At 67.8% G+C, this 55,480-nt stretch carries 55 protein-coding genes (1 of these 55 cut by a window edge); 26 read left to right on the plus strand and 29 right to left on the minus strand.

Going from position 1 to position 55,480, the window contains the following annotated elements; translation table 11 throughout:
• Positions 1-219: 219 nt before the first annotated feature.
• A complete protein-coding gene (locus tag AX730_RS00795) occupies positions 220-756 on the minus strand; it encodes a hypothetical protein (RefSeq protein WP_062350504.1) in 537 nt (178 codons plus the stop codon).
• Between the two features lie 140 nt (positions 757-896).
• Positions 897-1,925 (minus strand): LysR family transcriptional regulator, encoded by a 1,029-nt coding sequence (locus AX730_RS00800; RefSeq protein ID WP_062350691.1) that lies wholly within the window; start codon positions 1,923-1,925, stop codon positions 897-899.
• Positions 1,926-2,055: 130 nt separating this feature from the next.
• On the opposite strand from AX730_RS00800, the gene AX730_RS18690 reads away from it, so the two are divergent.
• The 8 genes from AX730_RS18690 to AX730_RS00835 all read left to right on the plus strand — a co-directional run bounded on the left by AX730_RS18690 (position 2,056) and on the right by AX730_RS00835 (position 11,012).
• On the plus strand, positions 2,056-2,283 hold the full coding sequence (locus AX730_RS18690) for a hypothetical protein (RefSeq protein ID WP_157074025.1): 228 nt from the start codon (positions 2,056-2,058) through the stop codon (positions 2,281-2,283).
• On the plus strand, positions 2,280-2,747 hold the full coding sequence (locus AX730_RS00805; RefSeq protein WP_062350507.1) for a hypothetical protein: 468 nt from the start codon (positions 2,280-2,282) through the stop codon (positions 2,745-2,747). The genes AX730_RS18690 and AX730_RS00805 overlap by 4 nt, the downstream gene beginning before the upstream one ends.
• Complete coding sequence (locus AX730_RS00810) at positions 2,744-3,550, plus strand: SDR family NAD(P)-dependent oxidoreductase (RefSeq protein WP_232310139.1); 807 nt, start codon at positions 2,744-2,746, stop codon at positions 3,548-3,550. The genes AX730_RS00805 and AX730_RS00810 overlap by 4 nt, the downstream gene beginning before the upstream one ends.
• Before the next feature lie 121 nt (positions 3,551-3,671).
• Entirely contained in the window at positions 3,672-4,877 is a 1,206-nt protein-coding gene (locus AX730_RS00815; protein ID WP_062350510.1) for an efflux RND transporter periplasmic adaptor subunit, read from the plus strand.
• A gap of 116 nt (positions 4,878-4,993) precedes the next feature.
• Complete coding sequence (locus tag AX730_RS00820; RefSeq protein WP_062350513.1) at positions 4,994-8,164, plus strand: efflux RND transporter permease subunit; 3,171 nt, start codon at positions 4,994-4,996, stop codon at positions 8,162-8,164.
• 30 nt (positions 8,165-8,194) lie between these two features.
• The gene (locus AX730_RS00825; RefSeq protein WP_062350516.1) at positions 8,195-8,944 is read left to right on the plus strand and encodes an SDR family oxidoreductase; all 750 of its coding nucleotides are present in this window, start codon (positions 8,195-8,197) and stop codon (positions 8,942-8,944) included.
• The gene (locus AX730_RS00830; protein ID WP_062350519.1) at positions 8,938-10,353 is read left to right on the plus strand and encodes an efflux transporter outer membrane subunit; all 1,416 of its coding nucleotides are present in this window, start codon (positions 8,938-8,940) and stop codon (positions 10,351-10,353) included. Before AX730_RS00825 ends, AX730_RS00830 begins: the two co-directional genes overlap by 7 nt.
• A 74-nt stretch (positions 10,354-10,427) precedes the next feature.
• Entirely contained in the window at positions 10,428-11,012 is a 585-nt protein-coding gene (locus AX730_RS00835; RefSeq protein ID WP_198146948.1) for an acyloxyacyl hydrolase, read from the plus strand.
• 4 nt (positions 11,013-11,016) lie between these two features.
• Here AX730_RS00835 and AX730_RS00840 read toward each other — a convergent pair whose 3' ends face one another.
• Positions 11,017-11,565: a lipocalin family protein gene (locus tag AX730_RS00840; protein WP_062350527.1), complete on the minus strand. Its 549-nt coding sequence runs from the start codon at positions 11,563-11,565 to the stop codon at positions 11,017-11,019.
• Between the two features lie 112 nt (positions 11,566-11,677).
• Positions 11,678-12,031, minus strand: coding sequence for a BON domain-containing protein (locus tag AX730_RS00845; protein ID WP_062350530.1), 354 nt, complete (start codon positions 12,029-12,031; stop codon positions 11,678-11,680).
• Between the two features lie 170 nt (positions 12,032-12,201).
• Between AX730_RS00845 and AX730_RS00850 the strand changes: the two genes are divergently transcribed.
• Positions 12,202-13,242 carry an oxidoreductase gene (locus AX730_RS00850; protein WP_062350533.1) on the plus strand — a complete coding sequence of 347 codons (1,041 nt, stop codon included), beginning with the start codon at positions 12,202-12,204 and terminating at the stop codon, positions 13,240-13,242.
• Positions 13,243-13,251: 9 nt separating this feature from the next.
• Here AX730_RS00850 and AX730_RS00855 read toward each other — a convergent pair whose 3' ends face one another.
• The 4 genes from AX730_RS00855 to soxR form a co-directional block, all read right to left on the minus strand.
• Complete coding sequence (locus AX730_RS00855) at positions 13,252-13,845, minus strand: HAD-IB family hydrolase (protein ID WP_062350537.1); 594 nt, start codon at positions 13,843-13,845, stop codon at positions 13,252-13,254.
• A 10-nt stretch (positions 13,846-13,855) separates the two neighbouring features.
• Positions 13,856-14,359, minus strand: coding sequence for a DUF2059 domain-containing protein (locus tag AX730_RS00860; RefSeq protein ID WP_062350541.1), 504 nt, complete (start codon positions 14,357-14,359; stop codon positions 13,856-13,858).
• Positions 14,360-14,401: 42 nt separating this feature from the next.
• Positions 14,402-14,632, minus strand: a complete 231-nt coding sequence (locus tag AX730_RS00865; RefSeq protein WP_157074026.1) for an SHOCT domain-containing protein — start codon at positions 14,630-14,632, stop codon at positions 14,402-14,404.
• Between the two features lie 75 nt (positions 14,633-14,707).
• Positions 14,708-15,172 (minus strand): redox-sensitive transcriptional activator SoxR, encoded by a 465-nt coding sequence (soxR, locus tag AX730_RS00870; protein ID WP_062350546.1) that lies wholly within the window; start codon positions 15,170-15,172, stop codon positions 14,708-14,710.
• 67 nt (positions 15,173-15,239) lie between these two features.
• Here soxR and AX730_RS00875 point away from each other — a divergent pair, with 67 nt between their 5' ends.
• Both AX730_RS00875 and AX730_RS00880 read left to right on the plus strand, forming a co-directional pair.
• Positions 15,240-15,812 carry an NADPH-dependent FMN reductase gene (locus tag AX730_RS00875; RefSeq protein WP_062350549.1) on the plus strand — a complete coding sequence of 191 codons (573 nt, stop codon included), beginning with the start codon at positions 15,240-15,242 and terminating at the stop codon, positions 15,810-15,812.
• Positions 15,813-15,863: 51 nt separating this feature from the next.
• Positions 15,864-17,711: an ABC transporter ATP-binding protein gene (locus tag AX730_RS00880; RefSeq protein WP_083537620.1), complete on the plus strand. Its 1,848-nt coding sequence runs from the start codon at positions 15,864-15,866 to the stop codon at positions 17,709-17,711.
• A gap of 161 nt (positions 17,712-17,872) precedes the next feature.
• Here AX730_RS00880 and AX730_RS00885 read toward each other — a convergent pair whose 3' ends face one another.
• From AX730_RS00885 to AX730_RS00910, 6 genes are all read right to left on the minus strand, one after another.
• On the minus strand, positions 17,873-18,310 hold the full coding sequence (locus AX730_RS00885; RefSeq protein WP_062350556.1) for a hypothetical protein: 438 nt from the start codon (positions 18,308-18,310) through the stop codon (positions 17,873-17,875).
• 84 nt (positions 18,311-18,394) lie between these two features.
• Complete coding sequence (locus tag AX730_RS00890) at positions 18,395-18,589, minus strand: CPXCG motif-containing cysteine-rich protein (RefSeq protein WP_062350559.1); 195 nt, start codon at positions 18,587-18,589, stop codon at positions 18,395-18,397.
• Positions 18,589-18,876, minus strand: coding sequence for a DUF3247 family protein (locus AX730_RS00895; RefSeq protein WP_062350562.1), 288 nt, complete (start codon positions 18,874-18,876; stop codon positions 18,589-18,591). The genes AX730_RS00890 and AX730_RS00895 overlap by 1 nt, the downstream gene beginning before the upstream one ends.
• Before the next feature lie 63 nt (positions 18,877-18,939).
• The gene (locus AX730_RS00900) at positions 18,940-19,617 is read right to left on the minus strand and encodes a type 1 glutamine amidotransferase domain-containing protein (protein WP_062350565.1); all 678 of its coding nucleotides are present in this window, start codon (positions 19,615-19,617) and stop codon (positions 18,940-18,942) included.
• 60 nt (positions 19,618-19,677) lie between these two features.
• A complete protein-coding gene (gnd, locus tag AX730_RS00905; protein WP_062350568.1) occupies positions 19,678-20,586 on the minus strand; it encodes a phosphogluconate dehydrogenase (NAD(+)-dependent, decarboxylating) in 909 nt (302 codons plus the stop codon).
• A 99-nt stretch (positions 20,587-20,685) separates the two neighbouring features.
• Entirely contained in the window at positions 20,686-21,384 is a 699-nt protein-coding gene (locus AX730_RS00910) for an alpha/beta fold hydrolase (RefSeq protein ID WP_062350571.1), read from the minus strand.
• Positions 21,385-21,500: 116 nt separating this feature from the next.
• On the opposite strand from AX730_RS00910, the gene AX730_RS00915 reads away from it, so the two are divergent.
• Both AX730_RS00915 and AX730_RS19455 read left to right on the plus strand, forming a co-directional pair.
• Complete coding sequence (locus AX730_RS00915) at positions 21,501-22,388, plus strand: TIGR01777 family oxidoreductase (RefSeq protein WP_062350573.1); 888 nt, start codon at positions 21,501-21,503, stop codon at positions 22,386-22,388.
• A 292-nt stretch (positions 22,389-22,680) separates the two neighbouring features.
• On the plus strand, positions 22,681-22,806 hold the full coding sequence (locus AX730_RS19455; protein ID WP_269746973.1) for a hypothetical protein: 126 nt from the start codon (positions 22,681-22,683) through the stop codon (positions 22,804-22,806).
• 42 nt (positions 22,807-22,848) lie between these two features.
• Here the strand turns inward: AX730_RS19455 and AX730_RS00920 are convergent, their stop codons facing one another.
• Positions 22,849-23,367: a DUF1993 domain-containing protein gene (locus AX730_RS00920; protein WP_062350576.1), complete on the minus strand. Its 519-nt coding sequence runs from the start codon at positions 23,365-23,367 to the stop codon at positions 22,849-22,851.
• Between the two features lie 174 nt (positions 23,368-23,541).
• Here AX730_RS00920 and AX730_RS00925 point away from each other — a divergent pair, with 174 nt between their 5' ends.
• Positions 23,542-24,060, plus strand: coding sequence for an adenine phosphoribosyltransferase (locus tag AX730_RS00925; protein ID WP_062350578.1), 519 nt, complete (start codon positions 23,542-23,544; stop codon positions 24,058-24,060).
• Between the two features lie 35 nt (positions 24,061-24,095).
• Here AX730_RS00925 and AX730_RS00930 read toward each other — a convergent pair whose 3' ends face one another.
• Together AX730_RS00930 and AX730_RS00935 are read right to left on the minus strand one after the other, a co-directional pair.
• Positions 24,096-24,302 carry a hypothetical protein gene (locus tag AX730_RS00930; RefSeq protein ID WP_062350581.1) on the minus strand — a complete coding sequence of 69 codons (207 nt, stop codon included), beginning with the start codon at positions 24,300-24,302 and terminating at the stop codon, positions 24,096-24,098.
• Positions 24,303-24,657: 355 nt separating this feature from the next.
• Positions 24,658-25,140 carry a transposase gene (locus AX730_RS00935; protein ID WP_062350584.1) on the minus strand — a complete coding sequence of 161 codons (483 nt, stop codon included), beginning with the start codon at positions 25,138-25,140 and terminating at the stop codon, positions 24,658-24,660.
• A 316-nt stretch (positions 25,141-25,456) separates the two neighbouring features.
• Here AX730_RS00935 and AX730_RS19050 point away from each other — a divergent pair, with 316 nt between their 5' ends.
• The 4 genes from AX730_RS19050 to AX730_RS00955 all read left to right on the plus strand — a co-directional run bounded on the left by AX730_RS19050 (position 25,457) and on the right by AX730_RS00955 (position 28,034).
• A complete protein-coding gene (locus AX730_RS19050) occupies positions 25,457-26,071 on the plus strand; it encodes an ECF-type sigma factor (protein ID WP_062350586.1) in 615 nt (204 codons plus the stop codon).
• Between the two features lie 166 nt (positions 26,072-26,237).
• Positions 26,238-26,495: a hypothetical protein gene (locus AX730_RS00945; protein WP_062350589.1), complete on the plus strand. Its 258-nt coding sequence runs from the start codon at positions 26,238-26,240 to the stop codon at positions 26,493-26,495.
• A gap of 273 nt (positions 26,496-26,768) precedes the next feature.
• The gene (locus AX730_RS00950; RefSeq protein ID WP_062350591.1) at positions 26,769-27,191 is read left to right on the plus strand and encodes a hypothetical protein; all 423 of its coding nucleotides are present in this window, start codon (positions 26,769-26,771) and stop codon (positions 27,189-27,191) included.
• Between the two features lie 264 nt (positions 27,192-27,455).
• On the plus strand, positions 27,456-28,034 hold the full coding sequence (locus AX730_RS00955; protein ID WP_062350595.1) for a mechanosensitive ion channel family protein: 579 nt from the start codon (positions 27,456-27,458) through the stop codon (positions 28,032-28,034).
• Positions 28,035-28,058: 24 nt separating this feature from the next.
• On the opposite strand, the gene AX730_RS00960 is transcribed toward AX730_RS00955, so the two are convergent.
• The 3 genes from AX730_RS00960 to AX730_RS00970 form a co-directional block, all read right to left on the minus strand.
• Positions 28,059-30,185, minus strand: coding sequence for a methyl-accepting chemotaxis protein (locus AX730_RS00960; protein WP_062350598.1), 2,127 nt, complete (start codon positions 30,183-30,185; stop codon positions 28,059-28,061).
• Positions 30,186-30,375: 190 nt separating this feature from the next.
• Complete coding sequence (locus AX730_RS00965; RefSeq protein WP_062350600.1) at positions 30,376-31,617, minus strand: MFS transporter; 1,242 nt, start codon at positions 31,615-31,617, stop codon at positions 30,376-30,378.
• Between the two features lie 61 nt (positions 31,618-31,678).
• Positions 31,679-32,968 carry a glycoside hydrolase family 2 TIM barrel-domain containing protein gene (locus AX730_RS00970; RefSeq protein WP_062350603.1) on the minus strand — a complete coding sequence of 430 codons (1,290 nt, stop codon included), beginning with the start codon at positions 32,966-32,968 and terminating at the stop codon, positions 31,679-31,681.
• 80 nt (positions 32,969-33,048) lie between these two features.
• Here AX730_RS00970 and AX730_RS00975 point away from each other — a divergent pair, with 80 nt between their 5' ends.
• Positions 33,049-33,435 (plus strand): DUF6165 family protein, encoded by a 387-nt coding sequence (locus tag AX730_RS00975; protein ID WP_062350606.1) that lies wholly within the window; start codon positions 33,049-33,051, stop codon positions 33,433-33,435.
• A gap of 12 nt (positions 33,436-33,447) precedes the next feature.
• On the opposite strand, the gene AX730_RS00980 is transcribed toward AX730_RS00975, so the two are convergent.
• A complete protein-coding gene (locus tag AX730_RS00980) occupies positions 33,448-33,648 on the minus strand; it encodes a hypothetical protein (protein ID WP_062350608.1) in 201 nt (66 codons plus the stop codon).
• Between the two features lie 273 nt (positions 33,649-33,921).
• Between AX730_RS00980 and AX730_RS00985 the strand changes: the two genes are divergently transcribed.
• Both AX730_RS00985 and AX730_RS00990 read left to right on the plus strand, forming a co-directional pair.
• Positions 33,922-36,669 (plus strand): serine/threonine-protein kinase, encoded by a 2,748-nt coding sequence (locus AX730_RS00985; RefSeq protein ID WP_062350610.1) that lies wholly within the window; start codon positions 33,922-33,924, stop codon positions 36,667-36,669.
• Positions 36,670-36,742: 73 nt separating this feature from the next.
• Entirely contained in the window at positions 36,743-37,546 is an 804-nt protein-coding gene (locus AX730_RS00990; protein ID WP_157074027.1) for a hypothetical protein, read from the plus strand.
• Between the two features lie 11 nt (positions 37,547-37,557).
• Here AX730_RS00990 and AX730_RS00995 read toward each other — a convergent pair whose 3' ends face one another.
• Positions 37,558-39,789: a DUF11 domain-containing protein gene (locus AX730_RS00995; RefSeq protein ID WP_062350616.1), complete on the minus strand. Its 2,232-nt coding sequence runs from the start codon at positions 39,787-39,789 to the stop codon at positions 37,558-37,560.
• A gap of 304 nt (positions 39,790-40,093) precedes the next feature.
• Positions 40,094-41,560, minus strand: coding sequence for a nucleotide sugar dehydrogenase (locus AX730_RS01000; RefSeq protein ID WP_198146950.1), 1,467 nt, complete (start codon positions 41,558-41,560; stop codon positions 40,094-40,096).
• A gap of 304 nt (positions 41,561-41,864) precedes the next feature.
• On the opposite strand from AX730_RS01000, the gene AX730_RS19055 reads away from it, so the two are divergent.
• The 3 genes from AX730_RS19055 (at position 41,865) to AX730_RS01015 (ending at position 48,544) form a co-directional block, all read left to right on the plus strand.
• Positions 41,865-44,600 carry a winged helix-turn-helix domain-containing protein gene (locus AX730_RS19055; RefSeq protein WP_062350618.1) on the plus strand — a complete coding sequence of 912 codons (2,736 nt, stop codon included), beginning with the start codon at positions 41,865-41,867 and terminating at the stop codon, positions 44,598-44,600.
• 477 nt (positions 44,601-45,077) lie between these two features.
• Entirely contained in the window at positions 45,078-48,017 is a 2,940-nt protein-coding gene (locus AX730_RS01010) for a TonB-dependent receptor domain-containing protein (RefSeq protein ID WP_083537616.1), read from the plus strand.
• Between the two features lie 26 nt (positions 48,018-48,043).
• Positions 48,044-48,544, plus strand: coding sequence for a hypothetical protein (locus tag AX730_RS01015; protein ID WP_062350623.1), 501 nt, complete (start codon positions 48,044-48,046; stop codon positions 48,542-48,544).
• A gap of 72 nt (positions 48,545-48,616) precedes the next feature.
• Here the strand turns inward: AX730_RS01015 and AX730_RS01020 are convergent, their stop codons facing one another.
• From AX730_RS01020 to AX730_RS01030, 3 genes are all read right to left on the minus strand, one after another.
• A complete protein-coding gene (locus tag AX730_RS01020) occupies positions 48,617-49,702 on the minus strand; it encodes a DNA/RNA non-specific endonuclease (RefSeq protein ID WP_083537617.1) in 1,086 nt (361 codons plus the stop codon).
• A gap of 145 nt (positions 49,703-49,847) precedes the next feature.
• Positions 49,848-50,864: a hypothetical protein gene (locus AX730_RS01025; RefSeq protein ID WP_062350631.1), complete on the minus strand. Its 1,017-nt coding sequence runs from the start codon at positions 50,862-50,864 to the stop codon at positions 49,848-49,850.
• Between the two features lie 154 nt (positions 50,865-51,018).
• On the minus strand, positions 51,019-51,384 hold the full coding sequence (locus tag AX730_RS01030; protein WP_062350634.1) for a helix-turn-helix transcriptional regulator: 366 nt from the start codon (positions 51,382-51,384) through the stop codon (positions 51,019-51,021).
• A 348-nt stretch (positions 51,385-51,732) separates the two neighbouring features.
• Here AX730_RS01030 and AX730_RS01035 point away from each other — a divergent pair, with 348 nt between their 5' ends.
• Positions 51,733-51,957 (plus strand): hypothetical protein, encoded by a 225-nt coding sequence (locus AX730_RS01035; protein WP_062350638.1) that lies wholly within the window; start codon positions 51,733-51,735, stop codon positions 51,955-51,957.
• 543 nt (positions 51,958-52,500) lie between these two features.
• On the opposite strand, the gene AX730_RS01040 is transcribed toward AX730_RS01035, so the two are convergent.
• The 3 genes from AX730_RS01040 to AX730_RS01050 form a co-directional block, all read right to left on the minus strand.
• Positions 52,501-52,743: a DUF2789 domain-containing protein gene (locus AX730_RS01040; protein WP_062350641.1), complete on the minus strand. Its 243-nt coding sequence runs from the start codon at positions 52,741-52,743 to the stop codon at positions 52,501-52,503.
• A 94-nt stretch (positions 52,744-52,837) separates the two neighbouring features.
• Complete coding sequence (locus AX730_RS01045; protein WP_062350644.1) at positions 52,838-53,320, minus strand: hypothetical protein; 483 nt, start codon at positions 53,318-53,320, stop codon at positions 52,838-52,840.
• Positions 53,321-53,428: 108 nt separating this feature from the next.
• Positions 53,429-54,700 carry a PA2928 family protein gene (locus AX730_RS01050; RefSeq protein ID WP_157074028.1) on the minus strand — a complete coding sequence of 424 codons (1,272 nt, stop codon included), beginning with the start codon at positions 54,698-54,700 and terminating at the stop codon, positions 53,429-53,431.
• Between the two features lie 271 nt (positions 54,701-54,971).
• Between AX730_RS01050 and AX730_RS01055 the strand changes: the two genes are divergently transcribed.
• Positions 54,972-55,480: the 5' portion of a DUF2306 domain-containing protein gene (locus AX730_RS01055; protein WP_062350649.1), read on the plus strand. 157 nt of this gene lie beyond the right edge of the window; 509 of the gene's 666 nt are visible here — the first part of the coding sequence; the start codon lies at positions 54,972-54,974; its stop codon lies off the right edge, out of view.

The raw sequence follows: 55,480 nt of genomic DNA on the forward strand, positions 1-55,480 counted from the left end.
AGCCCTTGGCAGCGTAAGCTACAAACCGACCGTCCAACATTGGGGGGTCAGTTCAATCGGCCGCCCTTTTTTTGTTCGTGCCGGGAGCGATGTCATGGTTCTCTGTGGGAGCGACGCAAGTCGCGAGCGGATGCCATCCGCGCACGCAACCCTTCCGAACATGCCTGCGATGCGTTCGCGACTTACGTCGCTCCCACAACCACAACAGCAGCGTCCCGATCACGACGTCGGCTGCAGCGCCACCACGCGCACATCGACCTCCTTGCAGGCGTCGTCCTTGCAGATGCCGTTCACCCACGCCTCGCCGTTGCCGAACATCACACCCTTGTAGTTGACCATCAGCTGCGAATACTTCTGCTGCGTGATGGCGTCGGCAATGGCTGGCGTCACGATCCTGTCGTAGTCACCCACGAAGGCGACGGCATCGATGACATTCAACGACTGGCCGTCGCGCACCGTGGTAAACGGGTAGTGCACCAGTGCGGCCACGGCCGCCGTGTCCTTCGCCGTCACGGCCTTCTGCAGCTCGCGGATCACGGCTTCGTAGCGCGTGTGGTCGCCAAGGACCTCATCGATCGCCTGGTTCACCGCCGTCGGATCATCGACGATGGCGGCCACCGGCGCTGCGGGTGAGGGGGCCGCGTCCGCCGTCTCGCCCGCAGGCGCCGGCTGCGCCGCCGGGGCGGCGGCATCGGGCGTGGCGGGCGAGCATGCCGCCAACCAGAGCGCCGCGGAGGCGGCGATCAGTTTCTTCATCGTTCGGATTCCTGGTGAGGTGGCAGACATGTGGCGACCGTCCCTCCTTGGCACGACGACCCGACTCCGGCGATGCGTCGCCATCGTAGCCACCCGCGTGGCCGCTTGCGTTCGGGAATCGTTAGGCAGGCGCCCGTGGCTCAGCTGAGGACGTCGGCCAGCAGCTTGCGTCCGACGGCCGCGGCGGCTTCCGCCTCGGGAACGGACTCGGCCGCCACACGCGCTTCGGCCTGCTGCTGCAGGTACACCGGGCAGTGCTCCATCATGTAGTCGACGTCGAACTTCATCCGCTCGACCAGGAAGTCGACGAACGCACGCACCTTCGGCGACTGCACGTGGCCGCGCGGGAACACGGCGTTGAATTCGAACTCCGGTCCGGCCCAGCCGGCCAGCACGCGTTGCAGATGGCCCTGCTCCAGGTACGGCTTCACCATCACGTCAGCGCCGACCATCAGGCCTTCGCCGCACAGCAGCGCGCCCTTCAGCGCGGCAGGATCGTTCGCCACCAGGATGGGATTGATCGGATAGTCCTGCTCGCCGTTGGCATCGCGCAGTGTCAGCGCAAAGCCGTTGCCGCGGCGGTTCTTCGGCATCGCCAGCACGCGATGGTGCTGCAGATCGTCCGGGTGCAGCGGCTCGCCGTAACGCGCCAGGTACTTCGGGCTGGCGTAGACCTGCGTGCGCAGCGTGCTCAGGCGGCGCGCGACCAGGTTGGAATCCGGCAGGCTGCCGATGCGCAGCGCCACGTCGATCTCGCCGGAGATCAGGTCGAGCGTGTCGTTGGCGAGCAGCATCTCCACGCGGATCTCGGGGTACTGCGCGTGGAACTGGCCCAGCAGGGGCGCGATCTTGTCGATGCCGATCGAATACGGCGCGGTAAAGCGGAGCCAACCGCGCGGACCGGCATGCAGCTGGCTGACCGCGCTCGCTGCTTCGTTCAACTCGCGCGCGATGCGCTGGCAGTGCTCGTAGTAGATGTTGCCGGCTTCGGTGAGGCCGAGCTTGCGCGTGGTCCGGTGCAGCAACTGCGCGCCCAGGCGCGTTTCCAGTTCCTGCACCTTGCGGCTCACCGTGGTCTTCGGCAGACGCAACACGTTGGCGGCAGCGATGAAGCTGCCCTGCTCCACCACCTTGACGAAGATCAGGGTGTCGTTGAGATCGTGACTCATCGTGAGGCTCCGGTAGACGAAGGGCATATTGGCCCGCTGACGGGATGATTATTCCCCTAAATCAGGACTAATCAAGTCCTCATTGGGGGCGTACCTTGGCACCCATCGTCCTCCACCGGGTACCGCCCCCATGCTGTTCGCCCGCTTCTTCCAGTCGCTGGAGCATCCCGAAGACACTGCCGAATCCCCGTATCCGCGGGCTTTCCGTCGCAACAAAAGCCTGCTGTTACATGACGTTTCCGGCCATGTGGCGGCGCCACGCTCCCAGCGAGGTGGTGTGCTGGGTGGCGGGCGCCGCATCGGCAAGCTGATGTCGGCTTCTGGGATTATCCCGAACACGGGAGGATTCATCCCATGAGCGGGACACTCGCCCGCCGCATTCCGACGCGTGGCGCGGCGTCCAGCCAGGACCGGGCCAACGACTCGCGGCTGCGCCTTGGTCGCTGCCAGGCGTTCGTCGCTCCACCACTCGACAGCGCGCAGGATCAGGCAACCGCACAACAGGATCCGGATATCGCCGCCGCCGTGCCGGTCGCCAGACTGCACGCCATGCCCGCTTCCCTTCCGACTGCCGCCCTGCGCTGGCTGCGTGCCGTTGCACGCACGCTGGCCGGACACTTCCGCAGGCCGGCCGACCCGTCGTCATCCTCCCCCGCGACGGGTCGGTCCGCCATGCGTCTGCCGTTCGTGCGCAAGGCCGCCGGCTTTCGCGAATTCACCCTGCCGCGGCACCTGGCCGATGGCGGCGCGCTGCGCCTGCGGGTGAAGTCGGCCGGCGTCAGCACGCGCATCGCGCCCGTCGCCGGGCGGAGGCTGCCGTGATCACGACGAAAGACGCACTGACGCCCGGTGCGCTGGTGCTGGGTGCGAGCGGCAACGTCGGTTTCGGCGTGGTCGGCGCGCTGCTCGAAGCTGGCAGCCCGGTGCTCGCCGTCGGTCGCGAAGGACCGCGCATGAGTGCGCTGGCCGAGCACTTCGAGGACGAGCCTGGCCTGCAACTGCTGCTGTCGCCATGCATCCACGACGACCGCGGTGCCGCGCGCCTGGCCGACGAAGTGCGCGAGCGCGGACGTCCGCTGCGTGCGGTGTTCGCCAGCATGGGCACGCCGCTGCAGAGCGGTCGCGTGCTGGACCGCCCGGCCTCGTTCCTGCTGGAGAAGCTCGAGGCGGACCTGATCCCGCATCTCGCCGCCGCGCGCCACCTGTTGCCGCTGCTGTCGGAAAGCCAGACCGCCGCCAACTACGTGCTGATCGGCGGGCCGTACGCGGAACGCGGCTGGTCGGGTTACGGCCACGCCTCGGTGACCGGCGCGGCGATGCGCATGCTGACCCAGGTGCTTCACGAGGAAGCGCAGACGATGGGCGTGCGCGTGCAACTGCTGTCGGTCGACAAACCGGTCTGCACGCCGGACAACGCGATCAACGCCTGCGCCGAATGGCCGAACGCGCTGGCCGTCGGACGCAGCGCGGTGTCGCTGCTGTCGCGCAACGATCGTGCATCGCAATCGATCGTCACCTGGTCGGCGCGCGACGCGAAGCCGCCGGAACAGACGGTCGCCTGCGATTTCGAGGAGGCGCTGTGGGCCGTCGCCGGTGCGCGGCGCAACGGCCGCGCCTCGGCCTGACTGTCACGCCACCGCATTCCCCACCGTCCTTGCCCTGATTCCGATCTGCCGCTTGACCTCAACCTGACTTCAGGTCGCACCCTTCCCACCCGTTTCCTCTTCTCCCCCAGAGACCACCTCCATGAACACGCACTCCTTTCCCGCTTCGCGTGCGCCGCGCCTGCTGGCGCTGGGCGCCTTCAGCATCCTCGCCCTTGCCGTGCTGGCCGGTTGCAGCGGCCAGGCCGCCGAAAACGGGGCGCCCCCACCGCCGCAGGTCAGCGTCGCGTCCGTGCCGGTCAAGTCGATCAGCCAGTGGGACGAATTCAGCGGCCGCGTCCAGGCCATCGAGCATGTCGACCTGCGTCCGCGCGTCTCCGGCTACATCGACCGCGTCGTCTACACCGAAGGCCAGGAAGTGAAGAAGGGCGATGTGCTCTTCACCATCGACGCCCGCAGCTACCGCGCCGAACTGGCGCGCGCGCAGGCCGAACTGGCGCGTGCGCGCACGCAGGCCGAACTGGGCCGCAGCGAAGCCTCGCGCGCCAAGCGCCTGGCCGACCTGCAGGCGCTGTCGACCGAAGAGTACGAACAGCGCCGCGCCAACGCCGACCAGGCGCAGGCCAACGTCGCCGCCGCGCAGGCGGCGGTGGAAACCGCCCGCCTCAACCTGGAATGGACGCGGGTGCGCGCGCCGATCAACGGCCGCGCCGGTCGTGCGCTGGTCACCGCCGGCAACCTGGTCAGCGCCGGCGATGCCGCCAGCGTGCTGACCACGGTGGTGTCGCTGGACAAGGTGCACGTGCACTTCGACGCCGACGAGCGCGCCTTCCTGCGCTACGCCGAGATGGCGCGCAAGGGCGAACGCCCGAGCGAACGCGACGGCAAGGTTCCGGTGCAGGTCGCGCTGGCGGACGAGACCGACTTCCCGCACGCGGGCACGGTCGACTTCCTCGACAACGAGGTCGACCGCAGCACCGGCACCATCCGTGCGCGCGCCGTGCTCGACAACGCCGACCGCATCTTCACCCCCGGCCTGTACGCCCGCGTTCGCCTGCTCGGCAGCGGCGAATTCAAGGCCGCGCTGGTCGACGACAAGGCCGTGCTGACCGACCAGGACCGCAAGTACGTCTACGTCGTCGACAAGGACGGCAAGGCGCAGCGCCGCGACGTACAGGTGGGCCGCATGGCCGATGGCCTGCGCATCGTGGAGAAGGGCCTGAATGCCGGCGACAAGGTCATCGTCAGCGGCGTGCAGAAGGTCTTCTTCCCCGGCATGCCGGTGCAGGCCAAGGCCGTGGCGATGGGTGCGGCTGAAGCCCCCGCCACGGCGGTCGCCATGAAGTAAGCACGGCGCCATCCCCGGCACCGCCGGGGATGGGATCCGACGCAATCCACGACTCCCACCATTGCCCTCACGGGCAGTGGCAAGCCCTTTGCACCTCCCATCCAGGAAATCCACCCATGGACTTCTCCCGTTTCTTCATCGACCGGCCGATCTTCGCCGCCGTGTTGTCGATCGTGATCTTCGCCGCCGGCCTGATCTCGATCCCGCTGCTGCCGATCGGCGAGTACCCCGAAGTGGTGCCGCCATCGGTGGTGGTGCGCACCGTGTATCCCGGCGCCAACCCCAAGGTGATCGCCGAAACCGTCGCCACGCCGCTGGAAGAAGCGATCAACGGCGTCCAGGACATGATGTACGTCAAGTCCGTCGCCGGTTCCGACGGCGTGCTGCAGCTGACCGTGACCTTCAAGCCCGGCACCGATGCCGACGAAGCCGCGGTGCGCGTGCAGAACCGCGTGGCGCAGGCGCAGGCGCGCCTGCCCGAGGATGTGCGCCGCCAGGGCGTGACCACGCAGAAGCAGTCGCCGGTCTTCCTGATGGTGGTGCACCTGATCTCCAAGGACGGCAAGTACGACTCGCTGTATCTGCGCAACTACATGCGCCTGCACGTGAAGGACGAACTGGCGAAGATCTCCGGCGTCGGCGACGCGCAGCTGTTCGGCGGCGGCGACTACGCCATGCGCCTGTGGCTGGACCCGGACAAGGTGGCCGCGCGCGGCATGACCGCCAGCGACGTGCTGCGTGCCGTACGCGAGCAGAACGTGCAGGTCTCGGCCGGCCAGCTGGGCGCCGAACCGATGCCGAACGGCAGCGATTTCCTGCTGCCGATCAATGCCAAGGGCCGTCTGGGGACGGTGCAGGAATTCGGCGACATCGTGCTGAAGGCCGGCAACGACGGCGAGATCGTCCGCCTGGCCGACGTGGCCCGCATCGAACTCGCGGCCGGCGACTACACGCTGCGTGCGCGCCTGAATGGCCAGAACGCCGCGGCCGTCGGCATCTTCCAGGCCCCGGGCGCGAACGCGCTGCAGATCCGCGACGCCGTCGTCGCCAAGATGGACGAGGTGCGCAAGACGCTGCCGCCGGGCGTGGAGATCACCTCGGTATACGACACCACGGTGTTCGTCCGCGATTCGATCACCTCGGTGGTCACCACGCTGCTGGAAGCCACCTTGCTGGTGGTGCTGGTGGTGATCCTGTTCCTGCAGACCTGGCGCGCGTCGATCATCCCGCTGCTGGCGGTGCCGGTGTCGGTGGTCGGTACCTTCGCGGTGCTGTACCTGCTGGGTTATTCGATCAATACGCTGACGCTGTTCGGCCTGGTGCTGGCGATCGGCATCGTGGTGGACGACGCGATCGTGGTCGTCGAGAACGTCGAGCGCCACATCGAACACGGCGCCACCCCGCTGGAAGCCGCGCATCTGGCGATGAAGGAAGTCTCCGGACCGATCATCGCGATCGCGCTGGTGCTGTGCGCGGTGTTCGTGCCGATGGCCTTCCTCACCGGCGTCACCGGCCAGTTCTACAAGCAGTTCGCGGTCACCATCGCCATCTCCACGGTGATCTCGGCGATCAACTCGCTGACCCTGTCGCCGGCGCTGGCCGCCAAGCTGCTGAAGTCGCACGGCGCGCCGAAGGACGGCCCGTCGCGCCTGATCGACCGCCTGTTCGGCTGGCTGTTCCGTCCGTTCAACCGCTTCTTCAACCGCAGCTCGCAGCGCTATGAAGGCGCGGTGTCGCGTGCGCTCGGCAAGCGTGGCGCCGTGTTCGCCGTCTACATCGTGCTGTTGATCGGTGCGGGCGTGATGTTCAAGGCGGTGCCGGCCGGCTTCATCCCGGTGCAGGACAAGCTGTACCTGATCGCCGGCGTGAAGATGCCGGAAGGCGCCTCGATCGAGCGCACCGACGCCGTGCTGAAGAAGATGACCAAGCTGGCGATGGAAGTGGAAGGCGTGCAGGACGAGATCGCCTTCCCCGGCCTGAACCCGCTGCAGTTCACCAACACGCCGAACAATGGCGTGGTGTTCTTCAACCTCAAGCCTTTCGGCGAGCGCAAGAACAGCGCCGAGCAGATCACGGCCGAGCTCAACCAGAAGTTCGCCGGCATCGAGGAGGGCTTCACCTTCGCCCTCATGCCGCCGCCGATCCAGGGACTGGGCAACGGCTCGGGCTGGTCGCTCTTCATCGAGGACCGCACGCGCCTGGGCTATGGCGAGTTGCAGAACGCGGTGCAGGCGTTCCAGGGCGCGGCGTCGCAGACGCCCGGCCTGGGCTTCCCGATCAGCAGCTACCAGGCCAACGTGCCGCAGCTGGATGCCGAGGTCGACCGCGTGAAGGCCAAGGCGCAGGGCGTACCGCTGACCGAACTGTTCGACACGCTGCAGACCTATCTCGGCTCGGCCTACGTCAACGACTTCAACATGTTCGGCCGCACCTGGCAGGTCATCGCGCAGGCCGACGGCCAGTTCCGCGACGACGTCGAGGACATCGCCAACCTGCGCACCCGCAACGCCAACGGCGAGATGGTGCCGATCGGCAGCATGGTCAGCATCAAGCAGACCTATGGCCCGGACCCGGTGATCCGCTTCAACGGCTATCCCGCGGCCGACCTGCTGGGTGAAGCCGACCCGCGCGTGCTGTCGTCCGGCGAGGCGATGGCCAAGGTCACCGAGCTGGCGCAGCAGGTGCTGCCGACCGGCATGGGCATCGACTGGAGCGACCTGAGCTACCAGCAGGCCACGCAGGGCAAGGCCGCGCTGGTGGTATTCCCGCTGGCCGTGCTGCTGGCCTTCCTGGTGCTGGCCGCGCTGTACGAAAGCTGGACGCTGCCGCTGGCGGTGATCCTGATCGTGCCGATGACGCTGCTGTCGGCGCTGGCCGGCGTGTGGCTGGTGGGCGGCGACAACAACGTGTTCGTGCAGGTGGGCCTGGTGGTGCTGATGGGCCTGGCGTGCAAGAACGCCATCCTGATCGTCGAGTTCGCCCGCGAACTGGAGCTGCAGGGCAAGGGCATCGTCGAGTCAGCGCTGGAATCCTGCCGCCTGCGCCTGCGTCCGATCATCATGACGTCGGTGGCCTTCATCGCCGGGACCGTGCCGCTGGTGCTGTCCAGCGGTGCCGGCGCCGAGGTCCGCTCCGTCACCGGCATCACCGTGTTCGCCGGCATGCTGGGCGTCACCCTGTTCGGCCTGTTCCTGACGCCGGTGTTCTACGTGGCCTTGCGCAAGCTGGCCAACAAGCCGCTGGTGTCCCACGCCCCTGTCGCCGACACGGCGACGACACACGCCTGATCCACTCCCCTTACCCAACGAGGTCATGCCATGAACACTTCTTCCAAGATCGCCCTGGTCACCGGCGCCACCCGCGGCATCGGTCGCGAAACCGTCCGCCAGCTGGCCGAGGCCGGCGTACACACCCTGCTGGCCGGCCGCAGCCGCGACAAGGCGGTCGAAGCCGCGCTCGACCTGCAGTCGCAGGGACTGTCGGTCGAGGCCATCGCGCTCGACGTCACCGATGCGGCCAGCATCGCCGCCGCGGTCAAGGAGGTCGAGCAGCGCCACGGGCGGCTCGACATCCTGGTCAACAACGCCGGCATCCTGGTCGACGACGCCAGCAAGGGCGTCGCCGGCCAGTCGCTCGACACGTGGCGCACCACCTTCGACACCAACCTGTTCGGCGTGATCGAAACCACGCAGGCGTTCCTGCCGCTGCTGCGCAAGTCCACGGCCGGCCGCATCGTCAACGTGTCCAGCCTGCTGGGCTCGCTGTCCGAGCACCAGAATCCGGCCTCCTTCATCTACGAGTTCAAGGGCGTGCCGGCGTACAACGTCTCCAAGAGCGCGGTCAACGCGTGGACCATCCATCTGGCCCACGAGCTCAAGGACACCGGCATCAAGGTCAACACGATCCATCCGGGCTACGTGCAGACCGACATGAACAAGGCCGGCGACCAGCAGAACGGCGAACTGTCCGTCCCCGAAGGTGCGCGCACCAGCGTGCAGCTGGCGCTGATCGACAACGACGGCCCCACCGGCGGCTACTACTACTTCGACCAGGTGCTGCCATGGTGATGCGTCCACTCGTCCTCGGCGTCGCCGCCGTGCTGCTGGCCGGCTGCGTCACCGTGGGTCCCGATTACGTGGCGCCGCAGACCGCGCCCGCCACGTTGCAGCACGTGGCCTCAGTCGACTACGTCGGCGACCATCCGGTCGCCGCGTGGTGGGGCCAGTTCGACGACCCGGTGCTGGACCAGCTGGTGCGCGAATCGCTGCTGGCCAACCTGGACCTGCGCATCGCGGTTTCGCGCGTCAACGAAGCCCGTGCGGTGTTTTCCGAGCGGCGCCTGGGCCTGGCGCCGCGCGTCACGATGGGCGTGGAGGGCACGCGCAGCAAGCAGCCGGTCGAAGGCCAGGGCCGCGTGGAGACGGACAGCTACTCCGCCGGCTTCGATGCGGCGTGGGAGCTGGACCTGTTCGGCCGCGTGCGCCGCAACGCCGAAGCCGCGCATGCGGACCTGCAGGCGCAGCGCAACGACCTGCAGGCCATGCAGGTCACCGTGGCGGCGGAAGTGGCGCGCAACTACTTCGAGCTGCGCGGCACGCAGAAGCGGCTCGACGTCGCACGGCGCATCCTGCAGACGCTGGGCGAGACCCAGCGCCTGACCGAATCGCGCTTCGACCTCGGCGCCGGCAGCCAGCTGGACGTGCAAAGCAGCCTGGCCCGCGTGCGTGCGGTGGAAGCCGACGTGCCGCTGCTGGAGGCGGTCGAAGGCCAGTCGCGCCATCGCCTGGCCGTGCTGGTCGGCAAGCGTCCGGGCGAACTGGATACCCTGCTCGCCCCGCGCGAAGCGCCCGCGTTCGCCAAGGCGTTGCCGATCGGCGACACCACCGGCCTGCTGCGCCAGCGACCGGACGTGCGCGCCGCCGAGCGTCGGCTGGCGGCGGCCACGGCCCGCGTCGGCGTCGCCACGGCGGATCTGTTCCCCCGTGTCAGCCTGCGCGGCTTCATCGGCTTCCTGTCGGGCGGTTGGGGCAACCTGGTCAACGGCGACAACCGCGCCTGGCAGGTCACGCCGTCGATCAGCTGGGCCGCATTCGACATGGGCAGCGTGCGTGCGCGCCTGCGTGCCAGCGAAGCGCAGGCCGATGGCATCACCGCGCAGTACGAGAAAGCCGTGCTCGGCGCGCTGGAGGACACGGAGAACGCGTTGCTGTCCTACGCCAAGCAACAGGCGCAACTGAAGATCCGGCTGGAGCAATCCACTGCCGCCCGCCGCGCGGCGGAACTGGCCGAGATCCGATATCGCGCCGGCTCTTCGGACTTCCTGACCCTGCTGGACGCGCAACGCACGCAGTTGGCCGCCGACGACGCACTCGCGCAGGCGGAAGCCGGTGTCAACGTCGGCGTCGTGGCGATCTACAAATCGCTGGGTGGCTGGGGCGAGCAGGACGTGGCGCCGGCAATGGCCGCACTGCCCTGATCCGTCACGCCTTCTTTGCGTCGACGCCCTGCATGCTGCGCCCACGGGCGCAGCCTCCCGATCGAGTGTCATCCGTGCCCGCTGCGCACCTTCTTTACGACGTTGCCGTCCACCATCGCCCGTTTCCGTTTCCGCGCATCGCGTCCCGGCTTGCGCTGGGTGCGCTGATGGCCGTGGCCAGCACGCAGGCCCTCGCGGCCGGGCCACGCAGCGCCTGGTACGTGCAGGGCGGGGCCGCCGAAGACGCGCAGTCGCTGACGGTCGGCGCCAGTCGCGACTGGCGCTGGCAAACGCAGTACCGCTACGGCCACGTCAGTGGCCAGTGGCAAGGCGAAGTGGGGCGCTGGCACAGCGACAGCGAGGACAGCACGCAGGTGGGCGTGAGCCCGGCGCTCCACTGGCGTCCGAACGGGTGGAGCGACGGCTGGTTCGTCGAAGGCGGCATCGGCGTGAACGTGATCTTCCCCAGGTACGACACGCGCGTAAAAGCCTTCAGCACCACCTTCAACTTCGGCGACCACGTCGCGCTTGGCAAGCGCTTCGGGCACAACGACCAGCATGAGTGGTCGGTGCGCTTCCAGCACTTTTCCAACGCCGGCATCCAGCGACCGAACCCCGGCGAGAACTTCCTGCAGTTCCGCTACACGCACCGGCTCTGACGCGTCAGCGCAACGGCGCCGCCATGATCAACGGCGACAGGTCGTAGCCCATCGCTTCGGCCTTCGCTTTCAGCTGCTCGAACCGCGCGCGGTCCATGGTCGGCTCCCGCGACAGGATCCACAGGTATTCGCGGTCCGGCCCGCCCACCATCGCCCACTGGTAGTCCGGGTCCAGCGCGATCACCCAGTAGTCGGCCCAGACCATCGGTACCCAGGACAGCCAATCCGGTGCGAACCGTACTTCCAGCCGACCCGGGTGCCCCTGGACGGGACGGGCGACGCCCTGGGACTGGTCCATGCTGCCGTCTTTCGTCTTGCACGCGTTGAGCACGCCGATCTTGCCGGGCGTATCCAGCGAGTAGCGGGCGGTGATGTCGCCCACGCACTGCCGCTGGAAGAACATGGGCAGGTGCGCGATCTCATGCCACTGCCCGGCATAGCGGGAGATGTCCAGTTGCGGCACCGACGTGACCGGCTCGGCCGCGTGTGCGGACAGCGTTGCGCAGGCCATCAATGCGATGGAGGAAAGACGGGTCAGGCATAGGCGGCTCATCGGTCGCTCCCGGGCGATTGAATGGACGGACGACATACGTTCCAGACAGAGAAGCGGATGCACCCTACGCTGGAGTGCATCCGCTTCGTGCCACACACGCGGGCAAGGGGGATCAGCGCGAGGCGAGGGTCAGGCCACTGGCCTCGACGGACTTCACGCCCTTGATCTGCTTGGCGACGGCCACGGCCTTGTCCTTCTGCGCCTTGCTGGCCACGGCGCCCGACAGCGTCACCACGCCATCGACGGTCTCGACCTTGATGTCGAGGCCCGATACGTTCTCGGTGGCCAGCAGATCCGCCTTGACCTTGGTGGTGATCCAGGTATCGGTCACCGGCTGGTTCGAATCGTTCTGTGCGTTCTCTTCCGGCTCGTTCGGCGGGTTGTCGGCCAGCACGTGGGCGGAGGAAAAAACCAGGGCCGTCGTCATCGCGGCGACCAGCAGCGAACGGGTGCGTACATGATGCATGGCGGTTCTCCTTCGAGGTAGTGACGTGGAGTCTCGGCGCGCGTCCGTACAACACGCGTGAAAACGCATCGCTTGTTCAGGGTCGCGTTGCACGGGGTTCATGCACGTGCACGCGTGATCAACATCCTGCGTCGACGTAAGATGCCCGTGTCTTCCCGGAACGCGCACCCATGCCCGCCCCACTGAACGTCGCGCTGGTTGGCTATGGCTTCGTCGGCAAAGTCTTCCATGCACCGCTGATCCAGGCGACCGACGGCCTGGTACTGCACACCGTGGTATCCCGCGATGCCGGCAAGGTGCACGCCGACTGGCCCGGCGCGCTCGTCACGCCGGAGACGCAGCACGCGTTCGCCGATCCCGCCGTGGATCTCGTCGTCATCGCTTCACCGAACGCATCGCACGCCACGCTGGCGATCGCGGCACTGGCGCGCGGCAAGCATGTGGTGGTGGACAAACCCTTCACGGTGACACTGGAGGAAGCCGCGGCCGTCGTCGATACCGCGCGGAACGCCGATCGCGTGCTCAGCGTGTTCCAGAACCGCCGCTGGGATGCGGACTTCCTGACCGTGCAGCGATTGATCGCCGATGGCGAACTCGGCCGCGTGGCGGAGTTCCATTCGCACTTCGACCGCTTCCGGCCCGTCGTGCAGGACCGCTGGCGTGAACGCGACGAGCCGGGCGGCGGGCTCTGGTACGACCTCGGCCCGCATCTGCTCGATCAGGCGGTGCAACTGTTCGGGCTGCCACAGGCGATCACCGCCGACATCGCGCGGCTGCGCGACGGCGCGCTGGCGGCGGACTACTTCGACGTCACGCTGCGCTACCTGCATCACCGCGCCATCCTCCACGCCGGCACGCTGGTCGCCGGCAATGGCCTGCGCTTCGCCGTGCATGGAACGCGCGGCAGCTACCTCAAACATGGGCTGGACGTGCAGGAAGACCAACTGCGCGCCGGCGTGGTGCCAGGTTCGGCGGGCTGGGGCGTGGATGCGCGCGCCGGTGAACGGGTGCATGAACGCGACGGGCGCGTCAGCGCCGAGGTCGCCCATGCCGAAACCGGCGACTATCGCCACTACTACGCGGGCATCCGTGATGCGATCCTGCATGGGCGGCCCGTGCCAGTGACGCCGCAACAGGCCATCGACGTCATGCGCCTGATCGAGCTTGGCCTGCAAAGCAGCGAAGAACGACGGGAAGTTCCATTCGCCTAGCGCGACCCTTCACGCCAATGCGTGTCCCCGGTAGGTCTTGTGGTGCGCCATCGCCAACATGGCGTGGTCTTCGTGCGTATCGCCATACGCGTGGATCGCGGCGTAGGTTGTGCGATCGCAGAGTGCATGTACGCGACGCACTTTCTCGTCGCCGACGCATTGCGCGCCGGCGTAGCCCGTGATGCGTCCATTGCGCTCGGCCAGCACCGAACACGCCAGTTCGACGCCCTGTGCCTCACACCACGGCAGCAGGTAGGCATCCAATCCTCCGGACACCACGATCACGCGATCCCCTCGCTCGCGATGCCACGCCAATCGCGCCATGGCATCCGGCCGCAGCACGCCAGGCAGGATATCGCGGGCGAACGTCGCCCCCAGCGCGTGCACCCTCGCCGCCTCCACGCCACGCAATCCCACCTGCACGATGCTCGCCCGCGTCGGGTTGCCCCCGATCCAGCCACGTCGATAGCCGAACACCACCGGCGCCAGCAGCACGCTCCCGGCCAGCAGCCGCGGGCGCGCCACCGCGTAGCGCATGAAATCGGGGAACGTCTCGCGCGTGGTCAGCGTGCCGTCGAAGTCGAACAGGGCGAGGTCGGGCATGGCGTCCGACTCAGTTGCGCGCAGGAGCTTCCTGCTGCAGTTCTTCCGCCAGCATCTTCTGCATCTCCGGCACCAGCGTCCCGATGCGGGACTGCATGGCCTGCATCGTATGCTGCATCACCAGCGGCATCTTGTCGATCACGGCCTGGCCGCCCGGTGTCCGGTAGAACACCAGCATGCTCTGCACTTCGTCCTCGGTGAACGACTTGCCGTAGATGTCGACGTACATGGGCGCCAGGACATCCCAGGACAGCTCCTTCTTCATCAGTTCCATCATGCGCGTACTGAGTCGCGTAACTCGCACTTCTTGTTCGGCAGTGATCGTCTCACCGAACGCCTGACGCATCGAACCGGCGTACATGGCATCCATCTGGGCATACACCTGGTCGAGCATCTGTCTGGTCTTGGTGACCTCCAGCAACTCGCGCACCGAGGACTCGCTCGCGGGCGCCGCGGAAGCCGAGAAGGCCGGCGACATCACGACGAACAGCAGGCACAGCATCCATTTCTTCATATCGATCTCCTTCGGTAGTGGGCAGGAACGGGGGCGTCCCGTTCAGAGCCTGCGCAGGATATCCGCACGCTGGCGTTCGTGCTCGCCCTGGGTGATGGCGCCCTTGGCGAACAGATCGTCAAGGCGTTGGAGCCGCGTCTCCGTCGTGAGCGGTGGCGGCGACGCGGCCCGCGAACGACGGATCAGGAACCAGGCCAGGCCGCCGATGGCGCATACCGGCAGGACGAAGAACAGGAACAGGATGATCCAGTGCCAGAGGCTGATGCCGCCCATGCACACACTCCTTATGTGTCCGGCTCCCTGCCGGTCACCGCGATTCTAGCCACGATGGCCCGCTGCCGCGACCGCTCAGTCAGCCGATTCCAGCAAACGCGCACCCGGCCCCTCTTCGCCGAGCTCGTCCCACGGATTGCGCAGCGGGCACACCTTCAGCGACAGGCAGCCGCAGCCGATGCAGCCGTCCATCTGGTCGCGCAGGCGGGTCAGGCTGGCGATACGCGCATCCAGCGCTTCGCGCCAGCGCGCGGAAAGCCTCTTCCAGTCGGAAGCGGTAGGCGTGCGGTTCTCCGGCAGCGACGACAGGGCGGCCTGGATTTCCGCCAGCGGAATGCCGGTGCGCTGCGCGACCTTGATCACCGCCACACGGCGCAGCACCTCGCGCGGATAGCGACGCTGGTTGCCGGTGTTGCGCCAGCTGTGGATCAGGCCCTTGGCCTCGTAGAAGTGCAGCGTGGACACCGCCACACCGGCGCGCGCAGCGACCTGGCCGACGGTGAGTTCCGTTTCGATGGGAGGATGCTGTTTTCCCGGCATGGCGCATTGACCTCAAGAATGGTTGAGGTTCTGCCCTGCCCTTCCTGTTCCCGCAAGCCGCTTCCCGATGTCCGATCCCCTGCACCTGGCGCTGCTGTACGGCAGTACGCGCGAAGGCCGCTTCTGCGACACCGTGGCCGACTGGCTGCGGACACAGTTGGATCGGCGCAACGACTACACGGTCGATGCCATCGACCCCGCCCTGCTCGACCTGCCGCATCGCCATGGTGGTGCACCGGGCGCGGACCTGGTGAATCTGCAGCAACGCATCTGGCGCGCCGACGCCTTCGTCGTGGTGGTACCGGAGTACAATCACGGCTATCCCGCCGCGCTCAAGCACATGATCGACCTGGTGGCCTCGCACTGGCAGGCGAAACTGGTCGGCTTCGTCGCGTATGGCGGGCTCAGTGGTGGCGCACGCGCCGTCGAGCAGTTGCGGCAGGTGTTCAGTGGCCTGCATGCCACGCCGGTGCGCGACGGCGTGTACTTCGCGCAGGCCCGGGACCGGTTCGACGGCATGGGCCTGCCCCGCGACACCGACGCCAGCGCACGCGCCGCACGCCGCATGCTGGACCAGCTCGCCTGGTACGGCCATGCGCTCCGCCAGGCCCGCGCGGCCTGGCCCTATCCCGCCGGCTGAGCCGGTACGTTTCCCCCGGCGCGCCCGTGCGCGCCCACGATGGACCGACCGATGTTCCGATTCTTCGAAACCCGCATCAACCCGTATCCGAAGGGCGAGCCCACCACGCCGCCGCGGACGCTGCTGCCGTTCCTGCTGCACTACTCGCGCCCCCTGCTGCCCTGGCTGGTGGTGATGTCGGTGCTGACCGGCGTGATCTCGGCGCTGGAAATCACCTTCTTCGACTACATGGGCCAGCTGGTCGACTGGATGGGTAGCACGGGCCGCGACAGCTTCATGCAGGTGCACGGCGAGAAACTGTTGTGGATGGGCCTGCTGGTGGTGGTCGCCTATCCGCTGCTGGTGCTGGTGCAGTCGCTGGTCATCCACCAGACGATCTTCGGCAACTACCCGATGATCGCCCGCTGGCTGTCGCACCGTTACCTGCTGCGGCAGAGCGTCGGCTTCTTCCAGGACGAGTTCGCCGGCCGCATCTCGCAGAAGGTCATGCAGACCGCGCTGTCGATCCGCGAGACGGTGATGAAGCTGATGGACGTGTTCGTCTACGTCGTCGTCTACTTCGTCGGCACCGTGGTGCTGGTGGCGCAGGCCGACATCTGGCTGGTGCTGCCGCTGGTGGTCTGGCTGGTCAGCTACCTGCTGCTGGTGTTCCATTTCGTGCCGCGCCTGCAGACGGTGTCGATGGCGCAGTCGGACGCGCGCGCGCAGATGACCGGCCGCATCGTCGACAGCTATACCAACATCCAGACCATCAAGCTGTTCGCCCACACCATGCGCGAGCAGGACTACGCGCGCAACGCCATGGACGAGTTCATGGTCACCGTGCACGCGCAGATGCGCCTGGTCACCCAGCTGACGGTCGCCCTGCACACGCTCAACGCCTTCCTGCTGGCCAGCGTGGCGGGCGTGGCGATCTGGGCGTGGCTGCAGTCGTCGATCTCGATGGGCGCGATCGCCGTCGCCATCGCGCTGGTGATGCGTATCCGCTCGATGTCGGACTGGATCCTGTGGGAAGTGGCCGGCCTGTTCGAGAACATCGGCACGGTCGAGGACGGCATGGGCACGCTGGCGCAGCCGCTGGCCATCGCCGATGCGAAGGACGCGAAGGACCTCGCCGTCACCCAGGGCGAGATCCGCTTCGACCACGTCCAGTTCCACTACGGTCGCGAGGCCAAGGTGATAGACGACCTGTCGCTGGTGATCAAGCCGGGCGAGAAGGTAGGTATCGTCGGCCGCTCCGGCGCGGGCAAGTCGACGCTGGTCAACCTGCTGCTGCGCTTCTACGACGTGGAAGGCGGGCGCATCCTGATCGACGGCCAGGAGGTTTCGCACGTCACCCAGGAATCGCTGCGCCGGAACATCGGCATGGTCACCCAGGACACGTCGCTGCTGCACCGCTCGATCCGCGACAACATCCGCTATGGCCGCCCCGACGCGACCGAAGCGGAACTGTTTGAGGCGTCACAGCGCGCGCATGCCGACGACTTCATCCAGGGCCTGACCGATGCCAAGGGCCGCAGCGGCTACGACACGCAGGTGGGCGAGCGCGGCGTGAAGCTGTCCGGCGGCCAGCGCCAGCGCGTGGCGATCGCCCGCGTGCTGCTGAAGGACGCGCCGATCCTGGTGCTGGACGAAGCGACGTCGGCGCTGGATTCGGAAGTCGAGGCCGCCATCCAGGAGCAGCTGTATACGCTGATGGAAGGCAAGACCGTCATCGCCATCGCGCACCGCCTGTCGACGATTGCCGTGCTCGACCGCCTGATCGTGATGGACGGCGGCCGCGTCATCGAGAGCGGCAGCCATGAAGAGTTGCTGGAACAGGATGGCCTGTATGCGGCGCTGTGGCGTCGCCAGTCCGGCGGCTTCATCGGCGTGGATCTGGAAGACGCGGACGCGTAACGATAGACATAGGGTGGGCCTTGGCCCACCGTCGCCGTGCCGGAGCGCTCGCGATAGATGACATTGCAGTGATGGTGGGCCAAGGCCCACCCTGCGAGGCTTCTCTCGGCATGAAAAAAAGCCGCCGGCTACCCGGCGGCTTTTTCTTTGCCATGCAAACTTCAGGACAGCCAGTCGCGCGCCTTCGCCTTGTTGGCGTACCACAGCAGGAACAGCGCGATCACCACCAACACCGCCGGCATCACCAAGCCGACGGGGCCATATGCAGACCATGCGGGTGTCACCACGAAGGCGCCGATCACCTGCACCAGCAGCGCGACCAGCGACAGCAGGAACATCGTGCTGGCCCAGCGTTTCTTCAGCAGCAGTCCCATCCCGCCCAGCACGCCGGCGAACACCGCCACCGCGAACGCCACGTTGATCCAGCCCGGCGTCCCTTCGTATACCTGCCGCTGCGGCTCGGTCATCAACGCCAGCTGTTCGCTGGACATGCTCATCTGGATGTACCACATCGCCACGCCGATCAGGTTCCAGACCAGCGCGAACACCGCGATGATCCAATAGCCTACCGAGCGCTTCGTACCTGTCGTGGTCGTCATCTCTCCCCTCCCCAGGGTCATGGTGGAACCGGGAGGGAGCATAGCCCCGCGTGCCGCGATACGGGCGTTACGGTCTGCGCAGCGTCAGGCCTCGTCCTGGCCCCACGCCGCCACGTCGACCGCGCCGTCTTCATCCACGTTTACCCTGACTTCGATGGGCTTGCAGCAGACGTGGCAGTCTTCGACGTACTGCTGATCGCCGGCCGAGTCGTCCACCACCAGGGTGATGGTTTCGCCGCAGTACGGGCAGTCGATGTCGGCGGTCGGCAGATGCGCCATCAGGCCGTACCCAGTGCGGTCACCGTGGCGATGCGGTCCATCCACAGGTAGTGCGCCACCTGCGGGCGGCGCCGATCATCGATGCGAACCACGGCGTTGAAGCCTTCCTGGCCGTCCGCATCGCGAAACACCTGCACGGCGGGCCGCACCGCAACGGTGCCGGTGATGGTGCCGCCATCGTTGAGGTCGAGCCGCACGACGGCTTCGTCCGGGAGTTGCTGGATCATCGCCTCCATGCGGGCGATGTCGTCCTGCTGCGTATACAGATGCGGGGGCGCCTCGGTCATGACCGACCTCCGTGCTTGCCTGCGGTCACGCTACCTCCGCCCCGGTAACAACGCGTGAACGCATCAGCGCAGCAGCCGCAGGACGTCCTCGGCCACCGCTTCCGACGATGCCGGATTCTGTCCTGTCACCAGTCGGCCATCGGTCACCACATACGACTGCCAGACTGCACCACGCTCGTAGCGCGCGCCGTTCTTCCTGAGTTCGTCCTCCAGCGAGAACGGCACGACGCCGGTCAGGCCAACCGCCGCTTCTTCTTCGTTGCTGAATCCGGTCACGCGCTTGTCCTTCACCAGCGGTTCGCCGAGCGCACCGCGCGTGTGGCGAAACACAGCAGGGCCGTGGCACACCGCTGCGACCGGCTTGCCGGCGGAGAACGCCCGCTCGACCAGACGGATCGAATCCGCATCCTCGGCCAGATCCCATAGCGGCCCATGTCCGCCGGGATAGAACACCGCGTCGAAGTCGCTGTCCACCACGTCCTTCAGCCGCTGCGTGGTCGCAAGCGTCGCCAGCGCCTCGGCGTCCTCGTTGAAGCGCACGGTGGCGGCGGTTTGCGCATCGGGCGCATCGCTCTTCGGGTCCAGCGGCGGCTGGCCGCCCTTCGGTGACGCCAGTACGAGGTCCGCGCCCGCGTCCTTGAACACGTAGTACGGCGCGGCGAATTCCTCCAGCCAGAACCCGGTCTTGTGCCCGGTCTCGCCGAGGCGGTCGTGCGAGGTCAGCACCATCAGGATCTTCATCGGCGGCTCCTCCTGTCGAAGCCGCCACCCTAGCGATGCCCGCGATAAGACCGGGTGATATCAGTCCTGCTTCTTGACCGCGTGGCCGCCGAATTCGTTGCGCATCGCCGACAGCAGCTTGTCGGCGTAGGAATCGTGTTCGCGCGACCGCAGGCGTTCCAGCAGCGACATCGTGATGACGGGCGCCGACACGTCCAGGTCGATCGCCTCGGCCACGGTCCAGCGGCCCTCGCCGGAATCCGGGACGTACGGCGCGAGGCCGGCCATGTCCGGGTTCTTGTTCAACGCATTGGCGGTCAGGTCCAGCAGCCACGAACGTACCACGCTGCCGTGGCGCCAGATCTCCGCGAGCGCGCCCAGGTCGAAGTCCATCGCCTCCTTCTTCTTCAGGATGGCGAAGCCCTCGGCGTAGGCCTGCATCATTCCGTACTCGATGCCGTTGTGGATCATCTTGGCGAAGTGGCCCGCGCCGCTCGGCCCCACGTGGCCCCAGCCCGTCTCCGGCGTCGGCGCCAGCGTGGCGAACACCGGGCGCATCGTGTCCACGGCATCGGCGTCGCCACCGATCATCAGGCTGTAGCCCTCGGCCAGGCCCCACACGCCACCGCTGGTGCCACAGTCGACGTAGCGGATGCCGGCGTCGGCCAGCTCGTCCGCGCGCCGCTGGCTGTCCTTGTAGTTGGAATTGCCGCCGTCGATGACGATGTCGCCGGCCGACAGCAGTGGGCGCAGCTGGGCCAGCGTGTCGTCGACCACCTGCCCGGCCGGCACCATCAGCCACACCACGCGCGGCGACGGCAGCGCGGAGACCGCATTCTGCAGGTTCGCGTGCGGGACGATGCCGCGCGCTTCGGCCTGCTGGCGGGCCGCGTCGCCCGGGTCGTAGCCGCGCACGGCGTGCCCGCCGCGCACCAGCCGTTCGGCCATGTTGGCGCCCATGCGCCCCAACCCGATCATTGCCAGTTCCATGTGTACTCCCGTGGATTCAAATCGAAGAAGAACGTGGGCGCCATTGTCCGCCACCGGGCGTAGGCGTGCGTGCAGGCGCGTGCGCGAACAGGCCACGCGTCACGCGGTGGTCAGCCAGTCGCGCAGCACCGCCGCGGTTTCCTGCGGCACTTCCATCGGCGGCAGGTGGCCGCACTGCGCGAATACGTGCAGCCGCGCGCCGGGAATGCGTTCGTGCATCAGCCGGGTCTCCTCCGGCAGCGTCATGCGATCGTCCTCGCCAACGCCGAGCAAAGTCGGCACCGCGATGGTGGGCAGCAGCGGTTCCGAATCCGGACGCTCGATGATGGCCCGCTGCTGGCGCAGGAATGCCTGCAGGCCCACGCGCTGCGCCATCGCCATGACCTCCTCGCCCACCGCACTGTCCACGCGGCTGTCATGCACCAGCTGCGGCAGCAGCTTGCGGGTGACGCCGGCGAAGCGGCCGGCTTCCGCCATGGCCAGCCCTGCTTGCCGCACCAGCCTCCGCTTGGGCGGGTCCAGCCGCGCGCTGGTGTCCAGCAGCGCGAGCTTCGCCACGCGTTGCGGTGCCTGGCGCAGGATCTCGAATGCCACATATCCGCCCATCGATAGCGCCGCCAGCGCGAACACCGGCGGTGCCGACGCCAGGACCCGCGCCGCCATGCCGGCTACAGTGTCGTCGCGGGTCAGGTCGGCCTGCTGCACGGTCGCGACATCGGCCAGCGCCGTGGCAGGATCGCGCCACAGGCGCGCGTCGCACAGCAGGCCGGGCAGCAGGAGCAGGGGGAGCGACGCCATGTGCGTAGTGTAGTAGCCCGACTCCCGACTGACCGGCGGTCGTCGCCCACGGTCCGTTCCACATCCGCAACACGCCGACGCACGTAAGCTCGTCCTCGTTCCCCACGAGGCGCCCCATGCATGTCCTGATCACCGGCGGCACCGGCTTCATCGGCCACGCCCTGTGCGACCACCTGCTGCAGGCCGGCCACACGCCGACCGTGCTGACGCGCGATACCGGTGCCGCCCGCACGCGGTTGCCCGCCGCCGCGCGTGTGCTGGCGAGTCTGGACCAGGCGCGCGACGTGGAGGCGGTGGTCAACCTGGCGGGCGAACCGCTGATGGCCGGCCGCTGGAATGGGACGCGCAAGGCCGAGTTCCGCCGCTCGCGCCTGGAGACGACGCAGGCGCTGATCGCCTGGATGGCGCGGCAGTCGGTGCGCCCGCGCGTGCTGGTTTCTGGCTCGGCGATCGGCTACTACGGTCCGCGTGACGCTGAGGCGCTGGACGAATCCGCGGCACCTGGCGACGACTTCGCCGCGCAGCTGTGCCGCGACTGGGAGACCGCGGCGATGCAGGCCGAGGGCCTGGACGTACGCACCTGCCGCGTACGCATCGGCATCGTGCTGGGCGCCGACGGGGGCGCGCTGGCGAAGATGCTGCCGCCGTTCCGCCTGTGCGCGGGCGGTCCGATGGGCGACGGCCGCCAATGGATGAGCTGGGTCCACCGCGACGACCTGGTGCGGATGATCGCGTGGCTGCTGGACACCGACCGTGCGGGCGGCGCCTACAACGGCACCGCGCCGGCACCGGTGACCAACCGCGACTTCGCACGTGCGCTGGGCAGGGCCCTGCACCGCCCCACCGTGCTGCCGACGCCGGCCTTCGTGCTGAAGGCGGGGTTCGGCGAGATGGCGCAGCTGTTGCTCACCGGCCAGCGCGTGCTGCCGGCGCACGCGCTGGCGGAAGGATTCGAATTCGGATTTCCTACGCTGGAAGCGGCACTGACGGACCTGCTTCGATAGTGCTCCTCCACGTATCCTGATCGCCACGCACGACCTGCCCTCATGGCGTCCCTCGAACCCTACCGCCCGGAAGGTGCCACTGCGCTACCGCGGCCGCTAGGACCAGCTGCTGATCCGTCGCGGACTGGACGCGCATTGCCACGCTGTATGCCGCGCTGGCACAAGTTTCGCCATCGCCCGTCGTCGAGCTGAACCGGGCCGTTGCGGTATCGGTGGCGACCGGCCCGGCCAGTGCCCTGCCGCTGGTGGATATCTTGCTCGACGAGCCGGCGACGAAGCAGTACCACCCGGCGTGCGCGGCGACCTGCTGATCAAGCTGGATCGCCGCGATGAGGCACGCGTGGAGTTCGAGCGCGCCACTACGCCGACGCGCAACGAACGCGAGCAGGGCTTGTTGCTGGCGCGCTCGATTGCGTGACCGACTGATGCGTTGCAGACCGGTCGCGCGCGCAAGCTTCGTTCAGGCGCCAGGCCCCAGGTAGTCGAGCTTGCCCAGCGGCACGCCGCTGTGCCTCAGGATCGCGTAAGCGGTGGTGACGTGGAAGAACAGGTTTGGCAACGCAAAGCCGAACAGGTAGCCCCGACCGTCGAAATACAGCTCACCACGGGCGCGCGTGGACAGGGTCACCGTCCGCGACTCGCTGCCTTGCAGCGCCGCGTCGTCGAATGTCTTCAGGTAGTCGGCAACGGCATCGAGACGCGCATACAGCTCGTCGAACGTGGTTTCCGCATCCTCGAAGCGCGGCGACTCGACGCCCGCCAAGCGCGCCGCGCTGAATTTCGCCGTGTCGGTCGCGATCTGCACCTGTTTGACCAGCGGCAGCATGTCGTCATACAGACGCCCTTGCAGCAGCAGGCTAGGATCATCGCCGCGTTCACGGGCGTGGGACTCGCCTTTCGCCAGGACGTGGCGCAGGTTCTGCAGCGCGCGCAGGAAGACGGGAATGGAGGCTTGATACATCGTCAGCGGAGCGGTCATGGCAGACCTCCTGGAAGTGATGAGCGAAAGCATAGTCGCGGGCGTGCGTGATGATTAGCGGTACATCCCGGGAGAGTGCATCCCATCGCTCCGACGGACGGACTGCTTCCAGGATGTGGCGTGGTGGTGCTCAGACTGAGGTAGGATCGGCGGCCACCCGCCTTCGAGTCGCCCGTGACCACCTGGACCGACCTGCTTCGCGACATCCCCGATTTCCCGAAACCCGGCATCCTGTTCAAGGACATCACGCCGGTGCTGGCGGATGCGGCAGGATTTGCGGAGGCCATCGCTGCGATGGCGGCGCCGTGGCGCAACGACGCCATCGATGCGGTCGTGGGCGTGGAAGCCCGCGGCTTCATTCTAGGTGCGGCGCTGGCGCGTGAACTCAACGTGGGTTTCGTACCGGTGCGCAAGCCGGGCAAGCTGCCAGGACGCACGTTGTCACTCGACTACGGACTGGAGTACGGACGCGACCGCCTCGAGATCCATACCGATGCGATGCCGGCAGGTGCGCGCGTAATCGTCATCGATGATGTCCTCGCCACGGGCGGCACGCTAAAGGCGGCCGTGCAATTGGTCGAACAGCAAGGCGCGCTCGTGGTCGGTACCGGCGTATTGGTGGAGCTCGGCTTCCTTGGTGCCCGCGCCGCCTGGGAGCACCCCGCGCCGCTACACGCATCAGCCGTGTACTGACCTGCCGGCGACGCCGGTCATTACCTCGCGATGCATCACTCGGCGATGCGGGTGACGTAGGCGCCGGTGCCGATGATCTGGAAGGTGTCGTTGTCGATGCGGCGCACGTGGCTTCCGTCTTCCAGAACATAGGTCGTAGCGGATGCGGCGTCACGATGGGTTGGATCGACCGCATCACGATTCACCTGGATAAGGCAGCGGCGACCCGAAGCGTCCTCGGCGGTGAAGACATGGGTGGACATATGACCTCCTGCGCAGGAGCAAGGTCATTCGAGAATAGGCCCGTACGTGTTAAGTCCACCGAAGCGGTTCGTCAGCAAACCGTAGGCATCCCGGAAAGAAGAGGGGGAGGCATTGCACCTCCCCCTCGAGCGCCTGAGCGCGAAGCCGGCCACGTGTCGGGCGTGGACGGCCATGGGTACGCTCCTGGGGTTGGAGCGGCCCACCTAACCGTCGACGGGGGAACGTCGACGGATAGCGGGGCGCGAGGTGGACGGTGACGGAGTGTGTGTCGCTTCCGGTACCGAACCTCGCCGCGTGTTCTGCGGAAATCTTCCTATCCCTTTCGCGCCGCGAGGCGTACGACAGGACATCGCCTCAGGACGCGCGCATCGCCCGGCTGAGATGCTTCGTGTTGTTGCGATGCAGATAGCGCTGGATGAGCGCCTGCAGGTCGATGGCGCGCTGGTCCTGCGGATCGAAACGGGCCAGCACCTGGCTCCAGTTGCCGTCCTGTGCCCAGCGGATGAAGCGTACGTAGATGCCATGCCATGACCCGAAGTCGCGCGGCAGGTCTGACCAGTAGGCACCGGTCTGCGCGACCCACAGCACCGCCTCGATGAAACGGCGCGCATTGCCGCCATGGCGCGCACGCGCGCCGACACGTCCGGGCAATGCCACCATCAGCAACTGCCACTCGTCGGCGCTGAGGCGCTGGGTGATCGGCCACTGGCTGATCGCACGCGGACCAACGCCTTGCGGCAGGGTCCAGTGTGCGGGCAGCGCGACCGTATCCTGTGGCCCTTCGCTGGAGGCGTTGCCGTCCTTCCGCGAGATGTCTCCCGCATCGTCATGCGCCATGCACCGCCCCCCCCGCCGCCTGGCTGGTGTTCCCGGTCATGGCCCCCCTCAGCAGCACCCCTGCAACACTGACTTTCCTCAAACTACGCATGACTTCCTCTCGTGCACCTTTCTCTCGGATACCGCCGCGTCGCGCATTCCCTGCCCCCGTAACGCCCTCCCCTCCAGGGAACCCGGCCCGCGAAGCACGCATTACGGCTTGCTTGACGGTCCCGGGACGGGTCATATATGTAAGGAACGAGATCGTGATCGAGGGCAGTCTCCGGACATGACAGGCCAGCAAGACAGGGATGAAGCACGGCCAGGGGCAACCGATATGCCCGGATCACTGGACGTCAATGCGATCCCGCCACCAGACCCGGACTCCGTCACCCAGCTGCTGGGCGAGGTGGAGAAAGGGCAGGCGGGCGCCTGGAACCGGATCTATGCGCTGCTGTACCGGGACCTCCACCAGATCGCCCGATCGCAGATCCGCCAACAGCGTCGCGGTCATGTCCGCTCACCGACCTCGCTCATCAGCGAAACCTGGCTGAAGCTCGCGAGCGCCGACTTCAGTGTGGAAAATCGCGCCCATCTCGTCGCGCTGGTCGCGCGCGCAATGCGTTTCGTGCTGCTGGATGAAGTCCGGCGGGCCCTCGCGGAAAAGCGGGGCGAAGGGATGGACCTGTTGCCGCTGGACGAGACCAACGAACCCGGCCAGAACTCCCGGCTGGAACAGCTGCTGATCCTCGACCAGGCCTTGAACGACCTGACCAAGCTGGACGCACGGTTGGCGCAGGTCGTGGAAATGCGCTACTTCGGGGGTCTCAGCGAACTGGAGATCGCCGGGGTGCTGAAGGTGACGGAACGTACCGTGCGCCGCGACTGGCGGAAGGCACGCGCATTCCTGTTCAGCCACCTCGGAGAAGGCGAACTGCCCGACCCCCTCTGAGCGGTCAGGTTTTGCGTGACCGATGACACGTCCGGAAATGCTGCCTGCCGGCGAATCCTCCTGATGTGCACCACGACCCTGCCCGTGCCACCGCCCTCTGTCCTGCGTGCGCTGCCGCGCCGGACAGGGCCTCGACCAAGGCCCTGTATGCACCAACGGCACGGGCATGAAGCAGGCGCTGGCTCTCGCGATGTTCCTGTTCGACACCTATTCCGAGATGGCCGATGAGGACCAGGCACAGGCGCTGGCGGCCCTGAAGACTGTCGACCCGGTCATCCATGACGCGCTGGTCCAGTTGCTGGTCACGGATGCCCTCACTCACGCGCTCGACGTGCCGCCATGGCAGGACGCTGTCACCGCGAGTCTGGCCATCGACCACAGGATCCATGAGGAAATGGCTACGGCGAACCGGGAAGCCAGCTGACCTGCCGCCCGAGTACGCCGCCGACCAGGCAGTGACGGGGACGCAGGAGGCTACCCACCGCCCGCGCTCACGCCATGCCGAGCCATCCAGGCGCCCGGCTGTGGCGGCGGTCGCATTCCGTATCACATTCAGCACGGCACACGATCACTATCCCGCACACGAAGTGATACGTGGGTGCGGATTTGCGACCGCGTTGGCAACCGGGCCACCGGGGTGGATCGCTAGCATGGACGCCTGCCGTCAATCCCGACCCGCACCGCACAAGGAGTGCAGATGACGATCCACGCCGCCACCGCCTTCGCGGGCACCTGGCATTTGCTCCCCGAGCAGTGCGACTACCAGCTCGGGCGTCCGCCACGGAGCGGACGCTACCAACTGGACTGCACCCAGGATGGCGCACTGTCGATCGCGTCGGAATGGTTCGGCAAGAACGGCAAGCGCCACCAGGCCGCGTTCGATGGTCGCGCAGATGGCACGCCTTACCCGTACCACGGTACGCCGCACGCCGATGCGCTGAGTTTCGAATCGGTGTCGCCGACGCAACTCCACTCGACCACCTGGCACGATGGACGCGAAGTGCAGTGGTCGGAGCGCGAACTGGTGGGTACGGACACGCTGGTGATCCGCATGCGCGGTCACCTGAGCGACGGCCGCAGCTATACCAATGTCGGCGTGTTCCGTCGCCGGGACAGTTGAGCCGGATATCCGGCACGCGCATCCCGCCCCCTCGGCGATGCACGACGAGGGGCAGTGGCAGGGCGGGGAACGCCCTCGCCTGATTCATGTGCACCGATCCGCCATCGCGGCACGCTCCACGGCAGCCAAGAGGCGCATGCGTTCGACTCCCGGCACGGCGATCAAGGTTGACCCTCTACGCCGATGCAGTCACCCTTTCCCCATGAATTCCTGTCCGCCGCACATCTTTCCAACGGCCTCTGCCGTTTCCGGCGAGGGTCGCTGATGTCGTGGCCCGAGTTCAACAGCTGGCTGCAGGAAGGCGCTCGCGTCATCATTCCGATCGCCCAGGCGCTCGCGATCCTGCTGGGCGCGTGGCTGCTGCTGCGGGTGCTGCGCATCATCGTTCGCCGCATCTGCGACAGCTACCACCTGCCCGCCCAGGTCGCAGTCAGTGCACGCCGGCTGCTCGGCGTACTGGTCTACATGTCCGCCTTCATGCTGGCGCTGGGCCGGCTCGGCGTCTCCGGCAGCGTGCTGTGGACCGCGCTGACCGGCTTCACCGCCGTCGCGGCCGTCGCGTTCTTCGCCGCGTGGAGCGTGCTGTCCAACATCTTCTGCAGCGTGCTGATCCTGACCACGCGTCCGTTCCGCGTGCACGACCACATCGAGGTGCTGGAGAACGGCGACAAGCCCGGCCTGCGGGGTCGCGTCATCGACATCAACCTGCTCTATACCACGCTGCTGGAAGAAGACGCGCTACGTGGCGAGACGGTGCTGCAGATTCCCAACAGCCAGTTCTTCCAGCGCACCACGCGGCGCTGGCGCTCGGGCTCGCCGCCGGCGGCCTCCGCACCGGAGTGAGCGCGGTTCCCCGTCGCGGACGGGTCAGGCGGCGGCCAGGACGCGGCGGCCCGGCGCAGGCCGAGCATCCAGGACGAACACGTCCACCGCCCGGATCAGCTGCTGCGCCTGCTCTTCCATCGACCGGGCAGCAGCGGTGGCTTCTTCCACCAATGCGGCGTTCTGTTGTGTCGTCTCGTCCATCTGGGTGATGGCCTGGTTGACCTGCTCGATGCCGGCGCTCTGCTCCTGCGACGCCGCCGAGATCTCCGCCATGATGTCGGTCACGCGCTGCACGCTGGCGACGATCTCGCCCATCGTGGCGCCGGCCTGATTCACCAGCGCCGAGCCGTCGGCCACCTTGTGCACCGACGTTTCGATCAGTCCCTTGATCTCCCTGGCGGCGTTGGCGGAGCGCTGGGCCAAGGTGCGCACTTCCGAGGCCACCACGGCGAAGCCGCGGCCCTGTTCGCCGGCGCGCGCCGCTTCCACCGCGGCGTTCAGCGCCAGGATGTTGGTCTGGAAGGCAATGCCGTCGATGACCGAGATGATCTCGGCGATCTTCTTCGAGGATTGTTCGATGTCGGCCATCGTGGCGACCACACGCGACACCGTCGTCCCGCCTTCAGACGCGATGGACGCGGCGCCGATCGCCAGTTGGTTCGCCTGACGGGCCGAATCCGCATTCTGGCGCACGGTGGAGGTCAGTTCCTCCATCGAGGCGGCGGTTTCCTCCAGATTGGCTGCCTGCTGTTCGGTGCGACGCGACAGGTCGGCGTTGCCGGAGGCGATCTCGCCGGCGGCGGTATTGATCGACACCGACGCACCCTGGATATGGCGCACGATGTCGCGCAACTGCACGACCGTGGCGTTGGCGTCGTCGCGCATGCGGGCAAACACACCATGGAAATCGCCTTCCATGCGCGTGGTCAGGTCGCCACGTGCAATGGCACGGAGCAGCAGGGACACATCGGCAAGATTGGCGTCCGTGGTTTCCATCAGACGGTTGAGCCCGGCGATCATGTCGTGGAAATCGTACTGGTACTTGCGGGCGTCGCCGCGCAGCGAGAAGTCGCCGGACGCGGCGGCCGAGGCCAGTCGCGTGATCTCGCCATTGATCGCCGACAGGTTCGCCTTGGTCGCGTCCATCGCATCGGTCAGCGCCGCCTTCTCGCCGGGCAGGCGATCCATGTCCACCGACAGGTCGCCGATGGCATAGCGCTGCATGATCTCGACCAGCCGCAGCTTCACCGCGATATGCGACGCGACGAGCGCATTGGTATCGCGCACCATGCGGCCGTATTCGCCGGGAAATGCGCTGTCGTCCATGCGAAAGCTGATCTGGCCCTCGTCATGGCGTGTGGCCATGTCGCTCTGCGCGGCGATGACGCCCTTCAGCGTGGAGGTCATCGCCACCATGGCTTGGCCGAGCTGGCCGATCTCGTCGCCGCTGCGCACCTGGATGCGCGGATCGAGACTGCCCGCGGCGACCGCGCGCGCCACGTTGGCGGCATCGACCACGGGGCGGATCACCGACCGCCGGATCCACCAGCCCAACACCGCGATCAGCCCGATCGCGGCCAGCACCGATAGCGCCGCGCACAGCACCAGCGTGCGCCGCGCTTCCTGCGAACGGGCGATCACGGCGGCATCGGCGAGCACCTTCGTGCGCGCGATCAGCGTTTCCAGCGTCTTGCCCAGTTCGCGATCCATGCCCTTTACCAGGCGATCGCCTTCCTGGGTGTTGTAGCCAGCGGCCGCGAACTGCTCCAGCGCGGCGCGATAGTTGTTTTCCAGCGTCGTGTGCTGCGCGTGGAAATCCTTGGCCAGTTGCCGGGCCTGTGGATCGGCAAGGGTGGCCGACAAGGTGCCGGCGAGCGTCGCCACCTCGCGGCCCTTCTCGTCGAACGCCGCCACGTACTTGGTACGCTGTTCCTCGTCGTGGCCACGGATCAGGATGTTCTTCCACTCCTGCACCTGCACGCGGAAGTCGCGGCTCAGGCGCTCGCCGTCGGCCGCCTGTGCCACTTGCGGAGGCACGTCCGTCGACAGGCTCAACCAGGCCGATCCAAGGCCTGCGAGGGCGCACAGCAGGATGACCACGAGGCCGAGGGTCAGCGAGCCCAGCAGCTTGGCCTGCAGGCTGTAGGAACGGGGGACGGAGGACGACATGAGGCACGACGCGAAGAGGAAGGGACGCTCTTCTTAACGGCGTCGACCGCAGGGAGTTAAGTCAAACTGACGCCCACGCGACGATGTTTTTTATTGCAGTTTCGTGACATATCCGCACAGCAACCGTACACGACGCGGAAATTCGCGCGCCAGCTCGATGCGTTGACCCATGACGCGCGGCTGACAGGACTCAGGACGCGGCGTCGCACGCAACGTCGGCCGGCGTGGCCGCACCGCGCAAGGTCCGCTGCGCCCACAGATAGATCAGCAGGCCTGCGACCGCCATCGCCGCGCCCACGTAACCCGTTGACGTCCAGCCGTAACCGGCGGTGATCGCCATGCCGCCCAGCCAGGGTCCGAGTGCGTTGGCGGTATTGAACGCGGCGTGGTGCGAAGCGGCGGCGAGCGTCTGCGCGTCGCCGGCCACATCCATCAGGTGCGACTGCAGGATCGGACCCAGTGCGCCCATCAGACCGATCGTCACCGTGGCCAGCAGGATCGTCGGCAATCCCTTCGCCAGCAACGGGAACAGCAGCAGCGCCACCACCGCCCAGGCCAGCACCATCCACGCGCCACGCAACTGGAAGCGGTCGGACAGCCAGCCGCCGACGAAGTTGCCGATCACGCCGCCCACGCCGAAGCCGGCCAGGCCCAGCGGAATCCACGCCGGCGACACGCGCGTCACTTCGATCATCGTCGGTGCCAGGTAGCTGAAGACCGAGAACATGCCGGCGAAACCGATCGCGCCGATGGCCAATGCCTGCCACACCGGAAGTCGGTTGAAGGCGCGCAGTTCGTCGAGCGGATGCGCCTTCGGACCCTCGATGCCGGCCGGCAACCAGATGGCCAGCAGCAAGGCCGTGCTCAGCGCGACAACGGCCACCGCCGCGAATACCCAGCGCCAGTCGATCATCTGACCCAGCCAGGTGGCCAGCGGATTGCCGATCAGGATGGCCAGCGTCAGGCCCAGCATGACCAGGCTGATCGCACGGCCGCGCTTGTTGGGTGGACTGATCGCCACTGCGGTCAGCGCGGCGACGCCGAAGTACGCGCCATGCGGCAGGCCGGCGATGAAGCGGAACACCAGCAGGCTTTCGTAGGTCGGCCCGAGCGCGCTGGCCAGGTTGCCGAGCGCGTAGAAGCCCATCAGGGCGAGCAGCAGGGTCTTGCGCTTCCAGCCGGCGCCGAGGATCGCCAGCAACGGCGCGCCGACCACCACGCCCAGCGCGTAGGCGCTGATCAGGTGCCCGACCTGCGGCTCGGTCACGCCCAACGAGGCCACCATGTTGGGCATCAGCCCCATGCTGGCGAACTCACTGGTGCCGATGGCGAAACCGCCCAACGTCAGTGCGAACAGGATCAGGCCGACCTGGCGCGCGGTCAGTGCATCCGCGTCGGAGGGGAGGGAAACGGGGGGTGGTACGACATCCATACCCCATTATGCTGCGGCGCAGCAGCAGCGTCGATGTCGCCAACGGAACGCAGTGGGCGGATCAGCGCGCCTCGACCCGGAATGGCAGGTTGGCGTAGGCCGCATGGCCGTGACCGTCATGTACTTCCACGAACAAGCGGTACATGCCGGCCGCGCTGGGCGCGGTGAAACGCAGGCCGCCGCTGCCGTCTTCTTCCATGGCCAGCGCAACGTCAGGCGGCACGTCCTCGCGGTCGCCGCCGATGCTGGTGGCGCTGCTTTCGTGCAGCACCGTCCAGCGATAGCGAAGCGGATCGCCCTCGGGATCGCTCGATTCCACATTCGCCGTGTAGGGCTTGCCTGCGGCCAGCGTGATGCTGTCGATGGCGACGCGGCCATCCAGCGTCAGCGGCCGGATCGAAGGCGCGCGATTCGTGGGCCACGCACCTGTCCACACGTACTGCATCGCATCGACCGCGGGCGTGCTCTCCCCGCTGGGCAGGAACAGCCCGTACCAGGTTGGCGTGCGCTCCTGCTTGTTGCCCCACAGGAACACGTACGAACCCAGCCCCTGCTTCCTGTCGGCGGCGATGACCTGTTCGTAGCGTTGCTGCAGCAGGATCGCCTTGCGCGACGCATCGTCCTCGATCGGCGCCTTCCACGCGGTCAGCGGACTTTCCCAATGCCCGGTAGGGCCCCATTCGGTGACGACATAGGGTCCGGTCCAGCCGCTGCTTTCCAGCTTCTCCGGCAATGCGCCGATGTCGCCGTACAGCTGGATGCCGATCAGGTCCAACGAAGGCGCGTGCGTCTTCAACAGGTCGATGAGTTTCCGGTCGAAACCGGCCAGCGTGGTCATCACCGAATGGTTCGGATCTTCCTGATGGATCGTGTCGGTGATGCCACCCACGGCGTCCCACACCTTCGGATTGCTGTAGTGCAGATTCAGTTCGTTGCCGACCACCCACATCAGCACGGCGGGATGGTCCTTGTAGAGGGCGACTTCCCGGCGGATCCGCTCGCGTTGTTTCTTCACCGCCTCGCGGTCGTTGTAATCGAAGCCGTGGCGCTCGTTGCCCACCTCGATGCCCATCGCCACCTTCAAGCCATTGCGCTGTGCGCGATCCAGCATCGCGCGGACCTCGGCGTGGTCGGTGCCCGTGCTCCAGGTACGGAAGGAATTGCCGCCGCGAGCCGCCAGGGCTTCCTGGCCGCCGCTGGACATGCCGGCGCCGTTCACGCGGAACGGCTGCCCATCGACCAGCATCACGTAGGCACCGTCCCGCTGCACGATGCGGACCTGCGACGGCGCGGCGGCCGCAGTCAGGGGCACAGCCACCACCAGGATCAACACGAACAGGCGCTGCAGCATGCGGGCGTTCTCCGGTCACCGATGACGGCGCATGATGCCATGCACACCGCCCGTCGCCGCACCAGCGCTAGAATGCCGGCATGAACACCATCCTGATCCCCGTTTCCATCGGCGAACTGGCCGACAAGCTGTCCATCCTCGAGATCAAGTCCGAGCGCATCGACGATGCCGGCAAGCGCGCGCACGTCCAGGTCGAACTCGACGGCCTGCGCACACTGTGGGACCCGCTCGCCGCGGCGCAGGACGAACTGGCGACGCTGAAGCAAGAACTGCGCGCGATCAACGAGCGCATGTGGGATGTGCAGGATGCCCTGCGCGCGAAGGAAGCAGCGCAGGCGTTCGATGCCGGGTTCGTCGAGCTTGCGCGTGCCGTCGCGCAGCGCAATGGCGAGCGCATCGTGGTGAAGAACACCATCAACCGCCTGGCCGGTTCCCGCTTCATCGAAGAGAAGCAGTACCAGGCATAAGCGGCTGGCGCGCTACGCCACGCCGTGGCGCTCGCGGATCACCTGCAGGCGCTCGCGGTAGTACAGCGCGTCCGCCGCGACCTTCGGCGGATGCTCCGCCAGCCAGTCCACGGCCTGTCGCATCAGCGCCGCCTTGTCGGCGTCGGGCGCTTCCAGCGCGGTATCCACGCGATCCAGCTGCAGGATGACCTCTTCGCGAGTGGGTTCGGCCATGCGGGTGCTCCTGATGGGAAAGCGTGCAGCCTAGTTCGTCCCGCGTCATCGCCGCGTCATGGCGGGCGCGGGCGCCGCTGCAGCGCGCCGATGGTTTGCCTATGCTGAGCGGCCTGCGACAGGATCGGGGAAGACGTGTCCTGACCGCGCAGGATTGGCCGACCAAGGCTTGTAGTGCCGGTCGTCCACGCGCTGTTGCCGACAAGGGGATCTCTTCGTGAATAGCCCACACGCCTGCGCTGCCCTGCCGACGGCTACCGGATCGGCACGCGCATGAGCACGTCGGCGATCCGTGCGCTGGCGCTGTTCGACGAATACACGACGCTGCCGCCCATCGCGCGCGCGGAAGCGCTGGCCAGCCTGGCGAGGGACGATCCGGACACGCATGGCGCCCTGTCCCGCCTGCTGGCCTCCGACGCCGCCTTCGATGCCGGGCTGCAGCCGGATCCCTTGCAACGCTTCCCACGGGCCGCGCTTTTCGACAGCGCCTCCGCCTCCGCGCGGGATCCGCTGCTGGGCCGGCGCATGGGCGCGTGGCGCATCGAGCGACTGGTCAGCATCGGCGGCATGGGGGCCGTGTACGAGGCGCAACGCGACGACGGCCAGTACCAGCAGCGTGTCGCCCTGAAGTGCATCCGCCGCGAACTGTCCTCACCGCGACTGATAGAGGGCTTCCTGCGCGAGCGCGACACGCTGGCCGCGCTCGACCATCCCGGCATCGCCGGCCTGATCGATGGTGGCGTGGACGTGGAGGGTACGCCGTGGTTCGCCATGCGCTATGTGCAGGGCATGCAGATCGATGCCTGGTGCGACCAGCGGCGCGTGGACCTGCGGCAACGCGTCACGCTGCTGGTGCAGGTGTGCGACGCCTTGGCGTACGCGCATGCCCATGACGTGCTGCACCAGGACATCAAGCCGTCCAACGTGATGGTGACCGAGGACGGCCAGGCGCAGTTGCTCGACTTCGGCCTGACGGCCTCGCTGACCTCGCGGGGCGGCGCGCCACGGCTGGCGATGTCGCATGGCTACACCGCACCGGAAGCGCTGTCCGGCGAGTCGCCGCGCGCGACGGCCGACGTATGGTCGTTGGGGCGGCTGATGTACTGCCTGCTCGGCGGCATGCTGCCGCTGACGCGCTCACCGCTGCTGCTGGCCTTCAACGCGCAGGCCGAGGCCGACACCGCCGCGCCGCCCATGTCGCGTCTGGCCGCCACGCTGCCCATGGACGCCGCACGTGCGCGTGGCTGCACCACGGTCGCGCAGCTGGCCAGGCGGCTGTCGGGCGATCTCGATGCCATTGCGTTGCGTGCCACCGATCCGCAGCCGGAAGCCCGCTACGCATCGATCTCCGAACTGCGTGCGGACCTGCAGGCCTGGTTGCAGGCACGCCCCGTGCATGCACGCCAAGGCGGCATCGTGTACCGCCTGGCCCGTGGGGTGGCGCGCCATCGCGTGACGGCCATCGTTGCGGCGGTGTCCCTCGCCACCCTGGCCGTGGCCGGTGGCATGGCGACCTGGAACAGCCGGCGACTGGCACACGAAGCGGCCGAGACGCGCGCGCTGTCGCAGGTCTTCGAACAAACCCTCGGCACGGCCACGCTGTCGGGCCTCGGTGCCACGCCGATGTCGTCGCACCAGTTGCTGGTCGATGCCGAGCGACGCATGCGCGCGATGGACCTGCGCGAGCATCCCGATGTGCAGGCGCGCGGATTGGCGGTGCTGGCACGCAACTACATGGCGATCGGCGATTACGCACGCGCCACCGTGCTGGCGCAGGAAGCGCGCGCCTTGCAGCGCAACGATCCGGCCAGCACGGCCGCGACGCTGGCCGCGCTGCTCAATCTGCAAGGCAAACCCGCGCAGGCCGGGCAGGTGGCCCAGGCCGCCCTGATCGCCCTCGACGACGACACCCCGACCCCCGTCCGCCTGCAACTGCTGACCGAACAGGCACGCAGCCAATGGCACCTGCTACGGCGCGCGGACGCGCAACAGACGCTGGGAGAGGCATTGGCACTGGCCCGGCAAACCGGTGATGACGTGGCGCAAGCCGAGCTGCTGGTACTGCGCGGACAATGGTGGTTGCGGCAGACCCGGTTCGCTGAAGCGGAGGTCGACCTGCAAGCGGCGATCGCGCTGTCCCGCGATCGCGCGCCGCTGGTGGCCAATGCCGCGCGCTTCGTCGTCGCCCAGAACGTGATGGCGCTGGGCCACATGCAGGAAGGCCACGCGTTGCTCACCCGGCTGCTGGCGGACTATCGACGCCAACTGGGCGATGGCCATCCCCTGGTAGGCCGCACGTGGCGCTTGCTGGCGCATGCCGATTGCGCGCTGGGCGCGTTCCAGGCCTGCCAGGCAGGACTGGACCGCGCCGAAGCCATCGTGCGCCGCGACTACGGCGAGCAACATCCGGAATACGCCGACCTGCTGCGCGTACGCGCGCTCGCGTCGCTGTTCGACCCCGGCAGCCGCGTCGACGGCACCGCCCTGCTGCGCCAGGCCGATGCGATCCTGCGTGCCGCCTATCCGCCCGACCACGACGACGTGCAGCGGGTGGAGTCGATGCTCGCGCGCCGCCTGCTCACCTTGCCGGCGCAGACACCGGAAGCGCGCCGCCGGCAGGTGGCCGAAGCGATCGACATGATGGAAAAGACACTCGCACTGAGCCGACGCACCCGCTTGCCCCTGCCCGCGCTGCATCGGATCAGCCTGGTCGAAGCGCTGATGGAGCGCGACGGCCCCGGCGACCTCGCGTACGCACGCCGTCTGCTGGATGAAAACACGGTACTGCTTCGCGCCTACGCACCGGACTTCGCGTGGCGGCGCTTCAACCAGGTGCTGGACGCACGACTGGCCCTGCGCGCCGGCGACCTGGAGCGCGCCGATGCGCAGTTGTCCGCCCTCGAAGCGGCGCTGCCGCAGCTGCCGGCGTCGAGCTTCCGGCCCGCATGGCGCGAGGAGTTGCAGAAGATGCGCGCTGATCTCACCGTCCAGCGCGGCCAACGCAACGACACCGACGGCTGAAGGACGCCGTCGCGTCCGGTAACGCCGCCGCGGCACGAACTGGAAGGAGTCCTGTTGCCCGCGGAGCCTTGTCATGTGTGGTCATTGCACGGAGCGCGCCGCGTTGTCCGCGCGCCTGTCGATGAAGTCGGCAGGCCACGCGACGGATATCGACCCGCTGCTGTTGCCGGTGCACCTGCAGGAGGCGGACGACTGGCGGCATGTCCTCGCTGCGGCCGCACCCGGGGATGACCTGGTCGTTGCGATCGTGGCGCTGTGCCGCAGCTGGTCGGAACGACTGGCGGGCGCGGCGTGTGCGCCCTTGCGCACGACGCTGGGGCCCGCACGGCACGCGCGCCTGGGACAGTGGCTGTCCACGCTCGACCTGCCAGCTACGTGGACATGGCTGTGCGACACCGAAGGCGACCCGCCCGCGGTCGTGCCGCTGGAGGCCGCCCGCGCGGAACTCGACGCCTACCTCGCCGGCTGGCTGCACGTGCAGGAGAGCGTCGCGCCTGCCTGGGACGAGGCGATGCTGCACGAACGGCTGCCACGCGTCTCGGTGGCGCTGGACCTCGTGCATCGCGATGCACCCGGCGACGACCGGCTGATCGCACTCGCACTGTCCTCCCCGGGTGCCGCGTCGCCGTTCAGCGCGATCGACCTGTGGCTGCAACGGCGTGCGATGCAGGCGGCGATCGCGTATCTCGGTCCTGCCTCCGTGCTGCCCATGCTGGTGCGGGGGCGCAGCGGCGCGCTGCTGGCGGCGGTGCTGCGCGATGGCCTGGACCGCCATGCGCTGCGCGCACTGGGCGAGGCGCTGGCGCAGCATCCTGACGATGGCACCGAGGGCACCCGCGACCTGCGCGCGGCGGTCGGACTGGCGTTGTCGGCTTAGCGCTCCACGCGTCAGTCGACGGTGCAGCGCACAGCGAACGTCACCCGTCCCCCCATCGGCAGCAGGGGTACGGTGGCACCACCCGCCGTCAGCAACGCCGCCGATGCCGCCGGACAGGCCGCGCCTCCGGTGGCCGCACAGCTGTCCACCGCACACGCGCTCAGGCCCGTGCCGGGCACGTCACGCACCACCGTGCCGTCGGCCGCGACATTGCCGCCGGCATGCGTCACCGTGACCACGTAATCGATGCGCCCTCCCTTGACCACTTCGGCGACGGTGGCGGTCTTGCCGACCGCCACGTCCACGGTGCGTGGGGTGTTGACGAAGGTGCAGGTCAGGTCGTCGCCGGTCACGGGCGTCACCTGGAAACTGCGTCCCTGCCCCGGTGGCACGTCGGTGGTGCCGGTGATGCTGTTCACGCAGCTGTAGCGGGTGTCGTACAGCGACAGGTCCGCCACCGGCGTACCCGCTGCATTTTCCGACAGCGTGTAGGTGGTGCCGGCGGTCGCGACGAACGCCGTGGTCGACACGCTGTCGGCCGTGCCGCTGCTGCTCGCGCTGGGGCCGCCGTTGTCGATGGCCACGGTGAACTGGTCACTCGCCACCGCACGGCCTGCGATCGTCTTCACCAGCGTCAACCGCGGGGGCGCCAGTACGCGCAACTCGGTGGTGTTGGTGCTGTCGTTGAAGACCTCGCCACTCGATGCGCCGGTGTAGCGCACCTGCGCGGTGTTGCGGACCACCGTGCCATCGGGCGCATCCTCGCGCACGCGTACGACGAAGCTCACCGTGGTGGCCGTGGGTTGGCCACCGACGCAGGTGGTGCAACGCAGGATGCCGCCCTGCAGGGCATCGGCGCCGGTGCCGATCCGGAATACCGCCGTGGCCGACGCCACCTCCGCCTGGTCGTCGCCCGATAGATCGGTCTTGGCACCGGTGTTCGCACCGGCCACGACCTGCAGGCTGCCGGCTTCGTACACGGTGTCGGCAGGTACGGCGTCGCGGATCGTCACGTCGGCGGCATTGTCCAGTCCGGTGTTCTGCAACGCGATCGTGTAGCGGATACGGTCGCCCGCGCGCGCCTGGCCGGCAGGCAGCGCGGGATGCGTGAGGTTGGCCTGCGTCTTCGCCGTGGCGGCATCCACGGCAGGCTGGAATACATCGATCGCGGTGGTCAGCAGCGAGATCGCGTAACCCTCGCTGCTCGTGCGTGCGGTCAATGTCGCCGAGGTGGTGCCGTTGGCCAGTGCGACATTGCCGGTGTTGGCCAGTTGCACGATGTCGGCATCGAAGCCCAGCGTGTTGGCGAGGTTGTTGTTGGCCAGGCTGCGCTGGCTCACCGTGTTGCCCAGGCGGCAGATGGTGGAGTTGAAGACGTCGCCCGCCGGATTGCAGGCATCGGACACGTTGACCGCCGCCGAGCCCTGGCCCTGGAAGGTGAAGCCGTCCGGCGCACCGCGATCCCCATCCATCGCCATCCAGCCCAGTTGCGCGGCCACCGTGCCGCTCCACGGCGTACGGAAGCCGGAGACGGTCAGCGACACCTGGTTGACCGGGCTCGTACCGGTCGTGGCGATGGCCGCCAGGCCGTCGTTGATGGTGACGTTGCGCAGCGGACGCGACGGGTTCTGGATCACCAGCACCAGCGTCCAGCCACCGAAACGATTGGCCAGGCCCGTCTGCAGCGGCAGGTTGGCGACACGATACGTGCCGCTGCCACTGGCCTGCACGGCGTTCGTCACGTCGGCACGGCAGGTGTAGACATGATGGGGTTGCGGCGCCCCCCAGATGGTCGAGCGCGGCGACACGTCGCAACCGGCGGGCGATAGCGCCTGGTAGCCCAACCCAGGACGACCGAAGCGGATCGCGGTCGTCGTCGGTGATGGGCTGGGCTGGCTGCCGGCGTTGCTGCTGACCAGGCCACCCCAGTACAGCAGCGCGCGCACGACCTGCGCACCGGCCGGCAGGTCGGCCGGCGCCAGGTTGGCACTGCTGGAATTGACGATGGTGGCGTCGCCCGCGTCGGTCGCCAGCTTCGTCGCCACCATCGTCTGGCTGTCGTTGGTAGCGCCCCCGCACGAGCCACTGGTGGTCGTGCAGGTCACGTTGGTGTTGGCGAGGAAGATCAGGTCGCCATTGAGCGTCGTCGTATAGCGCTGCTCAAAGGCGCGAAAGACCTGGGCCTGCGCGACGGGCGCGATGGCCGCCATGACCAACGCCAGCAGCAGCGAACCAAGTGCCACTCGCGTCCCGCTGCGTTCGCGTTCCGCAGCGCCACCGGCACAGCGCTCCCGCACGGGCACGTGCCCGTTCCATCCCCCTGTCGCACCTGCCATTCCCACCCCAATCCGTGACATCAAACACATTTCTATGTCGGATGTTGTCACAGACGCGCGGGATTCGTGGCGACATCCGGCCACGTATCGCGACGGGCGGCGCACTGAAGACGCTGGACGGTGCGCAAGGCAAGCCGCGCTCGACGCGTCGCATCACCTCACATTTTCATCCTTGCCGGCCGCGTTGGCCCTGTCGGTGTGGCGACGCGCCCTACAGCGACATGTAGAAAAGGTCTTCGCGCAGCGTCGCCGGATCCACCACCGCCTTGAGGTCCACCAGCATGCCCTCGCGGCGCAGCGACTGGTCGATCTGTTCATGCAGCCTGCCCAGGAACTCCGGGTGCGGCACGGCCAGCACCAGCACATCGAGGTTGCCCCAGTCGGTCTCGTCTTCCAGCTCGATGCCGTACTCGCTCCTGCTTTCGTAGACATCGGCGCGGGGGTCGGCGACGTGGGCCTGGATGCCGTAGATGGCCAATGCCTGTGCCAGCTCCACCGCCCTGGAATCGCGGAGGTCCGGCACGCCTTCCTTGAAGGTGATGCCCATGATCCCCACGCGTGCACCGCGGATGCGCTTCTCCTGCGCCGCCATCTTCAGCACGATCTGGCTGGCGATATAGGCCGGCATGCTGTCGTTGATCCGCCGCGCGGCCAGGATCAGGTCGGGGTGGTAACCGAGGTGCTGCGCCTTGTCGGCCAGGTAGCAGGGGTCGACACCAACGCAGTGCCCTCCCGCCAGGCCGGGCGTGAACGGGAGGAAGTTCCACTTGCTACCCGCGGCGTGCAGCACGTCGTGGGTACGGATGCCCAGCAACCCGCAGATCTTCGCCATCTCGTTGACCAGCGCGATGTTGACGTCGCGCTGCGTGTTCTCCAGCGCCTTCGCGGCCTCGGCCACCTTGATGGAGCTGGCGCGGTACACGCCGGCGGTGACCACCGTTTCATACACGGCGGCGATCCGGTCCAGCGTCCTCGCATCCTGCGCCGACACCAGCTTGACGATGGATGCGAAACCTCGCTGCGCATCCCCGGGATTGAGCCGCTCCGGGCTGTAGCCCAGTTGGAAATCGATGCCGCAGCGCATGCCGCTGGCGCACTCCAGGGCCGGACCGCAGACCTCCTCGGTCGCACCCGGATATACCGTGGACTCGAACACCACGGTAGCGCCCGGCGGCATCACCTTGCCGATCGTCGCGCATGCGCTTTCCAGCAGGCAGATGTCCGGCTTGCCGCCAGGGGTGAGCAGCGTCGGCACCGCGACGATGAAGAAGTTGCTGTCGGCCAGTGCCGCGGGATCGGAATGGAGGGCGAGTCGGCACGTCGCCAGGTCGGCCTGCGCGACGTCGCCGATGCAGTCGATGCCCTTGCGCAGCGTCGACACGCGCGTCTCGTCCACGTCGAAACCGACCGTGGGGAACTTGCCGGCCATCGCCACCGCCACGCGCAGGCCCACGTGGCCCAGCCCGACCACCGCGACCGACACGTCGGCCAGCAGGTCGGAGACATGCGGATGCGCCGCATGGCAGGCGGGCGGGAACACCGCGTCCGGGGCAACGTCCACCGCGTGGTCAACGTCCTCACCGGCGTCCTGCCGATCGCTGTAGAACGCCATGTCGTACCGCGCGGCCGCGGCACGGTCCGGCTTCGCATGACATGAGGTGGTTTCGATGCGTTCCATGATGTCCTCCTGGCCTGTGTCGGGTGTGAGCAGGTGCCGACAAATCTGCGACGACGTTGGCGGAAGGTCACCGTCCGAACGGACGGCGCATGCGTCCCCTGCGCCCGTCCTGTCACTTTCCAAATATGAAGTCACACAAGACGGGCGGTAGACGCAGCAGGCGTAAAGTTCCTCCGTCGCCGCCACCGCTGTTCGCCACGCACACGGGCACGGACAGCGCACGACACAGCAGGGCGCGCGAAGCGCGGGACGACTTCATGGCAGCCCGCCGGCGTCCCGTTGCACGTCGCGAAGGAAGCATTCCATGGCGCCCACCGCATCGCACATCCTGTCCACCAAGTTCAGGCCTCCGACGCACCTGGCGGACGCCATCGATCGTCCGCGCCTGACACTTCCCCTCCTCGATTCCCTGCCCAAGGTGGTGCTGGTGATCGCCGCGGCAGGCTTCGGCAAGACCACCCTCGTCGCGCAGTTCCACGCCAGGCTGGGCGCGAACGCGGTGTGGCTGTCGCTCGATCGCAACGACCAGGACCCCTTCACGTTCGTCCGCCACCTGATCGCCGCCCTCAACCGCGGCCAGCCCGTCGTTTCAGCAGCCACCGAGAGCTTCGTGGAAGGCCGCGGCGAGACGCTCGATGTCGGCGAGCTGACCATCAGGCTCGCCAACGACCTGGAAAAACTCGAAGACCATCGCGTGCTGTTCTTCGACGACTACTACCTGGCGGAAACGCCGGGCATCAACGACCTCGTCCATCACCTGATCGAATACGCGTCGCCCCGGCTGCATGTCGTGATCGCCAGCCGCGTGCTGCCGGCCCTGCCCATCGCCCGCTACCGCGCGAGCAATCGCGTGCGCGAGCTGGGTGCCAACGACCTGACGTTCAGTCCGAGCGAGGCACAGGCCTTCCTCCATCGCACACACGGGCTGGAACTGGCGCCGCGCGAACTCGACCTGCTGGTCCGGCATACCGAAGGCTGGGGCGTGGGCCTGCAACTGGCGAGCCTCTTCCTGAAGCACAGCCGTGATCCGAAGGATGCGATCCACACCTTGTCCGGCGACACGCGCGACATTGCGGACTACCTGGCGACCGAGGTGGTACGACGCTTGCCGCCGGAGATCCAGCAGTTCCTGCTGTATTCGTCGATCCTCGACCGGATGAACGCGGAAATCTGCAACGCGCTGCTGGGCCGCGAGGATGCGCAGGCGATGATCGAACAGATCGAAACACGTGGCCTGTTCCTGTTCCCGCTCGACGCGAAACGGCGCTGGTATCGCTACCACCACCTGTTCCGCGACTTCCTGCGTGCGCAGCTCAGGCGCGACGCACCCGGCGTCGTCGCGGACCTGTACCGGGCCGCCAGCACGTGGCTCGACCAGTGGGGGCATTACGAGGAGGCCGTGAACATGGCCCTGGATGCCGGCGATTTCGAGCACGCGGCGGCGCTGGTGGAGCGCTCCGCGATCACCATGATCAAGCTGGGCCACGTGCCGCAGGTCGCACGCTGGATGCAGCGATTCCCCGCCCACGTGCTTGAGCAGAATCCGCGTCTGCCGCTCTACCAGTGCTGGGCCGCCGCGCACATGACGCAGGTCCACCACGCCGAAGTACTGTTGCAACGCCTGGAGGCCGCCATCGACACGCTATGCCAGGGCTCGGCGCCGGCACGACAGTTTCTGCAGGCGGAAATCCACACGCTGCGCACGATCGTGGTGCTGTTCGCCGACGACATCGATCGCGCCGCCGAGATGGCGGCACGCTGCTTTCCCGATCATCCCGACTACTACTTCCTGTCCGGATGCATGAACAACGCCGCCGGCCTGGCGGCGCTGGCGCGGGGTGAGTTCGAGCGTGCGATGGACGCCTCCGTCAGGGCGGCGCACTTCCATTCCAACACCGACTGCTCGTATGGCGTCTGCTACAGCCATTGCGTCGCCGGACTGACGCACCTGGCGCAGGGCAAACTCTCCGATGCACGCGCCCGCTTTTCCACCGCGATCCTCGTGGCCGTGCGCTCCAGCGGCGAGCGCTCCTTCAACGCGGCGATGCCCCGCGTGCTGATGGCGATGATCGATTACGAGATGGACGCGCTGGACGAGGCCTACGACATCCTGGAGGACGATCTCCCCTTCGTCGACGAATGCGCCTACGTCGACATCCGCACTGGCGGCTTCCTGGCCATGGCCGGCGTGCTCGGCGCACGCGGCCGGATCCACGCGGCCCTCGCCTACCTCGACCAGGCGATCACCATCAACGTCGAAGCCGCCTTCGCCCGCACCTGCGCGCTGGCCAACAGCGAAAGCATCCGCTTGCGCATCATCGGCGGCGATGTGGTCGGCGCACGGCGCTTCGCGCGCCACTCCGGGTTCGACGATGCCGTCACGGTACCGGCCACCTGGTCGCGCGTACCGGGACTGCGTGCCGTCAGCCAATGTCGCCTGCTCATCGCGGAAGGGCAGGCGCAGGCCGCCATCGCCCCCCTGCAGGCGCTGGCGCAGCTCGCCAGGATCGCCGAACGGCGCGCGCGCAAGATCCAGATCCTTTCCCTGCTGGTGGTGGCGCAGGCGCAGGACCATCAGATCGACGCCGCATTCGCCACCGCCGGCCGCGTGCTGACGCTGGGCGTCGACGAGGGCTTCATCCGCAGCATCCTCGACCAGGGGCGCAGCGCTGGCGAAACCTTCATCGCCTTCGCCAGGGATCGGGCGCGGGTCGCGCGGCTCCCGGCCAGGGAAGCGGACTACCTCGCGCGCATCTGCGCGGCCGCCGCGCGCCAGTATCCGGTCGACAGCGACATCGCCGCGCCGGGCCATGCCGCGACCGCCATCATCGTCAATGGCGTGCACGAATCGCTGACCGACCGCGAACTCAAGGTCCTGCGGCTGCTCGCCAGGGGCGCACCGAACACGCAGATCGGCGCCATGCTCTTCATCTCGGTCAATACCGTGCGCTGGCACGTCGCCAACATCCTCAGCAAGCTGCAGGTGGAAAACCGTACGCAAGCCGCGGCGATGGCGCGTTCGCTGGGATTGGCGACGTAGGCGCACCGGCCTCGTGAGATAGCCCGGCGGCTGCCGCGCTTCCAGGAACGCCGTGGCCGCCGATGTCGCGTTGCCGGCACGTTCGCGAGACGCGCACCTGCTGACCGTACGCGCCGCCGTCTCGCCACTGCGCCACTGAAGCAGAACGCGGGAGCGGGTGCCCCGTCCCGGCAGGCGAAAGCATCGCCGCCCGTCGCGCGCCGTCGCCCCGCTTATTCCCGAACCCGCATCGTCGGCGGTTACCTGCACATGCCGTCGCGCCATCTGCGCGATCGGTTACCTGCAGATGCCGCCGGGTTATTGGTCGATCGCGGCGGCCACTCATAACGTGATTCCGCTGCGCAGTCGCAGGAGCGGAACCACAGCGATGTGTCGCGCACGAGGCCGCGTCCCGGGGAGGGGACGCCCGTGCGAGCGATTGCGCAGCAGCGCGGTTCGTCCGTGCCCCCACGCCGCCCTCAGCCAGGACCACCACCGATGCCATTCCCCACCCTGCCCCGCGCTCCGCGGCAGGCGAGATCCTTCTCGACCTTTCCCGACCCGCACCGTCCTCTCCAGCGAACGCTCGTCGGCCTGCTCGTCGCCCAGGCGTTGAGCGTACCCGCGCTGTCGCAGACCACCCCGCAGGCACCCGCCGGCGACACGCGTGCGGCCGCGTCGGCGACGCAACTCGATGCCGTCAGCGTGACCGGCTCGCGCATTGCCGCGCTCGACTACGAAAGCACCAGCCCGCTCACCACGGTCTCGGCCGAGGACATCCGCGCCACCGGCACCAGCACGCTGGAGGAATCCCTCAACCAGCTGCCGCAACTCGGGCTGGGCGCCAACAAGACGAATGCGGGCTGGGGCGGCACCGGCCAGTCCACGCTCAACCTGCGCGGGCTGGGTGCACAGCGCAACCTCGTCCTGCTCGATGGCCGGCGACTGCAACCGTCCACCACCGACAACGTCGTCGACATCAACGGCATCCCGAGCGCACTGATCGAGGGCGTCGAGATCATCTCCGGCGGCGCATCGGCCGTGTACGGCTCGGATGCCATCGCGGGCGCGGTGAACGTGCGACTGAAGGACGATTTCGAAGGCGTCCGCTTCGATTCGCAGGTCTCGCAGTACGCGAAAGGCGATGGCGAGACCTCCGACCTCTCGCTGACCTTCGGCGGCAACTTCGCCGACGGTCGCGGCAATGCCGTGCTGTCGTTCTCGTGGACCGATCGCGAGGGCGTCGACTTCATGGCGCGCGAGTTCTTCCGCAAGAGTCCCGGCGGCACCGACTTCCGCATCCAGACCGGCACCTACGAACTCGGCGCCAACCTGCCCAACCAGGCGGCGGTGGACCAGGTGTTCGCACAGTACGGCGCGGCGCCCGGGCGCGTTCCGGTCACCACCACCACCTACCTGGGCTTCAACGATGACGGCACGCTGTTCCTCGCGAACAAGGGGCCGTTCAACTGGCGCGGCTCGGACACGCTGCTGTCCAACACCGGCGCACAGCTCAACAACCTCAACCAGGATTCGCTGATCCAGGTGCCGCTGGAACGGCATACCGCGTTCGGACGCGCCACCTTCCAGCTCACCGACGACGTGCAGGCCTACGGCCAGTTCAGCTGGTCCAACCTGCAGAGCTACGTCGCGGCCGAAGCGGGCAACGCCGGCATCAGCGTGCCGGCCGGCAATCCCTTCATCCCCGCCGACCTGCGCACGATCCTCGCCTCTCGCGCCAACCCCGGCGCCAACTTCACCCTGCACAAGCGCTTCGGCGAAGCCGGCCCGCGCACCTTCGAGCGCGACTTCGACACGTGGCAGTTCGTCGTCGGCGCGCGCGGCCGAGTCGAGGCGCTCAACGGCAGCTGGGACGTCTACGCCAGCAAGGGCCGCACCGACGTCTCCGAGACCAGCAACGGTGCGGTCGTCACCCAGGCGTTGACCACGTTGATCAACGCGGCCGACGGCGGCGCCAGCCTGTGCGAAGGCGGCTACGACCCGTTCGGCGTCACCACGCTGTCGGATGCCTGCCGTCGCTACCTGGTGGCGACCACCAGCAGCCAGACGGTGTTCGAGCAGGAGGTGCTGGAAGCGAACCTGCAGGGTGGCCTGTTCGATCTTCCCGCCGGCGAGGTGCGCTTCGCCGCCGGCCTGGGATGGCGGCGAAGCGGTTATGCGTTCCAGCCCGACCGCCTGCTGCAGCAGGGTGCCGTGGTCGGCTTGCCGGCCAAGGGCACCAGCGGCGGCAGCACCAGCGTCAAGGAGCTGTATGTCGAAGCGCTGGTGCCGGTGCTGTACGACGCACCGTTCGCGCACGCGCTGGACATCGGTGCGGCCTACCGCTATTCGGACTACGACCTGTCGGGCGGCGTCGATACCTACAAAGTCGATTTCACCTGGGCGCTGGTGCAGCACCTGCGCCTGCGCGGCAGTTACCAGCGTGCCGTGCGCGCGCCCAGCGTGGGCGAGCTGTACGTCGCCGCGCAGACCGAATCGAACGGCTACGGGCTGGTCGTCAATGGCCAGGGCGATCAGTGCCAGACCGGCAGTCCACTGCGTACCGGCGCGAATGCCGCTGCCGTCGAGGCCCTGTGCCTGGCGCAGGGCATTCCCGCCCCGCTGCTGGACGGCTACGTCGATACGCAGCGCGAATCGCTGGCGACCATCGCCGGCAACGTCGGCCTGCAGCCCGAGACGGCCGACACCTATACGCTGGGCGTGGTGTGGTCGCCGGAGGGCAGCGGCTTCTCGCTCGCGGCGGACTGGTTCGACATCAAGGTCACCGATGTCATCGGCACGCTGACCTCGTCGCAGGTACTGGCCTCGTGCTTCAACCAGGACGGCGCCAACCCGGGCTATGCCGTCGACAACTTCTATTGCCGGCAGATCCAGCGCAACGCCACCACCGGCCGCATCGACAACATCTTCAAGCCCACCTACAACATGGGCAGCCTGCGCACGCAGGGCGTGGACCTGCAACTGGACTGGAGCCGGCAGTGGGAGGGCGGCGCAACGCTGCGCGCCAGTTCGGTGCTCGGCTGGGTCGACCGCTACGAGGTGCAGACGCTCAAGGGCGGCGTGGTCTACGACTACGCCGGCGCGGTCGGCTACGTGCCCGAGTGGAAGGCGGTCAGCCAGGTGCGCTACGGCCAGGGCGCGTTCGGCGGCGGCCTGCGCTGGCGCTACATCGGCGCGCAGCAGCACAGCTCGAAGGTGACCAACCCGGCATCGACCACGCCCGGCGTGGACGCCTACCACTACTTCGACGCATTCGGCGACTGGACGCTCAGCGAACGCCTGTCGCTGCGCGCCGGCATCAACAACCTGCTGGACAAGGCACCGCCGCAGGTCGGCGGCACACCCGGCGCTACTAGCGCCAGCACCTACGACATCTTCGGCCGCCAGTACTTCGTTGGCCTGACGGCGACTTTCTGATCCACCCCCCAACCCAAGGACATTGCATGAAGACCCGACTGCTCACCGCCCTGGCCCTGTTGGCCCTCACCGTCGCTGGCATCCAGAGCGCCGCCGCGCAGGCCCTCGCCGGCCGCGGGCTGCCCGACCGGCCGCGTGTCGGCATCAGCTACTACAAGGTGCCGCCCGGCAAGCACGACGAATGGCTGGCGCTGTACAAGAAGTGGCACCGCCCGATCATGGACGCGCAGATCAAGCACGGCAGCACCATCAGCAGCACGCTGTACGTGCTGAGCAGCCACCAGTTCGACGGCAAGTACGACTTCGTCATCGTCAGTGTGTCGCCCGCCGACGCCAAGCCGTATCCGGTCTCGCGTGGCGAACTGATCAAACAGTTGTTCCCGGACATCGAGGCCTACGTGGCGGGCGAACGTCGCCGCTGGGAGCTGACGGTGGACCATGCCGACTCCAGCCTGGTCGAAATCGACCTCAATGAGGAAACGCCGTCGGTCTACTACCCGCTCATCAACGGCAAGATCGTCAGGTAGTCCGCTTCAATCCGGCGGCGATGGCCGATGCGCCGTCGCCGCCGGCCCACGGCCGCCCCGCGCGGCACGCCATCACTGGCACTGGATCGGCCGCACCGTGCCCTCCAGCCGGCGCTGCTCGGCGGCGCTCAACCGGGGCAGGAAGTCGAAGCCGGTCGCATCCTCGATGGCATCGATGCTGACGGCGAAATCGTCGAGCTGGGAGTTCTCCGGCAACACCGCATTCGGCATCACCGCGGCCCACGCCTGCAGTACGTCGTCGGGCGTGCGATAGACCAGGATCTTCCACGTGTGCGTGGGGATCACCACGCCGTCGCCGATGGTGTCGACGGTGACGAACGCGACATCGCGTTCGTCGTAGATCATCGGCCCGCTGATCACCCACTTCGCCCCGCGCACCGGGCCGGTGGTCCGCGCGCACGCCTCCAGCCGCGCCCACTGTCCGCGATTCATCGAACGGTGTTGCGGCACTGTATTGGAGAGGTAGAACGTGTCGGCGATGCGCGATTCGCTGCTGGAATGCGCTTCGGCGGGCGCCATGTGGCCGATGTCGATCGGGAACAGGCCCGCACGCGTGCGGTGCTGCGAGGAGCGGCTGTAGTCGCCCGGCACCGCACGCGCAAGGCGCAGTTGCGGATCTGCCTTGAACAACCGTGAGCCGCGCTCGACGTTGTTGCGCAGCGATGAGGTCGTGTAGGTCTCGCACACCCAGTACGGTGTCTTCAGGTCGGCGCTGTGCAGCAGCGCGTAGCCGGCACGCACCACGCGCTCGGTGGGGCCGAACTCCACCCCGCGGCGCGGCACCGGTTCGCCGAACGGACACTGCGTGATCGCCACGCTGGCGGGTGCCGCCATCGCCGCGCGGGCGTTCGCCGGTGGTGGTGGCAGCGGCGCATCACCCGCGGCCATCGCCATCTCCGGCGCATCACCGGCCATCTCCGCCGCATCGTCCACCATCGCCGTATCGGCATCGGCGTCGTTGAAGTGCGGCCGCGTGTGCGCGTCGTGCGGCACGCGGACCTGTACCTGCCGCACCTCGGACCGGTCACCGGATGCCGATCGCACCGCGCCGCGCGTGGTGCAACCAGCCACGGCCGCGCCCAGCAGAAGCAGCAGGGCGGCGCGCGGCCACACACGGACAAGCGAACGTGGACTCATCGGGAACCTCCGGTTGCCTCATGGGAGGACGGTCGGTACCCCGACCGGGTGATTGCCTGCGCCGACCGCACAGGCTTCATCCGAAGACACGCTTGCACCTGCGCGGACCGGCCACCAGATCGGTTTCAAGCCGACCACACCGCGACTATCGGCCAGGCCGGAACTGTCCCCGTTCCACACCGTCGCGCCAGGTCGACGGCTGCGGCTGCCAGGGTCCGTCGCCGAGCACTGCCTCCACCAGATGCGCGACCGGAAAGCCGAGATGATGTTCGGCAGCCACGCCGCCATCCTGCGCATGCGCCTGCGCGACGAAGGCGCGGAAGGCGGCCTCGTCGCGTGCCGCCAGTGCGGTGATCTTCTTCGCCAGGTCATACGACAGGCGGTTGCCGTCATCGGTGGCGAGGAACGACTTGCCCGACCAGAACGCCTGGATGCTGTCGGCGTCCCAGTACGCGGCATGCTGCGCAGCGACTTCGTGCGGGAAATGGAGCTGCGCCTGCGGCGAAGCGAGCTGCGGGAACATCGTGTGCTCGGTGTTCACTGCCAACCCTTCGTTGAGCCACGCCGGAATGGGCAGGTGGGTCAGCAGGCAGTGCGTCAGTTCATGCGCGATGACGGGCTCCATCGCGTCGATCTGTTCCAGCGGCATCACGAAGTGACCGTAACCGGCCTGGATGAACATGCCCGACGACATCGCATACTCGCCACCGTCCGGGTAGTAGTGGCCGACATAGTCGTAGTAGTCGTCCGGATCCTCGAACACCATCACCACGTGCCAGCCCCAGCCGCCATCGTCGGCCAACGCGCCGAGGTTGCGCAGGATGCGCGCACGCATGCGCTGGCACGTCGCCAGGAACACCTGCGCCGGACGCGGCTCCAGCGTGGACAGCAGCAGGAAATCATCCGATCCGGTGACGTGGTAATCCGCACCCAGCGCATCGCGCAATGCCTCCAGCCAGGTCTCCGCCGCCGAATCCCAGTACGCGTGCGCCGCGTCGCCGCCGCGCGGAACGGTGTCGCCAGCGCCCTGATGTTCCCAATCGACGATCGGCAACCGCGTCTCGGCGAACCAGTGCATCTCCACCGGCACGCGCGGCCGCGCGATGGCGGTTGTCGTCGTGTCCGGGGAACGGGCGAACAGGCGTGTCAGGTGCTTGAGCATGGCGTCCGTGCTGGCGCGCCTCCGCGCCCGTGGTGGTCAGGAGATATCGTAGTCCGGAGAGGGCGGCGCCCTCCCCAGGGCGCGTCACCCGCTCACTAGACCACGCTTGCCCGCCACGAGCCAGTCCTTTCCCGGGCGCGCGAAACCGCTTCGCTCACCGCCGGCCGGCCATGTCCTCCAGCAGCTCGCAGATCAACCGGCGGCTCTGCCTGGTCAGGCGTCGCAGGCTGTCCAGGCAATGCGCTTCGAATTCGTCCATCGCGTACGTGACGGCGGATGTCTTGTCCGGCACCTCCGTGACGTTGGTGCCGCGCCCGGTCGCCAGCCACTCGAATGCGACCCTGGTGGCGACGGCGATGTTGGCCAGGTTCGATACGCTCGGCGTGGTGCCGCCTTCCGTCCGTTCCCATTGCGCCACCGCGCTGCGGTTGACGCCCGTGTGCCGGGCGAGTTGCGACTGGGTCAGCGACGCGCCCAACCGCGCGCGACGAATCCTGATGGCCATCGAAGCCCACATCATGTGTCATCTCCACTGCGATTGCGCCATCACCCTCACGCGGCCGCGGTGATAGCCGCGTGAGATCACGTCCACATTGATTAACCCCGCTGAAAATTCCGCAGATCGCGCGACCGGCGGTCGCTCTGGCACGGTTTTCTGCATGCAGGAAGACGTGTGTAGCGATGATTACCGGGCCGCATCACCGACGTTCGACGGGCGTGAATGGTCGCATCCATTGCCCTCCCCACGACGCCCACGGATCGCGCCGGGTCAGCCGGACTCAGCAAGCAAGAGCCGCCTGGCGACCGACTTGCAACGTCGACGTCGCTGAATAGAATCAGGCCCTGACCATGCATATCGGGGATATGGATGAGCGTGAGGACCCTCACCGAGGACGGTCAATCGATCACCGTCCAGGTGTTGAAGAAAATCGATTTTTTCGGGGCGTCGTATTGGCAGGGCCGGGCCATGTTCCCGTTCGCCGACGGCCGTGCGCGCGGCGACGTCGTCACCACCACGCGCTACGGCACCCCCGAAGCGGCAGAACGCGCCGCCATCGCACTCGCCCGCGCCAGCGGCTGGGGCACGCGCTAGTCCGTCGAGCTGGCCGTGTCGGCGACGTCGACCACGGTGCGCCAGCCCGCCTTCGAGAACACCTGCTGCACGCCCACGATGCGGTGCTGGCCACCGAAGGCATCGCCGACCCGCGCAGATCGATCAACGCACCCGGCCGCACCGCCGAGGTGGCGTGCAGTTCAAGTTCCGGCACACCCGCGTCCGACAGTCGAAGACGTTGCCCGCGCACGGTGCCGGCGAACACCGACTGCAAGGCAGTGTCGTACCCCATCGCCACGTCGAGCATCGCGCCACGCGGTGCCAGCGGCAGCACGCTCTCGCAGCCGCCGTCAGCGGATATCGCGACCAGGCGCAGCACGGTAGCGGTGCCGTCGCTGGCGTGCGTGGTGTCGAGTGCGATCAGTTGCGAGGTGAGTGGAAACGGCATGCCGTCGCACGTGATGCGGACGATCGGCAGGGTACGGGACGCAGGGCTGGGGATGATCGACCTGGAGGAATGCCGTTCCGTGGGACGACGACAATGCGGTCACGGGAGCACGATGCGAGCGGCCTGCCTTCGGCTCAGGCAGGCGTGGCGTGCAGCGCCACGTTCAAACGGTCCACCACCATCGCCCAGTCGGCGTCGTCGAGGCGCTCTTCGCGCAGCAGCTGCGCCTGCGCGGGCGACCAGAACGGCGCCTCTTCCAGGCGCACGTCATCGGGCAGCGGCGAGTGCGTGGCGATGAACTGCCGGATGCTGTCGTCGTCGTTCGGCAGGCCCAGCTGCGCGAACAACGCGGAGAACGGATGCACGGACAATTCCATGGCGTTGCCTCAGGGGGAAAGCGCCACCTTATCCGCGTGCGCGTTAAGCGGGCGGGTAGCGCCAAGCCCTGGCAACCCCAAGGTCCGTGCCTCGTTACGCGACGCCGCCTGCCGGTGGCGGCGACGGTGGTGCCAGCATCGCCCTGGTCCGCAGGATCTTCATGAACTCCGGATTGCCGGTATAGAAATCCAGGATGACCTTCGCGCGCTGCGTGGAGAAGATGCCGGGTATCGGCGCCATGTAGGACTCCCACGAGGCCTCGTCCAGGCTGCCGCATTGCAGCTGATGCCATGCGAATTCGCGGATGCGGATCGCCTTGATCACGATCCAGGTGAACCGGCGCTCGTCCAGCGGCGAGAGCTGCACGTCGTCACCGATCAGGTGGGGATCGATGCCATGGGTGATGTAATCGGTGATCAGTCCGAGGTCCGCGGCGAGCAGGCCCTGTCGCGACGTGGCCAACGCCGCCCTGGTGTTCTGCCTTATCTGGACGCCCACGTACCACAGCGACACCACGACCACGAGCGCGCCCACGATGTCGGTGAGCGTCGAGACTACGGTCCAGTTGATGGTCATGAGATGCCTTGTGCAGGAAGGTGGGTGTGGGAGGGACGGTTCGGCGGTGCTGCGTCCATGCCGTGGATGCACCTCGATGAGCGTTCGGACGGCGGGCGTGAATCCGCCCTACTTCGCGTCCATCTGCCACGTCGTGCTGCTGCCATCGGCGAGGGCCACGCTGACCACGTGCGTTTGCCACGACGTCACGCCGTCCTCCAGCGTCTGTCGGGCGCCCATCACCAGCAGGCGGCCCGGCAGCAGCCAGTAGCTGACGGCGGGACTGTTGGGGGTCTCGCTGATGGGCAACTCGGTGGTCCAGAGGGACTTCAACGTCGTGTCCAGGCGCGTCACCGCCAGCCGGCCCTCGTTGTCGATCCGCGTGTTGTGCCAGACCAGCACGCCGGCGGGTGGGTCGAGCGGCATCGCGTCGTCGGTCCCGGGCACTTTCACGAAGCGGCCGTTGAGGAAGGTGGGCGCCGGGTCGATGGGCGTGAACGCGGTGAAGCGGTCGAACGTCTCGTCGAACCGCGTCGTGGGCACGGTGTTCGCGTGCCAGAAGCGCCGCCGCACCTGCGCGCCTTCCTTGAGGATGGAATACGGATACCGCAGGTGATCACCGAAGGTGTCGTCCGCGGCGTCGCGTGCTTCCGCATCGGAATACAGGCCGATGCGCTGTCCATCGAGTTCGACCAGCCGTGCGGGGACGTCGCCGATCGCAATGCGCAACGGCACGATGCGCGGCGTCCCGTTCGACTTGAGTTCCGGCGGAGCGACCGGCACCGGCGTGGGCACGTACGGCACCGCTTTCAACGCGGGACCGCGGATCACCAGCTGGCGCGCGTCGGCTGTCATCACCACCAGCCCCTGGTCGAAGCCGTAGAACTTCGACTCGCTCGGCAGCAGCCCTTTCAGTTCCGGATTGCGTTCCTCGATCCCCGCCTCGTTGGCGATGGGCTTGCCGTCGGCGGCACTGACCGCCCACGGCTCGTTGTCCAGCACCAGCCACACCACGCCACCGTCCTGCCCGAGCAGCGCACCGTGCGCCGCGGAGCCGATCACGCGCGACGGTCGCGTGCCGCGCGCTTCGTCGTCGCCGAGCGTGAGCAGGCGCTGCTTCCACAGCGGACGCGCGGTCTCGGTATCCAGCGCCTGCAGGTCGAAGTGGAAGAACGTGTCGTCGCGACTGCCACCGGACCGACGGCCCGGCCCGCCCACCGCCACCTGCCGCTGTTCTTCCTGCTTGGTCAGCACCCACAGCCGTGGCTTGCCGGCATCGTCGACCAGCGCCGGCCGTCCGGCAAGCTGGGGAGGCTCGAAATGGCTGGGGGTGCACGCGGCGAGCATCAACAGGCCGATCGCCGGGATGATCCTTCGATACCGCGTCATCGCACCGACCATGCCGCACATCCCTCGGTCCCGGCCTGCGCGGCCCCCACCGTGTCCAACGCGGTCGGCACGCTGACGGGGACAGGACCGGCGCACAGGCGAGGCGCGCGACCCGATTCGCTGCAGATCCGGCGGCGCGTGTGCACACCGCCCGATCTCGCACCCGGCTCCAGCGGATTCGTCGGCGATCACCGCGATTCGTCGGCCGGGCACCATGCCTCGCCGTGCGCCCGCCAATACTGGAGCTCGCCCGGACGGTCCTGCTCCGGCGCCAGGGAACCCCATGTCGCCCGACCATCTCGCAAACCTCGCCGTCCACGTCGGTGCCGGCACCCTTGCCCTTGCGGTGGGCTTCGCGCTGCTCGCCATGCGCAAGGGGACGCTGACGCACCGCCGCTGGGGCAAGGTGTTCTGCGTCTTCGCGCTGGTGGTTTCGCTGTCGGCCGCCATCGGCACCGTCTTCTTCCGCTTCATCCCGGTGTTCGCGGTCCTCACGGTACTGGTGCCCTACCAGCTCGTCAGCGGGTGGCGCTCCATCTACACGCGCGACCGAGGGCCGTCGTGTTTCGACGTGCTGTGGACACTGGCCGCGCTCGCCTTGGCGCTGGCGCTCACGCCGGCCTTGCTCTCGCCCTCGAATGACGCCGGCATCGTCGCGTACGCGTCGCTCGGCGCGCTCTTCACCCTGCTGGCCTACGACACGGTGCGCTGGTGCTTTCCGCGTCGCTGGTTCGCCTCGCTCTGGCGCTACGACCACGTCTACAAGCTGGTCGCCTCGCTGTTCGGCCTGTT

It is taken from the genome of Pseudoxanthomonas mexicana (genome assembly GCF_001556105.1).
Lineage (GTDB): Bacteria > Pseudomonadota > Gammaproteobacteria > Xanthomonadales > Xanthomonadaceae > Pseudoxanthomonas_A > Pseudoxanthomonas_A mexicana_A.

What these genes read in the sequence shown, in the direction of transcription:
- AX730_RS00830 (WP_062350519.1), top strand. Translation starts at nt 8,938, where the DNA reads ATGGTGATGCGTCCACTCGTCCTCGGCGTCGCCGCCGTGCTGCTGGCC.
- AX730_RS01010 (WP_083537616.1), top strand. Translation starts at nt 45,078, where the DNA reads ATGCCATTCCCCACCCTGCCCCGCGCTCCGCGGCAGGCGAGATCCTTC.
- AX730_RS00980 (WP_062350608.1), bottom strand. Translation starts at nt 33,648, where the DNA reads ATGGCCGAACCCACTCGCGAAGAGGTCATCCTGCAGCTGGATCGCGTG.
- AX730_RS00985 (WP_062350610.1), top strand. Translation starts at nt 33,922, where the DNA reads ATGAGCACGTCGGCGATCCGTGCGCTGGCGCTGTTCGACGAATACACG.
- AX730_RS00865 (WP_157074026.1), bottom strand. Translation starts at nt 14,632, where the DNA reads ATGGGCGGCATCAGCCTCTGGCACTGGATCATCCTGTTCCTGTTCTTC.
- AX730_RS01050 (WP_157074028.1), bottom strand. Translation starts at nt 54,700, where the DNA reads ATGGTCGGTGCGATGACGCGGTATCGAAGGATCATCCCGGCGATCGGC.
- AX730_RS00840 (WP_062350527.1), bottom strand. Translation starts at nt 11,565, where the DNA reads ATGAGCCGCCTATGCCTGACCCGTCTTTCCTCCATCGCATTGATGGCC.
- AX730_RS01045 (WP_062350644.1), bottom strand. Translation starts at nt 53,320, where the DNA reads ATGACCATCAACTGGACCGTAGTCTCGACGCTCACCGACATCGTGGGC.
- AX730_RS19050 (WP_062350586.1), top strand. Translation starts at nt 25,457, where the DNA reads ATGCCCGGATCACTGGACGTCAATGCGATCCCGCCACCAGACCCGGAC.
- AX730_RS01020 (WP_083537617.1), bottom strand. Translation starts at nt 49,702, where the DNA reads ATGAGTCCACGTTCGCTTGTCCGTGTGTGGCCGCGCGCCGCCCTGCTG.
- soxR (WP_062350546.1), bottom strand. Translation starts at nt 15,172, where the DNA reads ATGCCGGGAAAACAGCATCCTCCCATCGAAACGGAACTCACCGTCGGC.
- AX730_RS01030 (WP_062350634.1), bottom strand. Translation starts at nt 51,384, where the DNA reads ATGATGTGGGCTTCGATGGCCATCAGGATTCGTCGCGCGCGGTTGGGC.
- AX730_RS00915 (WP_062350573.1), top strand. Translation starts at nt 21,501, where the DNA reads ATGCATGTCCTGATCACCGGCGGCACCGGCTTCATCGGCCACGCCCTG.
- AX730_RS00930 (WP_062350581.1), bottom strand. Translation starts at nt 24,302, where the DNA reads ATGTCCACCCATGTCTTCACCGCCGAGGACGCTTCGGGTCGCCGCTGC.
- AX730_RS01040 (WP_062350641.1), bottom strand. Translation starts at nt 52,743, where the DNA reads ATGGAATTGTCCGTGCATCCGTTCTCCGCGTTGTTCGCGCAGCTGGGC.
- AX730_RS01015 (WP_062350623.1), top strand. Translation starts at nt 48,044, where the DNA reads ATGAAGACCCGACTGCTCACCGCCCTGGCCCTGTTGGCCCTCACCGTC.
- AX730_RS01035 (WP_062350638.1), top strand. Translation starts at nt 51,733, where the DNA reads ATGAGCGTGAGGACCCTCACCGAGGACGGTCAATCGATCACCGTCCAG.
- AX730_RS01000 (WP_198146950.1), bottom strand. Translation starts at nt 41,560, where the DNA reads ATGGAACGCATCGAAACCACCTCATGTCATGCGAAGCCGGACCGTGCC.
- AX730_RS00975 (WP_062350606.1), top strand. Translation starts at nt 33,049, where the DNA reads ATGAACACCATCCTGATCCCCGTTTCCATCGGCGAACTGGCCGACAAG.
- AX730_RS00795 (WP_062350504.1), bottom strand. Translation starts at nt 756, where the DNA reads ATGAAGAAACTGATCGCCGCCTCCGCGGCGCTCTGGTTGGCGGCATGC.
- AX730_RS00965 (WP_062350600.1), bottom strand. Translation starts at nt 31,617, where the DNA reads ATGGATGTCGTACCACCCCCCGTTTCCCTCCCCTCCGACGCGGATGCA.
- AX730_RS00850 (WP_062350533.1), top strand. Translation starts at nt 12,202, where the DNA reads ATGCCCGCCCCACTGAACGTCGCGCTGGTTGGCTATGGCTTCGTCGGC.
- gnd (WP_062350568.1), bottom strand. Translation starts at nt 20,586, where the DNA reads ATGGAACTGGCAATGATCGGGTTGGGGCGCATGGGCGCCAACATGGCC.
- AX730_RS00970 (WP_062350603.1), bottom strand. Translation starts at nt 32,968, where the DNA reads ATGCTGCAGCGCCTGTTCGTGTTGATCCTGGTGGTGGCTGTGCCCCTG.
- AX730_RS00955 (WP_062350595.1), top strand. Translation starts at nt 27,456, where the DNA reads ATGTCGTGGCCCGAGTTCAACAGCTGGCTGCAGGAAGGCGCTCGCGTC.
- AX730_RS00950 (WP_062350591.1), top strand. Translation starts at nt 26,769, where the DNA reads ATGACGATCCACGCCGCCACCGCCTTCGCGGGCACCTGGCATTTGCTC.
- AX730_RS00890 (WP_062350559.1), bottom strand. Translation starts at nt 18,589, where the DNA reads ATGGCGCATCTGCCGACCGCCGACATCGACTGCCCGTACTGCGGCGAA.
- AX730_RS00910 (WP_062350571.1), bottom strand. Translation starts at nt 21,384, where the DNA reads ATGGCGTCGCTCCCCCTGCTCCTGCTGCCCGGCCTGCTGTGCGACGCG.
- AX730_RS00815 (WP_062350510.1), top strand. Translation starts at nt 3,672, where the DNA reads ATGAACACGCACTCCTTTCCCGCTTCGCGTGCGCCGCGCCTGCTGGCG.
- AX730_RS00860 (WP_062350541.1), bottom strand. Translation starts at nt 14,359, where the DNA reads ATGAAGAAATGGATGCTGTGCCTGCTGTTCGTCGTGATGTCGCCGGCC.
- AX730_RS18690 (WP_157074025.1), top strand. Translation starts at nt 2,056, where the DNA reads ATGCTGTTCGCCCGCTTCTTCCAGTCGCTGGAGCATCCCGAAGACACT.
- AX730_RS00960 (WP_062350598.1), bottom strand. Translation starts at nt 30,185, where the DNA reads ATGTCGTCCTCCGTCCCCCGTTCCTACAGCCTGCAGGCCAAGCTGCTG.
- AX730_RS00880 (WP_083537620.1), top strand. Translation starts at nt 15,864, where the DNA reads ATGTTCCGATTCTTCGAAACCCGCATCAACCCGTATCCGAAGGGCGAG.
- AX730_RS00875 (WP_062350549.1), top strand. Translation starts at nt 15,240, where the DNA reads ATGTCCGATCCCCTGCACCTGGCGCTGCTGTACGGCAGTACGCGCGAA.
- AX730_RS00945 (WP_062350589.1), top strand. Translation starts at nt 26,238, where the DNA reads ATGAAGCAGGCGCTGGCTCTCGCGATGTTCCTGTTCGACACCTATTCC.
- AX730_RS19055 (WP_062350618.1), top strand. Translation starts at nt 41,865, where the DNA reads ATGGCGCCCACCGCATCGCACATCCTGTCCACCAAGTTCAGGCCTCCG.
- AX730_RS00820 (WP_062350513.1), top strand. Translation starts at nt 4,994, where the DNA reads ATGGACTTCTCCCGTTTCTTCATCGACCGGCCGATCTTCGCCGCCGTG.
- AX730_RS00805 (WP_062350507.1), top strand. Translation starts at nt 2,280, where the DNA reads ATGAGCGGGACACTCGCCCGCCGCATTCCGACGCGTGGCGCGGCGTCC.
- AX730_RS00900 (WP_062350565.1), bottom strand. Translation starts at nt 19,617, where the DNA reads ATGAAGATCCTGATGGTGCTGACCTCGCACGACCGCCTCGGCGAGACC.
- AX730_RS01025 (WP_062350631.1), bottom strand. Translation starts at nt 50,864, where the DNA reads ATGCTCAAGCACCTGACACGCCTGTTCGCCCGTTCCCCGGACACGACG.
- AX730_RS00920 (WP_062350576.1), bottom strand. Translation starts at nt 23,367, where the DNA reads ATGACCGCTCCGCTGACGATGTATCAAGCCTCCATTCCCGTCTTCCTG.
- AX730_RS00935 (WP_062350584.1), bottom strand. Translation starts at nt 25,140, where the DNA reads ATGGCGCATGACGATGCGGGAGACATCTCGCGGAAGGACGGCAACGCC.
- AX730_RS00825 (WP_062350516.1), top strand. Translation starts at nt 8,195, where the DNA reads ATGAACACTTCTTCCAAGATCGCCCTGGTCACCGGCGCCACCCGCGGC.
- AX730_RS00855 (WP_062350537.1), bottom strand. Translation starts at nt 13,845, where the DNA reads ATGCCCGACCTCGCCCTGTTCGACTTCGACGGCACGCTGACCACGCGC.
- AX730_RS00990 (WP_157074027.1), top strand. Translation starts at nt 36,743, where the DNA reads ATGTGTGGTCATTGCACGGAGCGCGCCGCGTTGTCCGCGCGCCTGTCG.
- AX730_RS00800 (WP_062350691.1), bottom strand. Translation starts at nt 1,925, where the DNA reads ATGAGTCACGATCTCAACGACACCCTGATCTTCGTCAAGGTGGTGGAG.
- AX730_RS00845 (WP_062350530.1), bottom strand. Translation starts at nt 12,031, where the DNA reads ATGCATCATGTACGCACCCGTTCGCTGCTGGTCGCCGCGATGACGACG.
- AX730_RS00895 (WP_062350562.1), bottom strand. Translation starts at nt 18,876, where the DNA reads ATGACCGAGGCGCCCCCGCATCTGTATACGCAGCAGGACGACATCGCC.
- AX730_RS00885 (WP_062350556.1), bottom strand. Translation starts at nt 18,310, where the DNA reads ATGACGACCACGACAGGTACGAAGCGCTCGGTAGGCTATTGGATCATC.